41 protein-coding genes (2 of these 41 running past the window's edge) are annotated in these 57,671 nt (G+C 70.4%); 30 read left to right on the top strand and 11 right to left on the bottom strand.

The annotated features are described in order from the left end of the window. Together acnA and IG99_RS09785 are read left to right on the top strand one after the other, a co-directional pair. On the top strand, positions 1-2,678 hold the 3' portion of the coding sequence (gene acnA / locus IG99_RS09790; protein WP_037672266.1) for an aconitate hydratase AcnA. 46 nt of this gene lie to the left of the window's left edge; only the last 2,678 of its 2,724 coding nucleotides appear in the window; its start codon lies off the left edge, out of view; its stop codon occupies positions 2,676-2,678. A 231-nt stretch (positions 2,679-2,909) separates the two neighbouring features. Beyond that, positions 2,910-3,998 carry a lytic polysaccharide monooxygenase auxiliary activity family 9 protein gene (locus tag IG99_RS09785; RefSeq protein WP_051865089.1) on the top strand — a complete coding sequence of 363 codons (1,089 nt, stop codon included), beginning with the start codon at positions 2,910-2,912 and terminating at the stop codon, positions 3,996-3,998. Positions 3,999-4,087: 89 nt separating this feature from the next. Here IG99_RS09785 and IG99_RS09780 read toward each other — a convergent pair whose 3' ends face one another. Next, the gene (locus IG99_RS09780) at positions 4,088-5,077 is read right to left on the bottom strand and encodes an acetylxylan esterase (protein ID WP_037671925.1); all 990 of its coding nucleotides are present in this window, start codon (positions 5,075-5,077) and stop codon (positions 4,088-4,090) included. 223 nt (positions 5,078-5,300) lie between these two features. On the opposite strand from IG99_RS09780, the gene IG99_RS09775 reads away from it, so the two are divergent. From IG99_RS09775 to IG99_RS09750, 6 genes are read left to right on the top strand one after another with little or no spacing between them, the layout of a single operon-like run. Further along, a complete protein-coding gene (locus IG99_RS09775) occupies positions 5,301-6,290 on the top strand; it encodes an ABC transporter permease (protein ID WP_037671924.1) in 990 nt (329 codons plus the stop codon). Then, positions 6,284-7,156 carry a carbohydrate ABC transporter permease gene (locus tag IG99_RS09770; protein WP_037671922.1) on the top strand — a complete coding sequence of 291 codons (873 nt, stop codon included), beginning with the start codon at positions 6,284-6,286 and terminating at the stop codon, positions 7,154-7,156. Before IG99_RS09775 ends, IG99_RS09770 begins: the two co-directional genes overlap by 7 nt. 35 nt (positions 7,157-7,191) lie before the next feature. Beyond that, positions 7,192-8,847, top strand: coding sequence for an ABC transporter substrate-binding protein (locus tag IG99_RS09765; protein WP_037671921.1), 1,656 nt, complete (start codon positions 7,192-7,194; stop codon positions 8,845-8,847). After that, positions 8,844-10,352 carry a GH39 family glycosyl hydrolase gene (locus IG99_RS09760; protein ID WP_078947602.1) on the top strand — a complete coding sequence of 503 codons (1,509 nt, stop codon included), beginning with the start codon at positions 8,844-8,846 and terminating at the stop codon, positions 10,350-10,352. Before IG99_RS09765 ends, IG99_RS09760 begins: the two co-directional genes overlap by 4 nt. Continuing rightward, a complete protein-coding gene (locus IG99_RS09755) occupies positions 10,349-11,029 on the top strand; it encodes a hypothetical protein (RefSeq protein ID WP_037671919.1) in 681 nt (226 codons plus the stop codon). The genes IG99_RS09760 and IG99_RS09755 overlap by 4 nt, the downstream gene beginning before the upstream one ends. Further along, positions 11,026-13,032, top strand: a complete 2,007-nt coding sequence (locus IG99_RS09750) for a beta-galactosidase (protein WP_037671917.1) — start codon at positions 11,026-11,028, stop codon at positions 13,030-13,032. Before IG99_RS09755 ends, IG99_RS09750 begins: the two co-directional genes overlap by 4 nt. An 18-nt stretch (positions 13,033-13,050) precedes the next feature. Here the strand turns inward: IG99_RS09750 and IG99_RS09745 are convergent, their stop codons facing one another. The 4 genes from IG99_RS09745 to IG99_RS09730 form a co-directional block, all read right to left on the bottom strand. Next, entirely contained in the window at positions 13,051-14,289 is a 1,239-nt protein-coding gene (locus tag IG99_RS09745) for a vWA domain-containing protein (RefSeq protein WP_037672262.1), read from the bottom strand. A 134-nt stretch (positions 14,290-14,423) separates the two neighbouring features. Continuing rightward, positions 14,424-15,647, bottom strand: a complete 1,224-nt coding sequence (locus IG99_RS09740; protein ID WP_037671916.1) for an AAA family ATPase — start codon at positions 15,645-15,647, stop codon at positions 14,424-14,426. Between the two features lie 101 nt (positions 15,648-15,748). Next, on the bottom strand, positions 15,749-17,173 hold the full coding sequence (locus IG99_RS09735) for a hypothetical protein (RefSeq protein ID WP_037671914.1): 1,425 nt from the start codon (positions 17,171-17,173) through the stop codon (positions 15,749-15,751). Between the two features lie 109 nt (positions 17,174-17,282). Further along, a complete protein-coding gene (locus IG99_RS09730; protein ID WP_234311785.1) occupies positions 17,283-19,286 on the bottom strand; it encodes an alpha-glucuronidase in 2,004 nt (667 codons plus the stop codon). Positions 19,287-19,588: 302 nt separating this feature from the next. Here IG99_RS09730 and ngcE point away from each other — a divergent pair, with 302 nt between their 5' ends. The 10 genes from ngcE (at position 19,589) to IG99_RS09680 (ending at position 33,269) form a co-directional block, all read left to right on the top strand. Next, positions 19,589-21,037 (top strand): N-acetylglucosamine/diacetylchitobiose ABC transporter substrate-binding protein, encoded by a 1,449-nt coding sequence (gene ngcE / locus IG99_RS09725; protein ID WP_037671913.1) that lies wholly within the window; start codon positions 19,589-19,591, stop codon positions 21,035-21,037. A 78-nt stretch (positions 21,038-21,115) separates the two neighbouring features. Further along, positions 21,116-22,051 (top strand): carbohydrate ABC transporter permease, encoded by a 936-nt coding sequence (locus tag IG99_RS09720; protein WP_037671912.1) that lies wholly within the window; start codon positions 21,116-21,118, stop codon positions 22,049-22,051. A gap of 17 nt (positions 22,052-22,068) precedes the next feature. Beyond that, on the top strand, positions 22,069-22,992 hold the full coding sequence (locus IG99_RS09715) for a carbohydrate ABC transporter permease (RefSeq protein ID WP_037671910.1): 924 nt from the start codon (positions 22,069-22,071) through the stop codon (positions 22,990-22,992). Positions 22,993-23,187: 195 nt separating this feature from the next. Further along, positions 23,188-24,387 (top strand): ROK family transcriptional regulator, encoded by a 1,200-nt coding sequence (locus tag IG99_RS09710; protein WP_037671909.1) that lies wholly within the window; start codon positions 23,188-23,190, stop codon positions 24,385-24,387. Between the two features lie 135 nt (positions 24,388-24,522). Next, positions 24,523-25,617 carry a sugar ABC transporter substrate-binding protein gene (locus tag IG99_RS09705; protein WP_037671907.1) on the top strand — a complete coding sequence of 365 codons (1,095 nt, stop codon included), beginning with the start codon at positions 24,523-24,525 and terminating at the stop codon, positions 25,615-25,617. Positions 25,618-25,842: 225 nt separating this feature from the next. Further along, complete coding sequence (locus IG99_RS09700) at positions 25,843-26,634, top strand: ATP-binding cassette domain-containing protein (protein WP_078947600.1); 792 nt, start codon at positions 25,843-25,845, stop codon at positions 26,632-26,634. Continuing rightward, on the top strand, positions 26,631-27,953 hold the full coding sequence (locus IG99_RS09695; RefSeq protein ID WP_037671904.1) for a sugar ABC transporter permease: 1,323 nt from the start codon (positions 26,631-26,633) through the stop codon (positions 27,951-27,953). The genes IG99_RS09700 and IG99_RS09695 overlap by 4 nt, the downstream gene beginning before the upstream one ends. A gap of 219 nt (positions 27,954-28,172) precedes the next feature. Then, positions 28,173-30,101, top strand: a complete 1,929-nt coding sequence (gene dxs, locus IG99_RS09690) for a 1-deoxy-D-xylulose-5-phosphate synthase (RefSeq protein ID WP_037672260.1) — start codon at positions 28,173-28,175, stop codon at positions 30,099-30,101. A gap of 145 nt (positions 30,102-30,246) precedes the next feature. Then, positions 30,247-31,770 (top strand): amino acid permease, encoded by a 1,524-nt coding sequence (locus IG99_RS09685; protein WP_051865086.1) that lies wholly within the window; start codon positions 30,247-30,249, stop codon positions 31,768-31,770. Between the two features lie 368 nt (positions 31,771-32,138). After that, on the top strand, positions 32,139-33,269 hold the full coding sequence (locus tag IG99_RS09680; RefSeq protein ID WP_037671902.1) for a methyltransferase: 1,131 nt from the start codon (positions 32,139-32,141) through the stop codon (positions 33,267-33,269). A gap of 6 nt (positions 33,270-33,275) precedes the next feature. Here the strand turns inward: IG99_RS09680 and IG99_RS09675 are convergent, their stop codons facing one another. Then, positions 33,276-33,653, bottom strand: a complete 378-nt coding sequence (locus tag IG99_RS09675) for a PIN domain-containing protein (protein WP_037671901.1) — start codon at positions 33,651-33,653, stop codon at positions 33,276-33,278. Positions 33,654-33,678: 25 nt separating this feature from the next. Beyond that, complete coding sequence (locus IG99_RS09670) at positions 33,679-34,656, bottom strand: NAD(P)-dependent oxidoreductase (protein ID WP_107055866.1); 978 nt, start codon at positions 34,654-34,656, stop codon at positions 33,679-33,681. Between the two features lie 31 nt (positions 34,657-34,687). Here IG99_RS09670 and IG99_RS09665 point away from each other — a divergent pair, with 31 nt between their 5' ends. The 5 genes from IG99_RS09665 to IG99_RS09645 all read left to right on the top strand — a co-directional run bounded on the left by IG99_RS09665 (position 34,688) and on the right by IG99_RS09645 (position 39,735). Continuing rightward, positions 34,688-35,704, top strand: a complete 1,017-nt coding sequence (locus IG99_RS09665; RefSeq protein WP_037671898.1) for a PLL family lectin — start codon at positions 34,688-34,690, stop codon at positions 35,702-35,704. 400 nt (positions 35,705-36,104) lie between these two features. Beyond that, positions 36,105-36,848 carry a GntR family transcriptional regulator gene (locus IG99_RS09660; RefSeq protein WP_037671896.1) on the top strand — a complete coding sequence of 248 codons (744 nt, stop codon included), beginning with the start codon at positions 36,105-36,107 and terminating at the stop codon, positions 36,846-36,848. Positions 36,849-36,898: 50 nt separating this feature from the next. After that, the gene (locus tag IG99_RS09655; protein ID WP_037671894.1) at positions 36,899-38,149 is read left to right on the top strand and encodes an MFS transporter; all 1,251 of its coding nucleotides are present in this window, start codon (positions 36,899-36,901) and stop codon (positions 38,147-38,149) included. Between the two features lie 103 nt (positions 38,150-38,252). Beyond that, a complete protein-coding gene (locus tag IG99_RS09650; protein WP_037671892.1) occupies positions 38,253-38,726 on the top strand; it encodes a carboxymuconolactone decarboxylase family protein in 474 nt (157 codons plus the stop codon). 85 nt (positions 38,727-38,811) lie between these two features. Then, complete coding sequence (locus IG99_RS09645; RefSeq protein WP_037671890.1) at positions 38,812-39,735, top strand: RNA polymerase sigma-70 factor; 924 nt, start codon at positions 38,812-38,814, stop codon at positions 39,733-39,735. Between the two features lie 90 nt (positions 39,736-39,825). On the opposite strand, the gene IG99_RS09640 is transcribed toward IG99_RS09645, so the two are convergent. Then, a complete protein-coding gene (locus IG99_RS09640; protein WP_037671888.1) occupies positions 39,826-40,941 on the bottom strand; it encodes an LCP family protein in 1,116 nt (371 codons plus the stop codon). A gap of 306 nt (positions 40,942-41,247) precedes the next feature. On the opposite strand from IG99_RS09640, the gene IG99_RS09635 reads away from it, so the two are divergent. The 7 genes from IG99_RS09635 to IG99_RS09605 all read left to right on the top strand — a co-directional run bounded on the left by IG99_RS09635 (position 41,248) and on the right by IG99_RS09605 (position 53,103). After that, on the top strand, positions 41,248-42,363 hold the full coding sequence (locus tag IG99_RS09635; RefSeq protein ID WP_037671886.1) for a PLL family lectin: 1,116 nt from the start codon (positions 41,248-41,250) through the stop codon (positions 42,361-42,363). A gap of 154 nt (positions 42,364-42,517) precedes the next feature. Next, entirely contained in the window at positions 42,518-44,101 is a 1,584-nt protein-coding gene (locus tag IG99_RS09630) for a PLL family lectin (RefSeq protein WP_078947599.1), read from the top strand. A gap of 302 nt (positions 44,102-44,403) precedes the next feature. After that, positions 44,404-45,654, top strand: a complete 1,251-nt coding sequence (locus IG99_RS09625; protein ID WP_078947598.1) for a CDP-alcohol phosphatidyltransferase family protein — start codon at positions 44,404-44,406, stop codon at positions 45,652-45,654. Continuing rightward, positions 45,651-50,303, top strand: coding sequence for a bifunctional glycosyltransferase/CDP-glycerol:glycerophosphate glycerophosphotransferase (locus tag IG99_RS44095; protein ID WP_051865084.1), 4,653 nt, complete (start codon positions 45,651-45,653; stop codon positions 50,301-50,303). Before IG99_RS09625 ends, IG99_RS44095 begins: the two co-directional genes overlap by 4 nt. A 4-nt stretch (positions 50,304-50,307) precedes the next feature. Beyond that, the gene (locus tag IG99_RS09615; RefSeq protein ID WP_037671884.1) at positions 50,308-51,102 is read left to right on the top strand and encodes a rhamnogalacturonan acetylesterase; all 795 of its coding nucleotides are present in this window, start codon (positions 50,308-50,310) and stop codon (positions 51,100-51,102) included. Next, positions 51,099-51,827: a hypothetical protein gene (locus IG99_RS09610; RefSeq protein ID WP_037671882.1), complete on the top strand. Its 729-nt coding sequence runs from the start codon at positions 51,099-51,101 to the stop codon at positions 51,825-51,827. Before IG99_RS09615 ends, IG99_RS09610 begins: the two co-directional genes overlap by 4 nt. After that, on the top strand, positions 51,820-53,103 hold the full coding sequence (locus tag IG99_RS09605) for a phosphodiester glycosidase family protein (protein WP_037671881.1): 1,284 nt from the start codon (positions 51,820-51,822) through the stop codon (positions 53,101-53,103). The genes IG99_RS09610 and IG99_RS09605 overlap by 8 nt, the downstream gene beginning before the upstream one ends. On the opposite strand, the gene IG99_RS09600 is transcribed toward IG99_RS09605, so the two are convergent. The 3 genes from IG99_RS09600 to IG99_RS09590 form a co-directional block, all read right to left on the bottom strand. Continuing rightward, positions 53,090-54,712, bottom strand: coding sequence for a hypothetical protein (locus tag IG99_RS09600; protein ID WP_037672252.1), 1,623 nt, complete (start codon positions 54,710-54,712; stop codon positions 53,090-53,092). The genes IG99_RS09605 and IG99_RS09600 overlap by 14 nt on opposite strands. 234 nt (positions 54,713-54,946) lie before the next feature. Further along, positions 54,947-57,073, bottom strand: a complete 2,127-nt coding sequence (locus IG99_RS09595) for a 3-hydroxyacyl-CoA dehydrogenase NAD-binding domain-containing protein (RefSeq protein ID WP_037671880.1) — start codon at positions 57,071-57,073, stop codon at positions 54,947-54,949. Next, a protein-coding gene (locus tag IG99_RS09590) for a thiolase family protein (RefSeq protein ID WP_037671878.1) crosses the window boundary here: on the bottom strand, positions 57,070-57,671 show its end. Its footprint extends 619 nt past the window's final position; only the last 602 of its 1,221 coding nucleotides appear in the window; its start codon lies beyond the right edge, outside the window — the gene reads right to left on this strand; the stop codon is at positions 57,070-57,072. The genes IG99_RS09595 and IG99_RS09590 overlap by 4 nt, the downstream gene beginning before the upstream one ends.

The raw sequence follows: 57,671 nt of genomic DNA, 5'->3' as shown, positions 1-57,671 counted from the left end.
ACGAGTCGTACGAGATCTTCCGCCTGGACAAGGTGGAGGGCTCGGCCCGACTCCCCTACAGCCTCAAGGTCCTGCTGGAGAACCTGCTCCGCACGGAGGACGGCGCGAACATCACCGCCGACCACATCCGTGCCCTCGGCAACTGGGACTCCCAGGCCCAGCCCAGCCAGGAGATCCAGTTCACGCCGGCCCGCGTGATCATGCAGGACTTCACCGGCGTTCCCTGTGTCGTCGACCTCGCCACCATGCGCGAGGCCGTCAAGGAGCTCGGCGGCGACCCGGCGAAGATCAACCCGCTGGCCCCGGCCGAGCTGGTCATCGACCACTCCGTGATCGCCGACAAGTTCGGCACGAACGACGCCTTCGCGCAGAACGTCGAGCTGGAGTACGGCCGCAACAAGGAGCGCTACCAGTTCCTGCGCTGGGGCCAGACCGCCTTCGACGAGTTCAAGGTCGTCCCCCCGGGCACCGGCATCGTCCACCAGGTGAACATCGAGCACCTGGCCCGCACGGTCATGGTCCGCAACGGACAGGCGTACCCCGACACCCTGGTCGGCACCGACTCCCACACCACCATGGTCAACGGCCTCGGCGTCCTCGGCTGGGGCGTCGGCGGCATCGAGGCCGAGGCCGCGATGCTCGGCCAGCCGGTCTCCATGCTCATCCCGCGCGTCGTCGGCTTCAAGCTGACCGGCGAGCTGAAGCCCGGCACCACCGCCACCGACCTCGTGCTGACCATCACCGAGATGCTCCGCAAGCACGGCGTCGTCGGCAAGTTCGTCGAGTTCTACGGCGAGGGCGTGGCCGCCACCTCCCTGGCCAACCGCGCCACCATCGGCAACATGTCGCCGGAGTTCGGCTCCACCGCCGCGATCTTCCCGATCGACGCCGAAACGATCAACTACCTCAAGCTGACCGGCCGCTCCGAGCAGCAGCTCGCGCTCGTCGAGGCGTACGCCAAGGAGCAGGGCCTCTGGCTGGACCCGAAGGCCGAGCCGGACTTCTCCGAGAAGCTCGAGCTGGACCTCTCCACGGTCGTCCCCTCCATCGCCGGCCCGAAGCGCCCGCAGGACCGCATCGTCCTCGCGAACGCCGCCGAGCAGTTCAAGCAGGACGTCCGCGCCTACGTCAGCGACGAGTACGAGGCCAGCAAGGAGTCCTTCCCCGGCTCCGACGCCCCGTCGACGATCCCGAACGGCGCCCCGTCCAAGCCGGTCACCGTGACCGCCCCCGACGGCTCGACCTACGAGATCGACCACGGTGCCGTGACGGTCGCCGCGATCACCTCCTGCACCAACACCTCCAACCCGTACGTCATGGTCGCCGCCGCGCTGGTGGCCAAGAAGGCGGTCGAGAAGGGCCTGACCCGCAAGCCGTGGGTCAAGACCACCCTCGCCCCGGGTTCCAAGGTCGTCACCGACTACTTCGACAAGGCGGGTCTGACCCCGTACCTCGACAAGGTCGGCTTCAACCTCGTCGGCTACGGCTGCACCACCTGCATCGGCAACTCCGGCCCGCTGCCGGAGGAGGTCTCCAAGGCCGTCAACGACCACGACCTCGCGGTCACCTCGGTCCTCTCCGGCAACCGGAACTTCGAGGGCCGTATCAACCCCGACGTCAAGATGAACTACCTGGCCTCCCCGCCGCTGGTCGTCGCGTACGCCATCGCGGGCTCCATGAAGGTGGACATCACCAAGGACGCCCTGGGTGTCGACCAGGAAGGCAAGCCGGTCTTCCTGGCCGACATCTGGCCCTCCGAGGCCGAGGTCAACGACGTCGTGGCGAACGCCATCGGCGAGGACATGTTCAACAAGTCCTACTCCGACGTCTTCGCGGGCGACGCCCAGTGGCAGGCGCTGCCGATCCCGACCGGCAACACCTTCGAGTGGGACGCGGAGTCGACGTACGTCCGCAAGCCCCCGTACTTCGAGGGCATGGCCCACGAGCCGTCCCCGGTCACCGACATCGCCGGTGCCCGCGTGCTCGCCAAGCTGGGCGACTCGGTCACCACCGACCACATCTCCCCGGCCGGCGCGATCAAGGCCGACACCCCGGCGGGCAAGTACCTCACCGAGCACGGTGTGGAGCGTCGTGACTTCAACTCCTACGGCTCGCGCCGAGGCAACCACGAGGTCATGATCCGCGGCACGTTCGCCAACATCCGCCTGCGCAACCAGATCGCGCCGGGCACCGAGGGCGGCTACACCCGCGACTTCACCCGGTCCGATGAAGGCGCCCCGGTGAGCTTCATCTACGACGCCTCCCGCAACTACATCGAGCAGGGCATCCCGCTCGTCGTGCTCGCGGGCAAGGAGTACGGCTCCGGCTCGTCCCGCGACTGGGCCGCCAAGGGCACCGCGCTCCTCGGCGTCAAGGCCGTCATCGCCGAGTCCTACGAGCGCATCCACCGCTCCAACCTCATCGGCATGGGCGTCCTGCCGCTCCAGTTCCCGGAGGGCCAGTCCGCGGCGACCCTCGGCCTGACCGGCGAGGAGACCTTCTCCTTCACCGGCGTCGAGGAGCTCAACAACGGCACCACCCCGCGCACGGTGAAGGTCACCACCGACACGGGCGTCGAGTTCGACGCGGTCGTCCGCATCGACACCCCCGGCGAGGCCGACTACTACCGCAACGGCGGCATCATGCAGTACGTGCTGCGCAGCCTGCTCCGCAAGTAGCGGATCCGGTACGGCGGTCAGGGCCGCGTCCTCCGAGCGGGGGCGCGGCCCTTCGCCGTGCGAAGCCGTTTACAACTGGACCGCTCGGCGCTACCTTGCCCAACAGGTGGGGTGGGAGCGCTCCCATCCCGGTGGACCGGAACCCGCCGAGGGAGCGCCCCACCCTCCCGTCCCTCCTGTCCGCACGTTCGCCCCCACCGTCGAGCGAAGGGACGTATCTCTGTCATGTCTATGACAAGATCGACGACCCCCCAAGGAACACCCCGATTACCGCACCCCACCTCTCGCGGCGCCCTCTTCCTCGTCCTGCTGGCCCTGCTCACGACGATCCCGGCCCTCGGTCTGATCGTCACGGCCGGTGGCAAGGCGGAAGCCCACGGCACCCCTATGAAGCCCGGCAGCCGCACCTTCCTGTGCTGGCAGGACGCCCTCACCGACACCGGTGAGATCAAGCCGATCAACCAGGCCTGCAAGGCGGCGCAACAGGTCAGCGGAACCACGCCGTTCTACAACTGGTTCTCCGTGCTGCGCTCGGACGGTGCCGGCCGCACCCGCGGCTTCGTGCCGGACGGCGAGCTGTGCAGTGGCGGCAACCCCAACTTCACCGGGTTCAACAAGCCCAGCAGTGAATGGCCGCTCACCCACCTCACCTCGGGCGCGACCGTCGACTTCTCGTACAACGCCTGGGCGGCGCACCCGGGCTGGTTCTACGTCTACGTCACCAAGGACGGCTTCGACCCGACCAAGACGCTCACCTGGAACGACATGGAGACCCAGCCGTTCCTGAGCGTCGACCACCCGCCGCTGCACGGCAGCCCGGGCACGGTCGAGGCCAACTACTCCTGGGCGGGCAAGCTGCCCGCCAACAAGTCGGGACGGCACATCATCTACATGGTGTGGCAGCGCTCGGACAGCCAGGAGACGTTCTACTCCTGCTCCGACGTCGTCTTCGACGGCGGCAACGGCGAGGTGACCGGCATCCACGACCCGGGCAACCCCCCGACCGAGCCCCCGCCCGGCGCCTGCACGGCCACCCGCAAGACGACCGGCAGCTGGAGCGGCGGCTACCAGTCCGAGGTGACCGTCACCAACACGGGCAACGTCCCGATGCTCGGCTGGATGGTCAACTGGACGCTGCCCGGCGGTCAGAAGGTCGACAGCCTGTGGAACGGCAGCGCGACCTACACGGGTCAGGACGTGATGGTCCACAACGCCGGCTGGAACGGATCACTGGATCCGGGGAAGAGCGCGACCTTCGGGTACGTGGTCACCGGTTCCGGCGGTGATACCGCGACGACCCTGCCCTGTCGGGTCGGCTAGGGCCGTTCAGCCGTTCAGCCGTTCAGCCGCGTGCCGCGGACCCGGTGGGCAGGAGCCGTCTGCCCGCCGGGCCCGTGGTCGTTCCGGGTTCAGATCCCGAACACCCCGCGCAGCCAATCCAGTTGGCGGCGGACCTGTACCGCTTCGCCGCCCTCGTGGCCGTTGAACGGATACGCGTGGATCTCCTTGCGCGGGCTCGCGCCGGTCAGCTCCCCGTAGCGGTTGAACGCGGCGTACGCCCCGCTCGGCGGGCAGACCGTGTCGCGCAGGCCGACTCCGAAGTGGGCCGGGGCGTGGGCGCGCCGGGCGAACGAGACGCCCTCCAGATAGGACAGCGTGCGGTACGCGTCGTGTTCGGCGCCGCGGTGGACGGAGAGGTACGCGGCGATCTCGCCGTAGGGGCCCGCGTCGGTGAGGTCCAGGGCGCGCCGGATGCCGCACAGCAGTGGGGCGGTGACCACGGCGGCGGCCAGGTCGGGCACCAGCCCGGCGACGGCCAGCGCGAGTCCGCCGCCCTGGCTGTTGCCGACGGCGGCGGTGCGTGAGGCGTCGACGCCGGGCAGGGCACGGACCGCGGCGACCGCGCGCACCGCGTCCGTGATGAGCCGGCGGTAGTGGTGGTCGTAGGGCGAGAGCAGGCCGCGTACGGCGGGGCCGGGGCCGCCCGGCGCGGTGGCGTGCGGGTCGGGGGTGTGACCGCCGTTGCCGTACTGGTCGCCCTGGCCGCGGTTGTCCATCAGCAGATGCGCGTACCCGGCGTTCACCCAGGTCAGCCGCTCGTGGGGGAGGCCGCGACCGCGCCCGTAGCCGGCGTACTCGACGACCGCCGGGAGCGGGTCGCGGACCCCGGCGGGCCTGCTGAACCAGGCGCGCACCGGGTCGCCCGCGAAGCCGCGGAACGTGATGTCCCAGCTGTCCGTCAGGCGCAGGCCGTTCTCCACCGGCCGCACCGACACCAGGACCTCCGCCGGAGCGGCCTCCTTCAGGGTGGCTTGCCAGAACTCCGTGAAGTCCGGGGGCTCCTGGGGGTCGGGCCGGTGGTCTTCCAGCTCCCTCAACGGCAGGTCGAACGCGGGCACGGCACCTCGCAGGAGTCGGTCGGAACGCGGAAACTTGCGATGGAGAAGGGAATGCGACGGGTGTCATACCCAGTCGCATGCGTATCTCAACGCCCCGCGGCCACCTGAACGGATCGCCGCAACACCCATTGACAGCGGTTTCTCACTGCCCTTAAGTTGCCGCGAGTTACCGGTAAGCGCTCGAAAGTTTCGGTTGTCCATCCGTCCCCCGGGAGGCCCGAGCATGAGCACCACCACGTCGGCTCCACCCCCCGGCACCCAGGACCCACCCCCGGCGAAGGCCGCCACACGTCCCGCGCGCGCGGCCCCGCGCCCCGGCTGGCGGCGCGCCCTGCGCCGGGACTGGCAGCTGTACTCGCTGGCTGTCCTGCCACTGCTGTTCTTCCTGGTCTTCCGCTATCTGCCGATGGTCGGCAACGTGATCGCCTTCCGCCGCTTCCAGCCGGGCGGCTCGATGTTCGGCGAGCAATGGGTGGGGCTGCGCTATGTGCGCATGTTCCTCAGCGACCCCACCTTCTGGCAGGTGTTCCGCAACACCCTCTGGCTCGGCGGGCTCACGCTCGTCTTCTGCTTCCCGATCCCGATCGTGCTCGCGCTGCTGCTCAACGAGGTACGCCGGCACTCCCTGAAGCGGTTCGTGCAGTCGGTGTCGTATCTGCCGCACTTCCTGTCGATCGTGATCGTCGCCGGCATCACCCTGCAGATGCTCGCCTCCGACGGCCCGGTCAACCACGCCCTGGGTTGGCTCGGGCACGAACCGATCCGCTTCATCCAGGAACCGGAGTGGTTCCGCACGGTCTACGTCGGCTCCGAGATCTGGCAGACCGCCGGCTGGGGCACGATCCTGTATCTGGCCGCGCTCACCACGATCGACGAGGACCTGTACGAGGCCGCACGCATCGACGGTGCGGGACGCTTGCGGCAGATCTGGCACGTCACCCTGCCTGGCATCCGCCCCACCATGATCACGCTGCTGATCCTCAACGTCGGCACGTTCATGGCGGTCGGCTTCGAGAAGGTCCTGCTGCTGTACAACCCGCTGACCTACCCGACCGCCGACGTCATCTCGACCTATGTCTACCGGGCCGGTGTCGAGTCCAACAGCTTCAGCTACGCCGCCGCCATCGGGCTGTTCGAGGCGGTCATCGGGCTGTTCCTGATCACGTCGGCCAACCTGCTCTCGCGCCGCACAGTGGGGACCAGCCTGTGGTGAAGCCGAGCCGTTCCCGCCGTGTCTTCCAGGGCGTCAACGGGGTGATCCTCACTCTCGTCGTGGTCGTGACCCTGTATCCCTTCGTCAACATCGTCGCGAAGTCCTTCAGCGGTGAGCGCCAGATCAGGGCCGGTGAGGTCACCCTGTGGCCCAAGGGGTTCAACCTCACCACGTACAAGATCGTGTTCCAGGACTCGATGTTCTGGCGGAACTACGGCAACACCGTCTTCTACACGGTCGTCGCCACCGCCGTGGCCATGGTCCTGACGACCTGTTACGCCTACGTCCTGTCGAAGAAGCACCTCAAGGGGCGCACCGCGCTCGTCGGCATCGCCGTGTTCACCATGTTCTTCACCGGCGGCCTGATCCCGAACTACGTCCTGGTCACCAGCCTCGGTCTGAAGAACAGCGTCTGGGCGATCGCCCTGCCCAACGCGATCAGCGTCTTCAACCTCCTGGTGATGAAGGCATTCTTCGAGAGTCTGCCGACCGAGCTGGAGGAGGCCGCGCAGATCGACGGCCTCAGCACGTACGGCACCCTCCTCAGGATCGTGCTGCCGCTGTCGAAGGCGGTCGTCGCGACGATGGTGCTCTTCTACTCGGTGTCCTTCTGGAACTCGTGGTTCAGCGCCTTCCTCTACATGGACCGGACGGACCTCATGCCGGTCACCGTCTATCTGCGCAACATCATCCAGGGCGCCACCGACGGCGCCGGCGCCGGCGCCGCCAACGAGCAGCTCAGCCAGGTCGGCGCGAGCATCCAGGCCGTCACCATCGTTCTCACCGCGCTGCCGATCCTGTGCGTGTACCCGTTCGTCCAGCGCTACTTCGTCTCGGGCGTGATGCTCGGCGCGGTCAAGGGCTGATCCCCTCAACTCACCCATGGAACGAAGGAGTTCCCGTGAAGAACGCAGGTGCGCTGTCGCGGCGTCAGATGCTGGCCGCCGCCGGTTTCATCGGTCTCGCCACCCTCACCGGCTGCGGCAGCGGCGACGACGGAGGGGATTCCAAGGACCTGTCCAAGAAGCAGAACGGCGCGATGAAGGAGTACCGCGCCGGCCAGCAGTTCAAGGCAGCGAAGCCGCTGTCCTTCTCTCTCCTGCACAACAACAACCCGGTCTATCCGACGAAGAGCAGCTGGCTGTTCTGGAAGGAGGTCACCCGGCGCACCGGGATCACCCTGAAGCCGGTCGACGTCCCGCTGGTGGACTACGAGAAGAAGCGCAGTGTCCTCATCGGCTCGGGCGACGCCCCCTTCCTGATCCCCAAGACGTACCACCCCTCCGAGGTCGCCTTCGTGTCGTCGGGCGCGATCCTCCCGGTGAGTGAGTACGTGCACCTGATGCCCAACTTCCAGGCCAAGGTGAAGAAATGGAGACTGGAGCCCGAGCTCGACTCGATCCGCCAGTCCGACGGCAAGTACTACCTGCTGCCCGGCCTGCACGAGAAGGCCAAGGCCGGCTACTCGCTGTCCTTCCGCACCGACGTCCTGGCCAAGCACGGCCTGACCCTGCCGACCAGCTGGGACGAGGTGTACGACGTCCTGAAGGCACTGAAGCAGGAGTACCCCGACAAATACCCCTTCACCGACCGCTGGAGCACGAACACCCCGTTCCCCTGCGGTGCGTTCTTCAGCTATCTCGGTCAGGCGTACGGAGTCAGGGCGGGCTGGACGTACGACAACATCAGCTTCGACACCAAGGCCCAGAAGTTCGTCTTCACCGCGGCGACGGACGGCTATCGCCAGATGATCGAGTACGTGCGGAAGCTCGTCGCCGAGAAGCTGCTGGACCCGGAGAGCTTCACGCAGCAGGACGACCAGGCCGTGCAGAAGCTGCTGGCGGAGAAGTCCTATGTGATCAGCGCCAATCCGCAGGAGCTGGTGCAGAAGTACCGCTACCAGCTGGGCAAGCAGGTCAAGGGCGCGACGATCGAGATGATCCCGGTGCCACTCGGGCCGGCGGGACCGGTGGTGCTGGGCGGAGCCCGGCTGGAGAACGGCGTCATGATCTCCAGCAAGGCGCTCAAGAGCGACAGCTTCGTCGCCATGATGCAGTTCGTGGACTGGCTCTGGTACTCGGACGAGGGCCAGCGCTTCTGCAAGTGGGGCGTCCAGGGCACCACGTACACCTACAACGGCGGCCAGTACGAGCTGAAGCCCGGCATCAGCCTCATGGGCTCCGACCCGGACGCCCCTAAGGACCTCCAGAAGGACTTCGGCTTCTTCAACGGCGTCTTCACCTACGGAGGCAGCTGGGACCTGGTCTCCTCCTCGTTCAGCCCGGACGAAAAGAAGTTCCAGGACGCCATGACCCAGCGAAAGCAGTTGCCGATCGATCCGGCCCACCCGCTGCAGTCCATGGAGCAGGAACAGGCGACGCTCTGGGACACCCCCCTGAAGGACCACGTCATCCAGAACACGCTCAAGTTCGTCCTCGGCAAGCGCCCGCTCTCCGAATGGGACGCCTACGTCGCCGAGTTGAAGGCGAAGAACATGCAGCAGCTCGTCGACATGCACAACAAGGCCTACGAACGGTTCAAGAAGGAGAACGGGTGATCCGCGTCCCCGCCACCGAGACCGGCCGGCTCTCCGAGGCCTGGCGAGCCTGCGTCGGCACCGGCCGCATCGAGCTCGCCCTGCGCCGCGACTACCAGGACTCCCTCGCCCTGCTCCAGCGCGAGATCGGCTTCCGGTACATCCGCGGCCACGGCCTGCTCAGCGACGGCATGGGCGTACACCGCCCTTACGACCGGGAGGGCGCCCGGCACGTCCACCACTCCTTCACCTACGTCGACCAGGTCGTCGACGCCTACCTCGATCTCGGCATCCGCCCGTTCCTCGAACTCGGCTTCATGCCCGCGGGGCTGGCCTCCGGCGAACAGACGGTCTTCTGGTGGAAGGGCAACGTCACCCCTCCCCGCTCCCACCAGGAGTGGGCCGCCCTCGTCCGCGCCACCCTCGCCCACCTCGTCGACCGTTACGGCCTCGACGAGGTCCGCACCTGGCCGATCGAGGTGTGGAACGAGCCCAACCTGCCCGACTTCTGGCAGGGCGCGGACGAGGCGGCGTACCACCGGTTGTACGAGGTGACCGCGCACGCCGTGAAGGAGGTGGACGCGAGCCTCCAGGTCGGCGGTCCCGCGATCTCACCGGGCGCCGACGAGTGGCTGGTCCGCTTCGCCGAGTTCGCCGAACGCCGGGACGTGCCCGTGGACTTCGTGTCCAAGCACGCGTACACCTCGGGACCGGCCCAGCGCGTGCCGTTCGCTTCGTACCAGACGCTGGCGCCCGCGCGGCACCTCCTCGACCAGTTCGCCACGCCGCGCGACCTCCTCAAGGACACGCGGCTCGCCGGACTCCCCGTCCACATCACCGAGTTCAACTCCTCGTACTGCCCCGACAACCCCATCCACGACACCGCCTTCAACGCCGCGTACCTGGCCCCCGTTCTCGCGGGCGGCCACGAGCACACCGACTCCTTCTCCTACTGGACGTTCAGCGACATGTTCGAGGAGGCCGGCGTTCCCACCGCGCTCTTCCACGGCGGCTTCGGGCTGCTCACCCACCGCCAGGTGAAGAAGCCGACGTACCACCTGTACGCGTTCATGGCGCGGATGGGGGAACAGCTGCTGGCGCGCGGCGAGGACCACCTGGTGACGCGGCACGCGGACGGCCGGGTCACCGTCCTGGCCTGGGCGCCCGTGGACGCGAGCGGTGAGACGCCCGGCCCGCAGCGCCATGCCGTGCGGCTGTCCGTCCCGGTGGGCGGGGCGGAGGCGTTCGTACGCCGTTCCACCGTGGACGAGGAGCACGGCAACGCCCGTACCGCGTGGCAGCGGATGGGCAGCCCGCGCTCGCCCCGCCCGCACCAGCTCGACGTCCTGCACGAGGCCGCCGAGCCGGCGCGCGGTCACCTCCGGCTGCCCGTCGAGGACGGCCGGGTCGCCCTGGACCTCACGCTCACCCGCCACGAGGTCACCCTGGTCGAGATCAGCCCGGTCGAAGAGGAAGCCCTGCCCTGGTCGGACGAGCGCCGGCTGCTCGGAAAGGACCCTCGATGAGCACCCCTTCGGTCGCCTTCGGCGCGGGCCCCCTCTCCCGGGCCGCCGCCCTGATCCACACCCTGGTCACCGTCGAGGCCCTGCTGCTCCTGACCGCCGCACCCGGCCTCGCCGGTCTGCTGTTCATCGGCACGGACCCGGCCAACCTGCCGCTCGCCGCGCTCTGCCTGCTGCCGCTGGGCCCGGCCCTGTCCGCCGCGCTCTACGCCCTCCACCACCGCAGCCGCGAGCTCACCGAACTCCATCCGGCCCGTGCCTACCTGCGCGGCTGGCGGCTCAACGCCCTGCCTTCCCTCGAGCTCTGGGTACCGCTGGTGGCCTGGCTGACCGTGATCGCCTTCACCCTCACCCACTTCGCCGCCACCGGTCTGCCCGGCTGGTGGGCGGTGCTGCTCGGGGCCATCGGCTGCGCCTCCCTCCTCTGGGGCGCGCACGCGCTCGTCCTCACCTCCCTGTTCGCCTTCCGCGCCCGGGACACCGCCCGCCTCGCCGGGTACTTCCTGCTCCGGCACGGCCGCGCCACCCTCGCCGCCGCCTCCCTGCTCGTCCTCGTCGGCGGCCTGACCGCCCTGCTGACCGAGGCCGCGCCCGCACTGCTCGCCGCCCCCCTGCTGCTCTCCCTGCTGCACACGAGCCGCCCGGTGATCGCCGAGACCCAGGAGGACTTCACCGCATGACGCCCAAGATCCTCTACGGCGGCGACTACAACCCCGAGCAGTGGCCGGAGGAGGTATGGGACGCGGACCACCGCCTGTTCACCGGGGCCGGCGTCGACACGCTCACCGTCGGCGTCTTCTCCTGGTCGCTCACCCAACCCGCCGAGGACACCTACGACTTCACCGTCCTCGACCGCGTCCTGGACCGTGCCGCCGCCGAGGGCCGGGGCGTCTGCCTCGCCACCGGCACCGCCGCCCTCCCGCCCTGGCTCGCCAAGAAGTACCCGGAGGTCAACCGCACCGACTTCGAGGGCCGCCGCCACCGCTACGGGCAGCGGCACAACTTCTGCCCCAGCTCACCCGCGTACCGCCGCCTCGCCACCGGGATGGCCGGGCGCCTCGCCGAACGGTACGCCGAGCACCCGGCGCTGCTCGCCTGGCACGTCAACAACGAGTACGGCGGCGCCTGTTACTGCGACCTGTGCGCCACGGCCTTCCGGGGCTGGCTGCGCGAGCGGCACGGCACCCTCGACGCCGTCAACGACGCCTGGTGGACCACCTTCTGGTCCCACCGCTACACCGACTGGGACCAGATCGAACCGCCGAGCGCCCTCACCGAGCACTGGCGCGGCCCCGACCACACCGCCTTCCAGGGCATCACCCTGGACTACCAGCGCTTCATGACCGACGCCCTGCTCGGCTGCTTCACCGCCGAGAAGGAGGCCATCCGCGTCCACGACGAGGACACCCCGGTCACCACCAACTTCATGGGCGCCTACCGCCCCCTCGACTACCACCGCTGGGCGCCCCACCTCGACTTCGCCTCCTGGGACAGCTACCCGCCCCTCGACGCTCCGCCCACCCGGCCGGCCCTCGGCCACGACCTGATGCGCGGCCTGAAGGACGGCGCCCCCTTCTGGCTCATGGAACAGACCCCCTCAACCACCGCCTGCCGCGACGTGAACCCCCTCCGGCGCCCCGGCGAACTCCGCATCGCCACCTGGCAGGCCGTCGCCCACGGAGCCGACGCAGCCCTCTACTTCCAGCTGCGCGCCTCACGCGGCGCCTGCGAGAAGTACCACGGCGCGGTCATCGGCCACGCGGGCCGCGACGACACCCGCGTCTTCCGCGAGGTGGCCGCGCTGGGACGGGAGTTGGCGGAGCTCGGGGACGTCACACTCGGCGCCCGCACCCCGTCCCGCACCGCGTTGCTCTTCGACTGGGACAGCTGGTGGGCGCTGGAGATCTCCGACGGGCCCTCCCGGCTGGTCCGCTACCAGGACGCGGTGCACGCCTACTACCGGGCCGCCCGCGAGGCCGGCGCGGACGTGGACGTCGTCCCGGTCACCGTCGACCTCACCCCGTACGACGTGGTCCTCGCCCCCGTGCTGCACCTGGTCAAGGGGGACCTCGCCGAGCGCCTGGAGGCGGTGGCCCGGCGCGGTGGCAGCGTCCTCGCCACCTTCCTCAGCGCCCGCTCCGACGAACACGACCGCGCCTTCCTCACCGACGTGCCGGGGCCGCTGTCCCCGCTGCTGGGCATCCGCGTCGACGAGTGGGACGCCCGGCCGGAGGACGTCGTACAGCCCATCACCATCGGCGACTTCCGCTGCGAGGCCCGCCTCCTCTTCGAGATCGTGCAGCCGCGCGGCGCCGAGCCGGTCGGCACGTACGGCACGGACTTCTACGCGGGCACCCCCGCCGTCACCCGGCACGCCTTCGGCGCGGGGGAGGGCTGGTACGTGGCCACCGCCCTCGACCAGCGGGGCGTCGACCACGTCGTACGGCGCGTCCTCGCCCGCCACGACCTGATCGGCCCGTACGCCGGCCATGCCACGGTGGAGACCGCGACCCGCGTCGCCCCCGACGGCACCCGACTGCTGTTCCTCCTCAACCACGCGGCCGACCCTGCCCACCTGACCGCCCACACCACAGCCACCGACCTGCTCACCGGCAAGCGGGTCGAGCGGGGCGAGCCCCTGTCCCTCGATCCGCTGGGGGTGGCGGTCCTGCGCGCCGAGTAGACCGTCGCGCCGACCGGGTCAGCCGATGGTGACGACACGTGCCCAGGCCGGCGGTGTGTCGGGGACGTAGTCCGGGTTCCGCTCGTTCGTCCGGGCGGGACGGGAGAAGAGGCCGACGACGGTACGGCACGGCGGCGCGGTGGGCCATGGTGTCTGGCCGTCCGTCAGGGCGACGATCACATCCGGGCGGGGCCGTGAGCGCAGGGCACGGGCAAAACCGGAGCGCAGATCCGTCCCCCCGCCGCCGATCAGCGCGATGTCCTCGGCGCGGCAGAGCGGGGCGGCGATCCCGGCCGCCGCGTCACAGGAGATCACCGAGACCAGATCACGGCGCCCGCCCACCGCCCGGGCGATCGCCGCCACCTCCAGCAGTGCGCTGCCCAGCTCCGCGTCGCTGACCGACCCGGAGGTGTCGATCACCACGCAGACCCGGGGCGGGGTACGCCGCAGGCTCGGCAGCAACACCCCGGGGACGGCGGCCGAGCGCCGGGACGGACGCCGGAGGGTGTGGTCCTCGCCCACGCCGGGCGCACTCGCCGCGGACCGTAGCGCCGCCCCCAGCAACTGCCGCCACGGCTGCGGTGGGTGGAACGCCTCGTCGGCCCATCGCCGCCACCCGTCCGGGGCGTCGCCCGGCCGCCCCTTGATCCCCTCGGCCACCCGGAAACGCACCGCGTCCCGCTGCTGCCTGGTCAGCCCCTGGGCCCCGTCGGGCCCCAGCTCCCACGGCCGTTCCTGCCCGTCGGCCCCGCTGCCGCAGTCCAGCCAGGCCAGGTCGGCGGCGAGCCCGGACAGGGACGCCCTGCGCAGGTACTCCTCCATCAGCAGCCCGTCGGGAAGCCCCAGCAGCGACGGAAGCAGCGCCCCGGCGGGCCGGGGCAGACCATCGCCGTAGATGTCGTCGTTGATCTCGAAGTCGGCGGCGATGTTGCGCCGCAACCTCCCCCAGCTCCCGGCCTGGGGGGCCTCCGCCCCGCCCCGCCCGCCCGGCCCGTGCTCCTCGTTCTCGCGCGCGTAGCGCTCGCCCCGCGCGTGGTGGTCCCGGAGCAGATGGGAGACCTCGTGCACCCAGACGCCCGCCAGCTCCTCCACCGGGGTCCGCGCCACGAAGCCGGGTGAGACATAACAGCGCCAGTGCGCGTCGACCGCCATCGTCGGCACCGACCGGTCCTCCACCACGTGCAGCGCGAAAAGGGCGTCGGCGAGGTAGGGGCGGACCTTGACCGCGTGCAGCCGGGCGGCCAGCAACTTCTCCATGTCCAGGGGGAGCCGGAGGTCGCCGGCCGCCGGCCCGCCCGCGCCGGCCGGCGGTGTGGGCAGCGTGGCCCGCACCGGGCGCGGCGGCGGAGGCGGGGACATCGGCCGCGGCAACGGCCGCTTCGCGGGCCCCGTCATCGGTGCCCACCCTGGACCGGTCCGGCCACGGCCCGCTCCACCGACCGGTCCGCGCGGTCGGCGATCCCGACGATCGCGGCCAGCCGGTCCACCGCGTGCGGAACCTCCCAGTCGTCGCGCCGCAGCGAGGCCAGTGCCTTGGCCGGGGCGACCAGCAGGTCCGGGGCACCGGTCTCCAGCGCACGGACCAGCACCGCCCAGCCCGCCTCCCACCGGTCCCGTTCGGGCCGTGCTCCGACGGCGGCCACCACCGCCTCCAGCGCGGCCTGGCGCAGATCGCCCCGCTCCGGCAGTTCGGCGGAGGCCGGGTCGGACAGGAGCGACTCCGGGTCCGGCAGGTCCATCCGGTCGAGATGGGCGAGGAGTTCGAGCCCTGGTCCGTCTCCCACCGCGCCCCGCACCAGCAGAGCCAGCACCTCCCGGGAGACCGCGGCCGCGGTGCCGAACGCGAGCAGGGTCAACGCGGTCTCCCAGCTCCGGGGCGAGGGCCAGGCTCCGCCGCGCCGTGTCTCGCTGCTCGGCAGCCGGTGGATCAGCGTCGGCCGGGCCTTCAGGAAGCCGCAGACCACCCGCCGCGCGAAGGCCACCGCCTCCGGCAGCCGCTCCGGCCGGAGGAGGGGCAGCTCGGCCCGGGGCCAGACCCCGCCCAGCCCTCGCACCACCACGTCCTGGTCGTGCACCCAGTACAGGTGCACGAACCGGTTGGCCAGCGGCGGGCTCAGCTCCCACCCGTCCGCCGCCGAGGCACGCGGATTGGCGGCGGCCACGATCCGTACCCCCGGCGGCAGTTGCAGGGCACCGACCCTCCGCTCCAGTACGACCCGGAGCAGTGCGGCCTGGACGGCCGGGGTGGCGGTGGAGAGTTCGTCCAGGAAGAGCAGCCCCCGCCCCGCTCGGACGAGCTGCACGGCCCACTGCGGCGGTGCCATCGGCACGCCCTGCGCCGCCGGGTCGTCGCCCACGATGGGCAGTCCCGAGAAGTCGGTCGGCTCGTGGACACTCGCGATCACAGTCGTCAGCGGAAGGTCGAGGGACGCGGCGAGCTGGGTCAGCGCCGCGGTCTTGCCGATGCCCGGCTCTCCCCAGAGCAGCACGGGCAGGTCCGCCGCGACGGCCAGGGTGAGCGCTTCGAGCTGGTCGTCGGGGCGGGGTTCGGTGGTGGAGGTCCGAAGGAGCGTCAGGAGGTCGTCGGCGAGGGTGAGTTGGGTGCTGGACGTCATGAGGCATCACCTGGGTGGCATAGGGGGCACGGGACAACCCGGGCCGGATGGCGTGGTGCGTGCGGCGAGGAATGCGCGCGAGAGGGTGTCGGGGGACGCGGTCAGCCGGCCAGGCCTGTACGGGGCCGGCCCCGGCTGCTCCGCTTGAGGCGCATCGCGTGAGGCATACGGCGGTCGATCCGGGGGCGGTGGGCCGGCTCCGTCCGCCCCGCGCCCGCGGCGTCACCGCCCGCTGCCGCGCCGGCGGCGGGGTGCGTGGTGACCAGCCCCGAACGGAAGAGTCCGTGGTCGATACGGCGGGCCGCGGCCGACTCCAGTTCCTCCCGGAGCGGACCGTCGCGCAGGACCGCGGCCGGACCGAGCAGCCCTTCGACCACGGCCAGCGCCCCGGCCACGTCACCGTGGCCGAGCCGCTCCCGGACCGCGGGAAGCGCCTCCGGGTTGCGGTGCGCCGTGTCGATCGCCCGCAGACAGGGCAGCCCCGGCCCGCCGAGCGCCACCAACAGCTCCTCCCGGCGCAGTTGGGCCGGATCGTGGTCGATCGCGGTGAGCACCCCGCCCCGCAGCGCGATCCGGTGGACCTCGCCCCGGCACTCCACCCGGTGCGGATCACCCGGCGCGGCGGCGGGTTCCGAATCGTGTGCCGCCACCGAGCCGCACGCCGTCAACGCGGCGGCGACAAGAGGATGCAGCCGTTCGACCGCGACCAGCCCCGCCCGCACCAGCTCCAGATCCGGAAGGACCCGGGCCGCCGCCTCCGGCAGCACCGGAAGCGCGGCGACCTCCTGCGGCGGCAGTGCCTCCCGCAGCGGCCGGAATGTAGGGGCATGGCTGTCGTCGGGGGCGACGAGCTCGAGCACGGCACGGCTGCGCGCACCGAGCCGCACGGTGAAGGCACCGCGAGGGCGGCCCTCGGCCCGTAACAGCGTCTCCGCCTCGGCGGCCCAACGTACCACCGCCCACGAGGAGTCGGAGCCCCCGTCGCATCGTCGTGCCAACTCGCCGCTCCGCCCGGCGTCCCAGAGGTGCCGGTGCAGGTCGAGCCGGAAACGCCGGTCGGGATGCGGGTGGGGATGGTGCCCGGGGCGGCCGCGGAGGCTGTTCCCGGACTCCTGCCACAGGGACAGGGACATCCGCTGCCCGGCGTCGGCCCAGGCAGGCGGTGTCCGCACCACCAGATGGAGCGAACCGGCACCGGAACGCCGGTAACGCGCAAGGGAGAGGGTGAGACCGGGCCGGAGCCACCCGTCGGGGGCGATCCGGGGCATGTGCCAGCGCAGCAGGTCCGGCGCCAGACGGCGCAGATCCGCACGGAGCCGGGTGGCGAGATCGGTGCCGTGGCGGTCGCGCACGGCGCGCAGATCGAGATCGACGTCGATCCGGGCGGCGGCGCAGGCCCCCGCCCAGTCACCGGCCGCACGCCGCGCGGTCGCGGTCTCGATCATGGACAGTGGCACGGCGTACTCGCGCACGCGCTGCCACATCAACAGGTGGGTCGGAATCCCGTTCGCGAAGTGATGTGCCATCAGCACTCACCTTGCGCGGACGATTCCCCCAATCCGAGCGAGGAGAAGTTCATCATCGGCGGCATCATAAGCATCACGATCAGGATCTGTCAGCACGGTTTCCGCGGCCTCAGTGGATGTGCCGCCCCCGCGCGTCGGGCACGCCCGACTTCCGGAAGAAGTAGCTGTTGACCTGGTCGCGCCACTCGCGGGCGCCGCGCAGCTGTTCCTCGTACCGCTCGGTCGCCCGCGCGTGGCGCGCCGGCGTCACCAGGTCCGCGAGCGAGGCCCACACCCGCCGGGCCTCCTCCACCTCGGCCACCCCCGCGAAGTGCGTGTCGTAGATGTGCTGGATCACGGTCGTGCCGCTGTGCAGCACATGCCCGTAGGGCACGTGGTGGAAGAACAGCAGCAGCTCGTCGGGGCAGGTCCGCACGGACTCGTACAGCTCGGCCCAGGGCTTGGCGTACTGCGCCGCGTACCCGGTGCCGGTGGCCGCGGTGCGGTCGACGCCGACGCCGTCCCGGTCGGCGAAGTGGTAGGTGCCCCACGGGCTGTACTCGTAGCCGTCGACACTCGGCCCGTAGTGGTGCCCCGGCTGCACCATGAAGCCCACGCCGAGCGGCGCGGTGTACTTCTCGTACGTCCGCCACGATCCGTCGAGGACCGCGCGCAGCCCTCCCCGCAGCCGTCCGGGGTCGGCGCTCTCCTCCGGCGTGAAGGTGAGCCGGATCCACTCGTCGAGCAGGTCGTGCGGGTCGGCGTCCGGGCGCCAGCCGAGCCGGCCGACGGTGTACAGGTTGGCCTGGGCGAGCGGGTGTCCGGTCCAGAACGGGTCGTCGCCGGCGTTGGACACGGCGACCAGACCGCCGGCCAGGTCACCGACGGCGGGCCCGCCGTCCTCGGCGTCCGGCCGGAACCGCAGTACCTCGCTCCACATCGGTCCGAGCCAGCACACGTGCCGCTGCTGCCCGGTGTACTCCTGGGTGGCCTGCGCCTCCAGTGCGAGCCGGGTGCGCGGCATGGCCCCGAGCACCGGCGAGACCGGCTCGCGCACCTGGAAGTCCATCGGCCCGTGCTTGACCTGGAGCACCGCGTTCGCCGCGAACTGCCCGTCGAGCGGTGCGAAGTGGTCGTGGGCGGCGCGCGCCCGGTCCGTCGAGCGGTCCCGCCAGTCCTGCCGGTGGTCGTAGACGAAGGCCCGCCAGCGCACGGTGCCGCCGTGCGGGGCGAGAGCGGCGGCCAGCATGTTCGCGCCGTCGGCGTGGCTGCGCCCGTAGGTGAACGGTCCCGGCTGTCCCTCGGAGTCGGCCTTCACCACGAACCCGCCGAAGTCCGCGATCGCTTCGTACACCCGAGCGACCGCCGCCGCCCACCAGCGGCGCACCCCCTCGTCCAGCGGGTCGGCCGTGGGCAGTCCGCCGAGGACGACGGGCGCGGCGAAGGTGACCGACAGATGCGTCCGGACGCCGTACGGCCGCAGCGCGTCGGCGAGGGCGGCGACCTCGCCGATCCGGTCGGTGAGCAGGCGGGCCTCGGTGGCGTGCACGTTGACGTTGTTGACGGTCAACGCGTTGATACCGCAGGCCGCGAGGAGCCGGCCGTACGCCCGGACCCGCTCGGTCTCCCCGCGGGCCTCCCCGTCCCGCCAGAACAGCGACCCGCCGGCGTAGCCGCGCTCCACCTGGCCCATCACCGGGTGAACGGCCACGTTGTCCCAGTGGTCCAGGATCCGCAGCGCGAGCGCCGGGCGGTGCGCCTCGCGCGGCCGCTCGGCCCCGAACGCCTCCTCACCGAGCCGTACGACGTGGAACAGCCCGTACAGCAGCCCGCGGCCCCCGGTGGCGGTGACGGTCGTCGTCGCGCCGTCGCGTGTGTACGCGAACCCCTCGTCGCCGAGGTCCGGGGCGTCGGCGAGCTCGAACACCAGGTCGTACGACCCGCTTCCCGCCCCCCGTGCGACCTCACCGCCGAACCGGGCACACGCGGCGGCCACCTCACCGTGCACGGTGCCCACGAGCGGGTCCTCGCCGCGGATCAGGGTCCGGCGGCGGCCGAGTGGCCGGAAGACCTCCGGTGGCAGCCACGCGGGGTCGACACCATCGGGCAGGACGGGCGGCGGCACGGGCGACACGGAACCCCCTCGGTGATGACCGGACCATTGTGGGACAGGGGACACGGATGGGTCTGCGGTGCCGCGGGGGAATGGCCGAATAAGAGCTGCGGAAAGCCCTTTCCCGCGCTTTTCCCGAGGTCTCAACTCGGAAAAGACCGGTGGTCAACCTTGCATTCGATCTTGCTCAGTCGGCGGGAAGTGGACTATACCTGTCGGCACTTCATTCGACGCGCGTTTCCTGCACGACCCTGCTTGACTGACCGCGGTGCCCGGGAGGTCCGGTTCACCGCCTGAGTCCTGGAGAAGGCGAGGACTTGAGCATGGGATCCACCTCCGCAGACAACCACGGTTCCGAAGGCGTCGGCCGGCGCGATCTGATCAAGCGGTCCGCCGCGCTCGGCCTGGTCACCGTCCCCACGATGAGCTTCCTCGCCGCTTGTGCCAGCGGCGGCGGGGGAGACGAGTCGAACGACAACACCTCCAAGGGGAAGGCCACCAAGGACAACCCCTTCGGCGCGGAGAAGGGCAGCAAACTCGACGTCGTCGTCTTCAAGGGCGGCTACGGCGACGACTACGCCAAGGCGTGGGAGGCCGACTTCGGCAAGAAGCTCGGCGTCACGTCCACCCACACCGGCACGCAGGAGATCACGGGCAAGCTCCAGCCCCGCTTCAACGCGGGGAACCCGCCGGACATCGTCGACGACTCGGGCGCGCAGCAGATCAAGGTGGACGTCCTCAACAAGAACGGCCAGCTCCTCGATCTGGCCGAGGTCCTGGACGCGCCGTCGGTCGACGACCCCTCCAAGAAGGTCCGCGACACCCTGATCGCGGGCACGCTCGACCCGGGCACGTTCGAGGGCAAGGTCGTCGCCCTGAACTACATCTACACCGTGTGGGGCCTGTGGTACTCCGGCAAGCTCTTCAAGGAGAAGGGCTGGGAGGAGCCGAAGACTTGGGCGGACTTCCTCGCCGTGTGCCAGGACGCCAAGAAGCAGGGCATCGGCGGTCTCGCCCACCAGGGCAAATACCCGTACTACATCAATGTCGCCATCATGGACATGATCGCCAAGAAGGGCGGTCTGGACGCCATGAAGGCGATCGACAACCTCGACCCCAAGGCGTTCGTCGGCTCCGACGCGGCGCAGGCGGGCGTCGAGGCGATCTACGAGGTCGTCGAGAAGGGCCTGCTGATGCCCGGCACGAACGGCCTGACCCACACCGAGTCGCAGACCCGCTGGAACCAGTACAAGGCCGCGTTCATCACCTGCGGCTCCTGGCTGGAGAACGAGCAGCTCAAGACGACGCCGACCGACTTCGACATGAAGTTCATGCCGATGCCGCTGCTGCCCGACAGCAAGCTGCCCTTCGAGGCGATCCGGGCAGGCGCCGGCGAGCCCTTCATCATCCCGACGAAGGCGAAGAACCTGCCCGCGGCCAAGGAGTTCATGCGGCGCATGCTGTCCAAGGAGTGGTCGACGCTGTTCGCCAAGGAGGCGAACTCGCTGACGATCCTGAAGGACGGCGTGGACCCGAGCGTGCGGCTGCGGCCGGGCACGCAGTCGACGGTCGAGGCGTCCAAGGCGGCGGGCGACAACACCTTCCGCTACATGTACGTCGACTGGTACAGCGAGATGGGGGCGGCGCTGGAGGCGGCGTCCAACGAGCTCATGGCGAAGCGGATCCAGCCGAAGGAATGGCTGAAGCGGGCCCAGGCGGCGGTGGACAAGCAGGCGAAGGATCCGGCGTCCAAGAAGAACCACCGGGACTGACGAACCACCTACGTATGCCGTATCCCGGGCCGGAATCCCTTCCGGCCCGGGGGAGGACACCAGGGGCAGGAATAGCCGATGCGCAAAGGGCAGTACCGGTTCGTCGCGGGTTTTCTGTTCGTTCCCGTGGCGCTTTATCTGATCTTCGTGATCTGGCCGTACATCCAGACGTTCGGCTATTCACTGACCGACTGGAAGGGCCAGTCGCAGACTTTCAAGTTCGTCGGCCTCGACAACTACCGGGCGTTGTTCCACGACGACGTCTTCCTGAAGGCCATCTGGCACAACATCCAGTTCCTGGTGTTCATCCCGGTGGTCACCATTCTGCTGGGTCTGTTCTTCGCCTTCATGGTGAACGCGGGCGGCCGCAGCCGGGCCGGCGGGGTCAGCGGGGTGGCCGGGTCGAAGTTCTACAAGATCGTCTACTTCTTCCCGCAGGTGCTGTCGCTGGCGATCGTCGCCGTGCTGTTCAACGCGGTCTACCGCAGCGACGGCGGCGGCATGCTCAACGGCCTCCTCATCAAGCTCGGACTGGTCGACGCGGAGAACCCCGTCGAATGGCTGAACGAACCCGGCTTCGTGCGCTGGGCTCTGATCCTGGTCGTCGTCTGGCACGGCGTCGGCTTCTACCTGGTGCTGTTCTCCGCCGCCATGCAGTCGATCCCGAGGGACATCTACGAGGCCGCCCTCATCGACGGCGCGAGCCGCACCCAGTCCTTCTTCCGCATCACCCTGCCGCTGCTGTGGGACGCCGTGCAGACCGCCTGGGTGTACCTGGGCATCGTGGCGATGGACATGTTCGTGCTGGTCGCCTCCATGACCCAGAACATGGGCGCCTACGGCGGCGGACCCGATCACGCCAGTGACGTCATGTCGACCGTGATGATGCGCAACTTCCTCTACTTCGGGAAGAGCGGCTACGCCTGCGCCATGGGCGTGGTCATGCTGCTGCTCACCCTGGTCCTTTCCGTGGTCACGCTGCGCGCCACCCGCCGCGACCGCATCGAGTTCTGAGCGGGAGAGAGACGACGATGAGCGCACCCATCAAGGAGACCGCGGCCGTCCCCGCGGTCCGGCCCGTGGCCAAGACCCGGCCCGGCCCCGGCGAACGCAAGGGCGAGGGCGTCGTACTGAACGTCTTCTCGCACGGCTTCCTCGCCCTGTGGGCCCTGCTGATCGTGCTGCCGTTGCTCTGGCTGGTGCTCAGCTCCTTCAAGACCGACGCGCAGATCGGAGGTTCCGCCTTCGGCTGGCCGCAGCACTGGTCCCTCGACGTCTTCTCGCGCGCCTGGAGCAAGGGCATCGGGGACTACTTCCTCAACACCGTCATCGTGCTGGTCTTCTCGGTGCCGCTGACGATGCTGTTGGGCTCGATGGCCGCGTACGTCCTCGCCCGCTACCCCTTCTGGGGCAACCGCTTCCTGTACTACTTCTTCGTCGCCGGCGCGATGTTCCCGGTGTTCCTGGCGCTGGTGCCGCTGTTCTTCATGGTCAAGCGCCTCGACATGCTGAACACCTTCCAGGGGCTGATCCTGGTCTACATCGCGTACTCGATGCCGTTCACGGTCTTCTTCATGCACGCCTTCTTCCGGACCCTGCCCACGGCGGTCTTCGAGGCGGCCATTCTGGACGGTGCTTCGCATACGCGTACGTTCTTCCAGGTGATGCTGCCGATGGCGAAGCCCGGTCTCATCAGCGTCGGCATCTTCAACACCCTGGGCCAGTGGAACCAGTTCATCCTGCCGACGGTCCTCATGCAGCCGCAGAGCGGCGACGATCCGGAGCGCTATGTCCTCACCCAGGGCCTCATCCAGCTCCAGCAGCAGATGGGGTACGCCTCCGACCTGCCGGTCCTCTTCGCGGGCGTGACCATCGCGATGATCCCCATGCTGGTCGTGTACCTGTCCTTCCAGCGGCAGGTACAGGCGGGCCTCACCTCGGCCACGCTCAAGTAGCGACGCACTTGTAGCGTTCCGCAGCCGCTCGAACGCGCGCCGTCCCCGGCCTGGGGTGGTGCGCGCAGCCGTGTGCAACCCCGTGGAAACCGTTCAACCTCTTGACGGGAGGCGACCCGAACGGCTCAGCTTAGAGTTCACTAGTTGGACATAGACGGGGCCCCATCGCTGCGGCCCCGCGCGCAGGAGGTCGTCGTGGAGACTCCGGGGTCGCAGTCGTCGCTGCACCGAGCCAACCTGGAGCGTGTCGTACGAGCCGTGCGGCTGGCCGGGTCCCTCACGCAGGCCGAGATCGCCAGGACGACGGGGCTTTCGGCGGCGACGGTCTCCAATATCGTCCGGGAGTTGAAGGACGGCGGGACGGTCGAGGTCACGCCCACCTCGGCGGGCGGCCGCCGGGCCCGGGCCGTCTCGCTGAGCGGGGACGCCGGCATCGTCATAGGGGTCGACTTCGGGCACACCCATTTGCGCGTCGCGGTCGGGAACCTCGCCCACCAGGTGCTGGCCGAGGAGTCCGAGCCGCTCGACGTGGACGCCTCCTCGACCCAGGGCTTCGACCGGGCGGAAGAGCTGGTCAACCGCCTGATCGCGGCGACCGGGGTGGACGAGTCCAAGATCGCCGGAGTGGGCCTCGGCGTCCCCGGCCCCATCGACGGCGAGTCGGGCACCCTGGGCTCCACCGCCATCCTGCCCGGCTGGACCGGCAGCAAGCCGGCCGAGGAGATGCGCGGGCGGCTCGGCGTGCCCGTGCACGTGGACAACGACGCCAACCTCGGCGCTCTCGGTGAGCTGGTCTGGGGCAGTGGCCGGGGCGTGCGTGATCTTGCCTACATCAAGGTCGCCAGCGGTGTCGGCGCGGGCCTGGTGATCGACGGGAAGATCTATCGCGGCCCGGGTGGCACCGCAGGAGAAATAGGACATATTACTCTTGATGAGTCCGGTCCTGTCTGCCGCTGTGGAAACCGTGGCTGCCTGGAGACCTTCGCGGCCGCGCGCTACGTGCTGCCGCTCCTCCAGTCCAGCCATGGCACCGATCTCACCATGGAGGGTGTGGTGCGGCTGGCCAGGGACGGCGACCCGGGTTGCCGTCGGGTGATCGCCGACGTCGGCCGACACATCGGCAGTGGAGTGGCGAACCTTTGTAACTTGCTGAACCCGAGCCGAGTCGTCCTGGGCGGTGATCTCGCCGAGGCCGGCGAGCTCGTCCTCGGTCCGATCAGGGAGTCCGTCGGCCGCTACGCGATCCCCAGCGCGGCGCGTCAACTGTCCGTTCTCCCGGGGGCACTTGGTGGTCGCGCGGAGGTGCTCGGAGCGCTTGCCCTCGCACTCAGCGAGATGGGCGATTCGACCCTTCTGGACGGGACGCTGTCCGCCGCGACACCCGCCTTCACCTAGAGAACGAATAAGCCGTTGCCATCTCGTTAAGTATTTACTTCTTGACGTCGCACGTGCGGCCGAGTTGACTTCCAGCCACCTCGGCCGCAGCGCTGCGGCCCTGTCAGGGAGGTACACCCCCAAATGAACGCAACGATGCGTAGAGTCGTGATCGGTACGGCCGCGGTTTCGCTGGCCCTCTCCGTCGCCGCCTGTGGCAAGGCCGGCGACGACAACGACTCCGGCAGCGGCAGCAGCTCGGGTGGCAGCGGTGGCAAGACCATCGGTCTGCTGCTGCCGGACAGCGTCACCGCGCGCTACGAGAAGTTCGACAAGCCGTACTTCGTGGCGAAGACGAAGGAACTCTGCCCGGACTGCACGGTCGAGTACGCGAACGCGGCCGGTGACGCCGCCAAGCAGGCCCAGCAGGTCAGCAGCATGATCACCAAGGGTGTGAAGGTCATCGTGATCTCCGCCCAGGACTCCGCCGCGATCAAGTCCTCGATCCAGTCCGCGGTCAACAAGGGCATCAAGGTCGTCGCCTACGACCGCCTCGCCCAGGGTCCGGTCTCGGCCTACGTGTCCTTCGACAACGTCAAGGTCGGCGAGCTCCAGGGCCAGGCGCTGCTCGACGCGCTGGGCTCCAAGGCCACCCCGAAGTCGAAGATCGTCATGATCAACGGTGACGACGCCGACCCGAACGCCGGTCAGTTCAAGGAAGGCGCCCACAAGGCCCTCGACGGCAAGGTGAACATCGCCTACGAGCAGTCCGGCCTCTGGAAGGACACCGTCGCCGCCCAGAAGATGTCGGCCGCCATCACCCAGCTGGGCGCCAAGAACATCGTCGGCGTCTACGCCGCCAACGACGGTATGGCCGGTGGCATCGCCAACACCCTCAAGGGTGCGAAGATCAGCGGCATCCCGCTGACGGGTCAGGACGCGGAGCTCGCGGGCATCCAGCGCATCGTCGCCGGCACCCAGTCCTCCACCGTCTACAAGGCCTTCAAGCCGGAGGCGGACGCCGCCGCCGTGCTCGCGTTCAACCTGCTCGAGGGCAAGGACATCAAGTCCCTCGCCACCGAGACGCTGACCAGCGGCTCCGGCGACAAGGTGCCCTCCCAGCTGCTGACCCCGGTGTCGGTCACCAAGGCCAACATCAAGGACACGGTCATCAAGGACAAGCTGTACACGGTCCAGGAGATCTGCACCGCCGACTACGCCGCCGCCTGCAAGAAGGCCGGCCTGGAGTAGGGCTCGCCCGGCGAGCACCGGCCCGAGCCCCAGGCGGGGCTCGGGCCCCACGACCGCTCGCGGTCCCTCGAAGCCCCTCCGGCGTCCGTCCCACCTTCCACCCCGCTGCGGGGCGGGCGCCGGAGCATTCACCTTATTAACCTTGTGCGCGAACGCGGGGCGTTGCGCACATCCCTCCGCGCATCACCCCAGCGCGGCATCCCCGCCGGTCAGGCGGCGAAGGAGATGGTTCACGTGTCCGCTACGCCCGTGCTGGCGTTGCGCGGAGTCTCCAAGCGATTCGGTGCGGTCCAGGCACTCACCGACGTCGAACTGGAGGTCCACGCCGGAGAGGTCGTCGCGCTGGTCGGCGACAACGGCGCAGGAAAGTCCACCCTGGTCAAGACGATCGCGGGTGTCCACCCCATCGACGAGGGCGTCATCGAGTGGGAGGGCAGGGCGGTCAGCATCAACAAGCCGCACGACGCCCAGGGACTCGGTGTCGCGACGGTCTACCAGGACCTCGCGCTCTGCGACAACCTCGACGTGGTCGGCAACCTCTACCTCGGGCGCGAGCTGCTGCACCGCGGCGTCATCGACGAGGTGTCGATGGAGAAGAACGCGCGCGAGCTGCTCAGCACGCTCTCCATCCGCATCCCGAGCGTGCGCATTCCGATCGCCAGCCTCTCCGGCGGCCAGCGTCAGGTCGTGGCGATCGCCCGCGCCCTGATCGGCGACCCCAAGGTCGTCATCCTCGACGAGCCCACCGCCGCCCTCGGCGTGGAGCAGACCGCGCAGGTCCTCGACCTGGTCGAGCGGCTGCGCGAGCGCGACCTCGGCGTCATCCTCATCAGCCACAACATGGCCGACGTCAAGGCGGTCGCGGACACCGTCGCCGTCCTGCGCCTGGGCAAGAACAACGGCTCCTTCTCCGTGAAGGACACCAGCCACGAAGAGATCATCGCCGCGATCACGGGTGCCACGGAGAACGCCGTGACCCGTCGTGCGGGGCGTCGCAGCGCGGAGGCGGCAAAGTGAGTGACACGTCCAAGACCGTGAAGTCGGACGTCCAGGTGGACAAGCAGGCCACCGTGGCGCCCGCCGACGACCCCACGGCCGCTCCGGTCACCGTCGTCGATCCTCGACTGCTGGTCCGTGAAGAGGGCCTCAAGGGCTACCTCACCGAGTTCAAGCGCAAGGTGAAGGGCGGCGAGCTGGGCTCGCTGCCGGTGGTCATCGGCCTCATCGTCATCTGGACGATCTTCCAGCTCCAGAACGACCGCTTCCTCAGCGCCGACAACCTGTCGAACATCAGCTACTTCATGTCGGCCACCGGCATGCTGGCCATCGGCCTGGTGTTCGTGCTGCTGCTCGGCGAGATCGACCTCTCCGTGGGCTCCGTCAGCGGCCTGGCCTCCACACTGTTCGCCGTGTTCGTGGTGGACCACACCATGAACGCCTGGCTGGCGCTGGCGCTGAGCGTCCTGACCGGTGCCGTCATCGGCGCGCTGCAGGGCTGGTTCTTCGCGAAGATCGGCGTCCCCGCGTTCGTGGTGACCCTGGCCGGCTTCCTCGGCTGGAACGGTCTGATGCTGTGGCTGCTGGGCTCCAGCGGCACGATCAACATCCCGTCCGACAAGGGTCCGGTGCACCTGCTCGGCCAGAACTCCTTCTTCATGGACCAGGCCATCATCGGTGCCTACATCCTGGCCGGTCTCGGTGTGCTGTCCATGCTGGTCGGCTCGTTCGGCGAGCAGCGCCGCCGCCGGGCGGCGGGTGTGCCCTTCCGGCCCACCAGCGAGATCCTGATCCGGGTGGGTGCGCTGGCCGTCGCCTCGTTCGTCGCGGCGGCCGTGCTGAACAACGCCTCGGGTGTGTCGAACGCGCTGGTGATCTTCCTGGCGGCGCTGGTGATCGTGGACTTCGTGCTGCGCCGTACGACCTACGGCCGGAAGGTCTTCGCGGTCGGTGGTGGCATCGAGGCGGCGCGGCGTGCCGGTATCAACGTGCCGATGGTGCGGATCACCGTGTTCGCGATCTCGGGCGGGTTCGCCGCGGTGGGCGGCATGTTCTTCGCCGGGCAGACGGCCAGTGCGACGCTGAACGCCGGCGGCGGCAACACGCTGATGCTGGCGATCGCGGCGGCGGTGATCGGTGGTACGTCGCTGTTCGGTGGGCGGGGGTCGGTGTGGTCCGCGCTGCTGGGCATGCTGGTGATCCAGTCGATCCAGACGGGTCTGGACCTGCTGAACATGAACACGTCGATCCAGTACATGATCACTGGTGCGGTTCTGCTGGGTGCGGTGGTCATCGACTCGGTGTCCCGTAAGAGCCAGAAGGCTGCGGGGCGCGCGTAGCGCGGAGCGCCGTCGGGGGTGCGGTGGTCTTGCGGGTGCCGGTCCGTTTGTGGCTGGTCGCGCAGTTCCCCGCGCCCCTGGGCAAGCTGCCGTGCCGCACGTTGAAAACAAGACTGTGCCCGGTGCCCCATGGGGTGCCGGGCTTCGTCGTGTCCCGGGAAACATTAGACTCGACTGGCCCGGCGAATGCTCGAACAGCTCTATTGCAAGGAGGCACGGGTGCCGCTGCTGACCCGCATCAGGGGACCGCGCGATCTGGACCGACTCAGCCTGGAGGAGCTGGACCAGCTGGCCGAGGAGATCCGGGGCTTCCTGGTGGAGGCCGTGTCGAAGACCGGTGGGCACCTGGGCCCCAACCTGGGCGTGGTCGAGCTCACCATCGCGCTGCACCGGGTCTTCGAGTCGCCCAAGGACAAGGTGCTCTGGGACACCGGTCACCAGTCCTATGTGCACAAGCTGCTCACCGGGCGTCAGGACTTCTCCAAGCTGAAGATGAAGGGCGGCCTGTCGGGCTACCCCTCGCAGGCCGAGTCCGAGCACGACGTCATCGAGAACAGCCACGCCTCCACGGTCCTCGGCTGGGCCGACGGCATCGCGAAGGCCAACCAGCTGCTCGAACGCGACAGCCACGTCGTCGCCGTCATCGGTGACGGCGCCCTCACCGGCGGCATGGCCTGGGAGGCGCTCAACAACATCGCCGAGGCCAAGGACCGTCCGCTCGTCATCGTCGTCAACGACAACGAGAGGTCGTACGCCCCGACCATCGGCGGCCTCGCCAACCACCTCGCGACGCTGCGCACGACCGACGGCTACGAGCGCTTCCTCACCCGTACGAAGGAGATCCTGGACCGCACGCCGGTCGTCGGGAAGCCGCTGTACGAGACCCTGCACGGCGCGAAGAAGGGGCTGAAGGACTTCATCGCCCCGCAGGGCATGTTCGAGGACCTCGGGCTGAAGTACGTCGGCCCGATCGACGGACATGACATCGAGGCGCTGGAGTCGGCGCTCGCGCGCGCCAAGCGCTTCGGCGGCCCCGTCATCGTGCACTGCCTCACCGAGAAGGGCCGCGGCTACCAGCCCGCCCTCCAGGACGAGGCCGACCGCTTCCACGGCATCGGACCCATCCACCCCGACACCGGCCTGCCGATCAAGGCCTCCGGCGCCGACTGGACCTCCGTCTTCGGCGACGAGATGGTCCAGCTCGGCAAGGAGCGCGAGGACATCGTCGCCATCACGGCGGCCATGCTCCAGCCCGTCGGCCTGAAGAAGTTCGCGGACGCCTTCCCGGACCGGATCTACGACGTCGGCATCGCGGAGCAGCACGGCGCCGTCTCCGCGGCGGGCCTCGCCCACGCCGGCGTGCACCCCGTCTTCGCCGTGTACGCCACGTTCCTCAACCGCGCCTTCGACCAGGTCCTCATGGACGTGGCCCTGCACAAGTGCGGTGTCACCTTCGTCCTGGACCGCGCCGGCGTCACCGGCACCGACGGCGCCTCCCACAACGGCATGTGGGACATGTCGATCCTCCAGGTGGTACCGGGGCTGCGGCTGGCCGCCCCGCGCGACGCCGATCAGGTGCGCGCACAGCTGCGCGAGGCCGTCGCCGTCGAGGACGCGCCGACCGTCGTGCGCTTCTCCAAGGGCGCCGTCGGCCCCGCCGTACCGGCCGTGGGACGCGTCGGCGGGATGGACGTGCTGCGCGAGCCCGGGACCGACCGGCCCGACGTCCTCCTGGTGTCCGTGGGCGCGCTCGCGCCGATGTGCCTGGAGATCGCCGGACTCCTCGACCAGCAGGGCATCTCCACCACCGTCGTCGACCCACGCTGGGTCAAGCCCGTCGACGAGGCCATGGCCCCGCTCGCCGAGCGCCACCGCGTGGTCGTCACCGTCGAGGACAACTCCCGCGTCGGCGGCGTCGGCTCGGCGATCGCCCAGGCCCTGCGCGACGCGGGTGTCGACGTCCCGCTGCGCGACTTCGGCATCCCGCCCCGCTTCCTCGACCACGCCTCCCGCGCCGAGGTCATGGCGGAGATCGGCCTGACGGCCCCCGACATCGCCCGCCAGGTCACCGGTCTGGTCTCCAAGCTGGACGGCAGGTTCGACCGTACGGCCGCCGAGGTGGACTCCGTGCAGCCCGCGCGCGACTGAGGCGACCCGGCACGTCCGGATGGGCCGGTCCCGCCACTCTTTGCAGTGGCGTGACCGGCCCGTTCGCGTGAATCCACCCACCTCGGGGCATACGCAGTACGCCCCCTCTCGATCATGTCGAGGACGACAAGCGTGGGAGGTTCCCGTGAGCAGCACCCTCTTCCGGACGAAGAAGGTCGAGCAGTCCATCCTCGATACCGAGGAACCAGAGCACGCGCTCAAGAAGTCCTTGTCCGCGCTGGACCTGACCGTCTTCGGCGTCGGCGTCATCATCGGCACCGGCATCTTCGTCCTGACCGGCACGGTCGCCAAGAACAACGCCGGTCCCGCCGTCGCCCTGGCCTTCGTCGCGGCCGGGGTCGCCTGCGCGCTCGCCGCGCTCTGCTACGCCGAGTTCGCCTCCACCGTCCCGGTGGCCGGCTCCGCGTACACGTTCTCCTACGCGTCCATCGGTGAGTTCCCCGCCTGGATCATCGGCTGGGACCTGGTCCTGGAATTCGCGCTGGGCACCGCGGTCGTCGCCGTCGGCTGGTCCGGCTACATCGCCTCGCTCCTCGACAACGCGGGCTGGCACCTGCCCGCGTCACTGAGCGGCAGAGAGGGCGCCGACGGGTTCGGCTTCGACATCCTCGCGGCCGCCCTCGTCCTGGTGCTGACCGTCATCCTCGTGGTCGGCACGAAGCTCTCCGCGCGAGTCACCTCCGTCGTCGTCGCCATCAAGGTGACCGTCGTCCTCACCGTGATCATCGCGGGCGCCTTCCTCGTCAACGGCGACAATTACGAACCGTTCGTCCCGAAGGCGCAGGCCGTGGAGGCCGGCAACAACCTCCAGGCACCGCTCATCCAGCTGATGTTCGGCTGGGCCCCCTCCAACTTCGGCGTGATGGGCATCTTCACCGCCGCCTCGGTCGTCTTCTTCGCGTTCATCGGCTTCGACGTCGTGGCCACGGCCGCCGAGGAGACCAGGAACCCGCAGCGCGACATGCCCCGCGGCATCATCGGCTCCCTCATCATCTGCACCGTCCTGTACGTCGCCGTGTCGATCGTCGTCACCGGCATGGAGCACTACACCAAGCTGTCCGTGAGCGCCCCGCTCGCCGACGCCTTCAAAGCCACCGGGCACCCCTGGTTCGCGGGCTTCATCAGCTTCGGCGCCGCCGTCGGCCTGACGACGGTCTGCATGATCCTGCTCCTGGGCCAGACCCGGGTCTTCTTCGCGATGAGCCGCGACGGACTGCTGCCGCGCTTCTTCTCCCACGTCCACCCCCGCTTCAAGACCCCGCACCGGCCGACCATCCTGCTCGGTGTGCTCATCGCGATCCTGGCCGGCTTCACCAGCCTCAGCGAACTCGCCGAACTGGTGAACATCGGCACGCTCTTCGCCTTCGTGGTCGTCGCGATCGGCGTGGTCGTCCTCCGCCACACCCGCCCCGACCTGCCCCGCGCCTTCCGTACCCCCTGGGTGCCGGTCATCCCGATCCTCTCGGTGTGCGCGTCCCTGTGGCTGATGCTGAACCTGCCGGCCGAGACCTGGCTGCGCTTCGGCATCTGGATGGTGGTGGGCTTCGTCGTCTACTTCCTCTACGGCCGCTCCCACAGCCGCCTCGCCCGGCACGAGGAGACCGTGGCCGCCGGGACCGACGGCCCCCCGAGCGGCGGCGCCCGCTAGCTCGACGCGTCCCGCGGGCCCATCCGTCCCGCAGGCCCATCCGTCCCGCAGGCCGATCCGCCCCTGGAACCGGCCCCGCACCTCCCGCTCCGGCGGGGACGTGCGGGGCCGGACGCGTGGGTGGGGGCGCGTGCACTAGGCTGCCGACTCCACGCAGTGACCCCGTATTCGGAAAGGGCCGGTCATGACACTCGGCATGGTTCTCGGCGACCGCCGCTCCCGCGCTTCGACGCGGACGCGGTAGCCGCCACCATCCCCTTTCCCTGACGCCCGGCCCGCTCAGCCGTCCGGGCGGTGGTCGAACCTGCTCCTCGTCCCGTCGAAGTGCTCTTCGTGTCCTTGCACTCACGACCACGAGGAGTACCCCCGTGTCCACCCTCCACTGGACCGAGGACCACACCACCCGTTCCGCCCGCTGGCACTCGGAGAACGGCACCCCCGCGCCCCGCCGGACCGTCCTCGCCGACGACCGGACGAAGGCCGCCACCGCCCACCGCCTGGCCCACGAGGGCACCGGTCTGCTCTGGCGGGGCGACTACCACAACGCCCGCCGTCTGCTCGCGGCCATGGGCCGCCGGATCGACCCCACACCGCCCCGACCCGGCGCCACCCCCGCCGACGCCTTCCACCTCGAGCGCCGGGCCCGCCGCCACCGCGCCCGCGTCCTCGGCCGGCTGCTGGTCCTCCTGGAGCACGACCACACCCTCGCCCTGCGCCGGGCCCCAGACGTCCGCGAGGCCTGCCACCAGGCCTACGGCCCGCCGAGCGGACCCACGGTGGTCTCCCTCAGGGAACTGCTCGGGGTGATCGGCGCCCATCAATGGCGTACGAAGGGAGTCGACGTACCGGCGCTGGGCGCCCGGATCCATCCGCACTACGGGGTGTTCTCCCCGGTCAGGGGCGAGTACGTCGACCTCGTCGCCCGGGCCCCGCTGCCCCCGGCGCTGCGGCGCGGCCCCGGGACCGCGTTCGACCTCGGCACCGGGACCGGGGTGCTCGCGGCGGTGCTGGCCCGCCGGGGCGTACGGCGAGTGGTGGCGACCGACGTCGCTCCCCGGGCGCTCGCGTGCGCCGAGGACAACGCCCGGCGGCTCGGGCTGGGCGGCCGGGTCGACGTGGTGGGTCCCTGCCTGTTCCCCGAGGGACGGGCCGGGCTCGTGGTGTGCAACCCGCCCTGGCTGCCCGCCCGTCCGAGCAGTGCCCTGGAGCAGGGGGTCTACGACGCCGAGGGCGCCATGCTCCAGGGCTTCCTCACGGGGCTGTCCGACCGTCTCCTGCCCGGCGGTGAGGGCTGGCTCGTCCTGTCGGACCTGGCGGAACAGCTCGGGCTGCGTACGCGCGCCCAGTTGCTCGGCGCCTTCGAGGCAGCCGGGCTGCGGGTGGTGGACCGTCTCGACACCGCCCCACGCCATCCCCGCGCCCGCGACACCACGGACCCCCTCCACACCGCCCGCGCGGCCGAGGTCACGTCCCTGTGGCGACTGGTGGGGGCCACCTGACGGGTCCTAGCCGCGCACTGCGCGCGGGCCGGTGACCTCCGCGCCCAACTCCGTGACACGGCGGCGCAGTTCACGGTCCGCTGTGACCACCAGGCAGGCACGGTCGGTGGCGGGGGCGCGGGACACCAGGGTGACGATGTGGTCATCGCCGCTGCCGGGCGCGGACTCGACGTGGAGGCCGGGCACGGACTCCACCCCGCGGGCCGCGCCCTCGACCACGAGAACGATCTCCATGGGGCCGGACCGGCCGGGCAGTCCGTGGGCCGCCAGCCGGTCCCGCAGCCGCTCCGCGGCTCCCCGCCGGTCCCGCCACCACCCGTCGGGCACCGATCCGACGACGTTCGCCGCGTCGACGATCACCAGGAGCGGAGTGTTGTCGTCCATGGGGTCAGGGTGTCACGCCCGTCGGTCAGCCCGCGGAGCGCGGCTCGTCGAAACTGGCGTAGTACGCGGCGACCATGTCCTCGTCGGCGTGTCCCTGCTCGGCGGCGCGGCTCAGGCGCTCGGCGCTCGCGGCGGCCACGTCGAGGCGCACGCCGCTCCGCTCTCCGGCCTCCACGATCAGCCGGGCGTCCTTGGCGGCGGTGGCCACCGCGAACTGCGGCGGGGAGAGCCGGCCGTCGAGGACGAGGCCGGCCTTGGCACGCAGGTAGCCCATGTCGAGCGGACCGTCGGCGATCACCTCGAAGAACGACGCCGGGTCCACGCCGAGCGCCTGCGCCAGCGCCAGCACCTCGCCGGTCGCCGCGGTCGCCGCGATGACCCAGCTGTTGGCGACGAGCTTCAGCCGGGTCGCGGTGCCGGCCGAACCGTCCTCGCCGGTCCACACCGTACGGGCGCCGACCGCGTCGAAGACCGGCGTGACCGCGGCCCGCCCCTCGACGGGACCGGCCGCGAGGACGGTGAGCTGTCCGGCCTCGGCGGGCTGGCGGGTGCCCAGCACGGGGGCGTCGTAGAAGAGCAGGCCGTGTTCGCGGGCGAGGGCGGCGAGGTCGTCGATCGCCTCGATGCCCGCGGTGGTGGACTGCACCCAGGCGACGCCGGGGCGCAGTGCGGGGGCCGCCTGCCGGATGACGTCGAGGGCGGCGGCACCGTCGTAGAGCATGGTCAGCACGACGTCGGTGCCCTCGACCGCCTCGGCGGGGTCGGCGGCGACCCGCACTCCGTCGGCGGCCAGCGGTTCGGCCCTGTCCCGGCTGCGGTTCCAGGCACGGACGGTGTGTCCGGCGCGGGCTAGGCTGCGGGCCATCGCGGCGCCCATGATGCCGGTCCCCAGCACGCTCACGGTGAGCTTGTCGGTCATGTTCGTCAGCTTCCTGTTCGTCGTGCGTGTGTCACTGCCTACGACCGTATGCGTACGTCCCGTCAGGAAACCAACGGACACCATGGTCTGTGCAATGACCCTTTAAAGTGATCCGGTGAACGGCGACTGGCTCATACGCGGCAGTGACGGGCTGCTCAGTGTCTATCTGCCGGTGGACGACGGCGTGATGTGCAGGGCGGAGCGGGTACCCGGCGGCCCCTTCGACGCACCCCGGAAGGTGGGCGGCGAACAGAAGCTCCACCCCGTCCTGGCGATCGGTCAGGGCGCGGACGGCTACGCCCACTTGGTCAGCTGGCGGCCGACCGTGCCCCGCGAGTCGGGCCTGGTGCACTCCACCCACTTCCGGCCCCGGCTCGCGGCGCTGGACTGGCACCCGGTCGGCCACCCCAACCGCACGGGGGACCGCACCGGCACGCCCGCGGTGGCCGTCGACGCGCAGGGGCGGGCCCATCTCTTCGTCCCGAACCGGGGCGGCGGGGTCAGCATGCTCGGGCAGAAGGAGAAGGGCGGCTGGGGGCCCTGGCGCGACCTCAAGGGGCGTGGCGTACGGGACGGTCTGGCCGCGGTGACGGGGGAGTCGGGGCGGGTCGAGCTGTACGCGGCGGCGCCGGACGCCGTCCTGTACTGGCGGCAGGAGGAGCCGGGGACCCCGCCGGTGCTCCAGGAGACGATGGAGGCGGCGGTTCGCCCGGGCACGCTACGCGCGTTGGCGACGTCCCCCGAGAGCACGACCCTCTTCTTCACCGACGACTCCGGCGACCTGTGTGCCTGGCGTCCCGGCACCAAGCCCGTCCCCGTCCTGGCCTCCGCCGGGCCCGGCCCCGTCTCCGCGATCCGCTGCGAACTCGACGGCCACGACTGCACGTTGTTGGCGCAGCGCTCCGCGAGCGGCCGCGTCGCCTTCGCCGCGTACCCGACCGAGCAGGAGGACGCGGGCGCGTGGTGGACCGAGTCCGGGCCCGAGCTCGCCGATGACGCCGGACTCTGCCTGGCCCGCGACGCCGACGACCGCGTGGTCGCCGCGACCCTGTCCCCCTCCACGGGTCAACTCCTCCTCACCCGCCGCAAGAAGGAGCCGGGACTCGCGCTGACGGCCTGGCTGGAGGTGTGAGAGGCCGACTCAGCAGCGCTCCGCGAGCGGCCGCGTCGCCTTCGCCGCGTACCCGACCGAGCAGGAGGACGCGGGCGCGTGGTGGACCGAGTCCGGGCCTCAGCTCGCCGATGACGCCGAACTCTGCCTGGCCCGCGACGCCGACGACCGCGTGGTCGCCGCGACCCTGTCCCCCTCCGTCGGTCAACTCCTCCTGACCCGCCGCGAGAACGAGCCGGGACCCGCCCTGACGGCGTGGCAGGAGGTCTGGGACAGTCGGCGGTGGTGTCGGTGCGGGCGTGTTCGACCTCGTCGGCACCGAGCGTATTTCTGCTCCAGCAGCTTTCGCGCGGTGCAGTAGCTTTCCATCGCCGTCCGTCACCCCCAGCTGCCGCGCAGCAGAGCGATCGGAGAGTCGCCCATGCCCCGAGAAGCGCCGTACCTCGCAGTGGCCGAGGCGCTGCACGTGCGGATCCGCGCGGGGGAGTGGGCGGTCGGGGAGCGCCTGCCGTCACGGGCGCGGCTCGCCGAGGAGTACGGGGTCGGGCGCAACGTCACCCAGCGTGCCGTGGACCGTTTGATCGCCCAGGGCCTCCTCGAAGGGCGCGCCGGGTCGGGGACCTACGTCCGTACGCCGCGCGAGCGCCTGCGGATGGTCCGCTCGCGGCACCGCCTGCCCTCCCGTGCGGTCGCCCCGGAGCGGGGCAGGGCCAACGCCTGGGACGCGCACAGCCAGGTGCGCGTGCCCGCCCCGGCGGAGATAGCCGAGCGGCTCGCCATCGGTCCCGGCGACCTGTGCGTCCACACGCGGTACGAGTTCCTCGCGGACGGCCGGCCCGTCCAGCTCTCCGCGTCCTGGGAGCCGATGGCCATCACGGGCGGCACGCCGGTGGCGCTGCCCGAGTCGGGCCCCCTCGCGGGAAAGGGCGTGGTCGTGCGCATGCGCTCCATCGGCGTGGTGGTCGAGAGCGTGACCGAGCTTCCGCGCCCGGCCCGGGCCACCCAGGAACAGGCGAACCTGCTGGGGATCAGCGTGGGGGACCTGGTGCTCCGGATCGAGCGGACCATCTACGACACCGGGGGGCGTCCGGTGGAAACCGCCGACATCGTCATTCCGGACGCACGCCGCGAAGTGGCCTACGAGTTCGTGGTCGAGCAGCCGTAGCCGCCCTACCTGTCAGAGCGATACATCACAGCCGATCCGAGGGGACCCGTATGTCGACAACCGCCCGGCTCGGGCTCTTACGCGATCCGGACTTCGCGCGGCTGTTCGTCGCCACCGCGCTCGGACAGCTGGGCGACCGCATCAATTTCCTGGCGCTGCCGCTGGTCGCCATCGTGGCGTTGGACGCCGACGAGTTCCAGGTCGGAGCGCTGACCGCGATGACCACGGCGGGCTCGCTGCTGGTGGGGCTGCCGGCAGGCGCCTGGGTGGACCGGATGCGGAAGCGGTCGGTGATGATCAGCACCGATCTGGTCAGGGCGCTGGTCGTCCTGACGGTACCGGTGGCGTGGTGGGCCGGCCTGCTGACGCTCTGGTGGCTGTACGCGGTCGCCCTGGTCCATGGGGTGCTGACCGTGTTCTTCGATGTCGCGTACGCCAGTTGTCTGCCACATCTCGTGGGGCGCGAGAATCTCGTCGAAGGGAACGCCAAGCTCTCGGCGGTGCGCTCGGTGACCAGTATCAGCGGTCCCGCCACCGCAGGCCCCCTGGCCGGCTGGGTCGGAGCTCCCGCGACCCTCCTGGTGAGTTCGGCCGGGATGGCGTTGTCGGGTCTGATCGCGCTGGGCATCCGGATACGCGAACCGCAGCGGGAGGCGGTCGGGCACGCCCGGCTGGGGCGCGAGATCAAGGAGGGGCTGCGGTTCGTCCTCCGGCATCCCGCCCTGCGCGCGACGGTGTGGGGGGACGCGACGTTCAACCTCTTCCTCGTCCTGTACCAGACGATGTTGCTGGTCTTTCTGAAGAGGGAGCTGGGCCTCGGCCCCCTCGGGATCGGCCTCCTGCTGTCGGGCATGGGCTGCGGTGCCCTGCTGGGCGCGCTGTCGGCGACCCGGGTCGCGCGGTGGGCCGGACAGGGGACGGTCATCTGGCTGGCGCCCCTGGTCACCTGTCCGCCGTGCGTCCTGATGCCGTTGGCGCGGCCCGGCGGTGCGAGTGTGTACTGGGCGGCGATCGGACTCGCGGCCCTGTCGGTCGGGGGAGTCGTCCGCGTGGTGGCTCAGTCGAGCCTCCAGCAGGCCCTCACCCCGGACCGGCTGCTGGGCCGGGCGGTCGCGACGGCCCGCTTCGTCTCCTGGGGCGTCCTGCCCCTGGGCGGCGTCCTCGGCGGAGCCTCGGGCTCCGTGTTCGGGGCGGCCGCCACCCTGTGGATCGGCGCCGCCGGCATGACGCTGAGCTTCCTCCCCGCCTTCCTGTCACCGCTCGGGCTCCGGCGGTCCGCACGGACGGGCGCACCGGTCTGATGTCCGACGCGGGGGAGACGCAGGTCACATCCGTTCATGTCACAGGGCGTCGGGCCATCTCGTCTCGGGGGTGTAGCCACCGACCACCACGGAGGAGCACACCATGGACGCGCGACTGAACCTCTTCACCGGCCCGACCGCGGGCAGGGCCCTCAAGTTCATCATGTCGGCGGGCAGGGAGCTCAAGGGCTCGCCGCTGCCGGCCGCCACGCAGGAGCTGGTGGCGCTGCGCGTCAGCCAGATCAACGGGTGCGCCGTCTGCATCGACATGCACACCAAGGACGCCACCGCGGCCGGCGAGACGGCGGTGCGCCTGCACCTGGTCGCGGCCTGGCGGGAGGCCACCGTCTTCACCGAGGCCGAGCGGGCCGCGCTGGAGCTGGCGGAGGAGGGGACCCGGCTCGCGGACGCGGCCGGCGGGGTCGGCGACGAGGTGTGGGCGCGAGCCGCCAAGCACTACGACGAGGAGCAGCTCACCGCCCTGGTGATGCTCGTTTCATTCATGAACATGGCGAACCGGCTGAACGTCATCACGCAGCAGCCGGCCGGTTCCTACGAGCCCGGTCAGTTCCACTGAATGGTCGTCACCGACCCGCCCGGAACCGGTCGTGGGCTCCCGGGCGCGGGAAGGGCATCAACCCACAGGGGAAGGGGAAACCGGCGTGAACAAGGTCGAGGAGTTCGAGGAGCTGCGGCCGCTGCTGTTCTCGATCGCCTACCGGATCCTGGGCAGCGTGGGGGAGGCCGAGGACGCGGTGCAGGAGACATGGCTGCGCTTCGACGGCTCGGCGACCCGGCCCGCGTCGACCAAGGCCTTTCTGTCGGCCACGGTGACGCGGATCTCGATCGACGTGCTGCGTTCCGCGCGGGTACGACGGGAGGAGTACGTGGGTCCGTGGTTCCCCGAGCCGCTGCTGAGCGATCCGTACCAGGATCCGGCCCGGGCGGTGGAGCTGGCCGACTCGGTGTCGATGGCGGCGCTGCTGCTCCTGGAACGGCTCAGCCCGCTGGAGCGGGCGGTGTTCGTGCTGCGGGAGGTGTTCGGCTTCGGGTTCGACGACATCGCCGTGGCGGTGGGGCGTTCGGAGGCGGCGTGCCGGCAGCTGCTCGTGCGGGCGCGGCGGCACATGGACGCCGGGCGGCCGCGGTTCGCGGCGGACCGGCGGGAGCGGCAGGAACTGGCCGCGCGGTTCTTCGACGCGCTGAAGGACGGTGACGTGGGCGCGCTGCGGGAGCTGCTCTCCGCCGACGTGCAGCTCGTCGGCGACGGCGGTGGCAAGGCCCCGCAGTTGGCCCGGGCCGTCGTCGGGGACCAGAACGTGGCCCGGCTGCTCGCCTCGGTGCTGCCCCCGATGGCCCGGGTCGGCGTGACATGGGAGCCGCGCGAGATCAACGGCCAGCCGGGCGCGATCTTCCGCGACCGGGACGGCAGGGTGCTCCACACGCTGGCGCTGGACGTGCTCGACGGGCAGATCCAGGCGATCCGCTCGGTCCTCAACCCGGACAAGCTCGGGCACGTGGGCCCGGTGGCGGACGCCTGGGCCGTCGACCGGGAGGTGAGGCAGGAACGCCGGCGGCGGACCTGACGACGAAGTGGGCCGGGGTGACGACGGACGAACGGGGCCGGGCAGCGACTTCGCTGCCCGGCCCCGTTCGACGATGTAGCCCGTCCGGGATCAGGAAGTGCCGCCCGTCGCCGGGGACTTCTTGGCCGACTCGGGGATGTCCGAGTCCGAGCGGATGGCCTTCCAGAGGGTGGAGGCCTGGGGCTCGGCGGCGACCACGCGGTTGGGGTCGACCTTGTCGTACGCCACCGGGAGCATGATCGTCTCCATGTTGGCGGGGTCGATGCCGTTGAGGCTGCGGCCGAAATCGGTGAGCTTGGTGAGGGACGCGAGGTCGGAGTCGGTGGTGAGGGCCTCGGTGAGGCTGTCGGCGATCTTGTAGGCCTTGGTGGGGCTGCCCAGCAGGTCCTGCTTCTTGATCTCGGCGAGCAGGGCGATCATGAACTTCTGCTGGAGGCCGATGCGTCCGAGGTCGCTGCCGTCGCCGTAGCCGTACCGGGTCCGCACGAACTTCAGGGCGTCCGTGCCGTTCAGCGTGTGCGTGCCTGCGTCCAGCGTCAGCCCGGTCTTGCTGCCCTTGATCGGCTTGTCGAGGGTGACGGGCACTCCGCCTATCGCGTCCACCAGCCCCTTGAAGCCGGCGAAGTCGATCTCCACGTAGTGGTCCATGCGGACCCCGGACATCTGCTCCACGGTCTTGACCGTGCAGGCCGGACCGGCCAGCGAGTAGACGGAGTTGAACATCACGCGCTTGGCCGAGGGGACCTTGCCGCCGTCGGACTTGGTGCACTCGGGCCGGGTGACGAGGGTGTCGCGCGGGATGCTGACCGCGACGGCCTTCTTGCGGCCCTCGGGTATGTGCACCACCAGCGCGGTGTCGGAGCGCGCCCCGGAGACGTCGGCCTTGTCCAGCTCGCCGTTGGCGCCGGCGCGCGAGTCGGAGCCCAGGATCAGGATGTTCTGCCCGGAGGTGGGCAGCTTCTCCGGCCGGTCGTCACCGATCGCCTTGTCGATGTCGACGCCCTTGATGTTGTCGTTCAGGTCGCTGTAGAGCCAGTAACCGGTACCGGCGGCGGCCACGACGACAACGCCCAGGCCGATCAGGATCTTCCGGCCGATACGGCGGCCACCGGCCTTCTCGCGCTTGCGTCCTCGGCCGCCGCGGTGCCGGGACGGGGACGGTGCGTCGGAGTCGTCGCTGCGCTGGGGCGTCGAGACGTGGCTCATCCTGGTCCGAGTCCTTGTTGGTCGAGCCCCGCAGGGCGGTAGGTGTGGCGCTGGGGACTCGGGTGGGGGGATGCCGGTCCGTATGCTGCCCCGATCAGTCCCGCACTATAGGCAGCCGCACTATAGGCAGAGGATCGACCGATCATGCACGTAACGTGATGCATTTGTAAACATGAACCGAACAAATAGGATGCGCCTGCGTCTTGACCGATCGGCCTGACCGATCGGGGCGCGACGGTCGGCCCCGGCCCGGCCGGAGCGCCTTCAACACCCTCAGTATGTCCGGGGAAAGGACGACGACGGACCATGCGGGCCAGCACCGCGCGTGACGACGGACGACGGCAGCGGCCGGCGAACGGCGAGGCCACGGACCTCACCGGCCGGCCGCCCGCCGTGCTGTCCGGTCCGTGGCTGCTGCCCGGACACGACGGCCGGCTCGTGGTCTACGCACATGTGGACCAGGCCGTGCTGCGCTGGACCGAGAGCCGTCCCGGAGGCCCCGACTGGCTCGGCCCGGACGTCCTGCCCGCCAAGAACGTGACCCGTCTCACGGTCGCCCAGGGCCGCAACCGCTACGCCCATCTCCTCGGCCGGCGGGTGCGCGGCGGCGCCGGACCGCTGACCGTGGACCTGACCTACGCGATCCAGTACCAGGCGGGCCGCCCGATGAGCGAGTGGCGCTCGGCCGGCAACCCCCTGTCGGGGCCCGGACGTTGCGCGGAGATGGGCATGCCGACCGCCGTGGTGACCACCACCGGCACGCTGTACGTCGTCGCGCCGACCGCCCACGGCCACCTCGCCCTGCGCCGCGAGGACGCCCAGGGCCGCTGGGAGCCGTGGCTCGACCTCAAGGTCGCCGCCGCCCTGGACACCCCGGCCGCGGTGGCCACCTCCACCGGGCATGTCGAACTCCTCGCCCCCGCCCGGGGCGGCGCACTGACCTGGTTCCAACGGCAGCCCGGGGCGGCCCTGGAGCGCGGTCACGACCTCGCAGTGGTGCCGCTGCCCGGCTCGGTGACCGGTCTTGAGACGTCTCCGGGCCGGGTGACCTACTACCTGACCGACGTCCAGGGCGGCCAGGTCGTCGCCGTGCGCCCCGGCGAGTGGCCCGTACCGGTGGGCGGCAACCCGGGTGACGGACGCCACGCGGCGCTCGCCGCCACCATCGACGGCTACGCCTGCACCGTGCTCGCCCACCGCGACGCCGAGGGCCGGGCCGTGATCGGTCTGTGCCCCGCGGAGGACGAGCGGTACGGCGTGTGGTGGACCGACACCGGCACCGCGTGCCTCGGCGACCCGGTGCTCGCCCTCGACGCCTACGGACGCGTCGTCGTCCTCGCCGTGGCCACCGACGGCGCCCTGACCCTGGCGCGCCAGGACGACGGCCCCGGCCTGACGCTCGGCGAATGGGTCCGCATATGACCGGGTTGTGGGGGGAATCGGACAGGCCGGCGGTCCTGGTGACGGTGAGCGGCGCGTGGCCGTGCGCGTCGGCCAGGATGGGGCGCATCGCCCGGGGGACGCGGGGGACCGTCCCCGCGCGAGGCGGACGTGAGGGGCGCGGAGGGGTGCGGGCATGAGCCGTAAGCCGGACCGAAGAACCGGGGCCGGGGCCCGCGTCGACTCCGCCGACGGGCGTACGCATGTGGTCGCCGTCGTCGTCCCGGAACCCGCGGACGCCGTGCCGTTGGTCGCGCTGGAGCCGGCCGGGGCCGAGATCGCCGTCGTGTGTCTGCGGGCGGGCGGCAAGGACGGGCGGGCGGCGCTGGACCGCGCGCTCACCGCCGCCGCCGACCGTGGCTGCCGGGTGCTCGGCGGCCCCAGGGTGCTCGGCGTCGAGGGCACCGACGACCCCGCCACCGTCGCCGCGGTGCTCGACGCGTTGCGCGACCTGGAGCCGGAGCGGCTGCACACGCTCGACCCCGACCCCGCGCACACCTCGTACGACCAGGCGAGCGGTATGCCCACGTACGACGTCCCGGCCGCCCACGGTGAGACCGCGGCCGGTGCGCTGGCCGCGGCCCGGGCCTGGCAGGCGGAGTCGGGACGGCCGCTGTCCGTGGACTGCCATCGGGCCCACGGCGACCCCGAGTCGGGCGTTGCCGCCTGCCGCCGCTATCCGGCGCCCGTCAACTGGCTGTCCGCCGGGTTCGACGGCCGGCTCACCGCGTTCCTGCCGACCGCCGCCGGGGTGGTGCGCCGGCACCAGGACGCCCAGGGCCGGTGGAGTGCCTCCGAGCCGGTGGAGGGGGCGGACCTGCTGCCGGGGCTCCTCGTGGTGCCCGACCCGCACGGCTTCCCGCACCTGTTCGCGCTGCGCAGGAGCGCTCGCGACGACGGTGGGGTGGACGTCGAAGTCGTGTACGCGGCGCACTACCGCACCTCGGAGCCGCCCACCCCGTGGCAGTCGATCGGCGGACCGAACGCCGTCGACTGGCGCCGGGGCCGCGCGGTCGGGTTCCCGGCGGCCGCCTTCGACGCGGCCGGCAACCTGTTCGTCTTCGCCCGCAACTTCGGTAACGGCATCAGCTGGCGCTGCCGGCCCGCCGACGGCGACTGGACGGCGTGGCAGCACTTGCGCGGCGTGCGGGTCGCCGACGACCTCGTCGCGGTGACCGGCGCGCACGGCGGGGTCGAGGTCTACGGCCGCGTCCGCGACACGGCCGGCGTGGTCCGCTGGTACCCGGGGCAGGGCGGCGCCTGGACCGAGGACCGGACGGTTCCGTTCGCCCCGCGCCCCGGCACCCTGGCCCCGGCCCCCGAACCCGGCGCCGTCCTCTTCCGTGACCTGCGCACCAACGAGGCCTGCGTCTGGCGTCCCGGTGCCCAGGCACCCTTCCCCCTCGGCGACGCCGAGGGGAGCGGACCGCTGGCCGCGGTGCGGGGCGTACGGATGGACGGCTGGACGTACTCGGTGCTGGTGGCCCAAGGGGCGGGCGGTGCCTGCGCGGTGGGCGCGTATCCCGAGGGGCGGCCGGACACGGGTGTGTGGTGGCAGGATCTCGGGGCGCCGTCGTACGACGCTCCGGCCGCCGCCGTGACGCGGGCCGGGCTGCTCACACTGTCGTCCCGTATGCCGGACGGGCAGCTGCTGACCGCCGCCCGTGAGGAGTCCCCGGGGGCCCTCGCCTTCGCCGCCTGGCGTGCCGTGAGGGACTGAACAACGGGCCGCCAGGGGCGTCCGTTGGGCGGAATCGAGCCATCCGATTTCCGTGATCACGGCTCTGACCACGGGTGATCCGTCCGGAAAAGGGGCACGACAAAGGGTTGTAAGGAAATTGTGTGATCAAAGTCGCGGTCGGGTGCCAGTCAATGCGCGTCGACACGACAATGAAGCATTGTTAAAGTTCAGCTCGCTCTTGTGATCGGCCTGTGAAAGTAACCGTTCATCTTCGAGCACCCGGGGGCGTACCAAGGCGGCCACGGGGCATTGTGTCCTGTCTTGTGTGTGACTGAGGGGTTATGGCGAGGCTATCGCTGCGGGCTGTCCAAAAACTGACCTGCAAGAAGCGCGATGCCTGGTGGACCGTATTCCTGGTCGACCCCACCGCCACGCGCATGCTGCTGCTCTTCGCCCGCTTCCGCTTCATCACCCCGAACCGCGTGACCTGGGCCGCCCTGTTCATCGGCCTGGGCTCGGCCGGCTTCTTCCTCCAGGGTGACCGCCAGTCCCTGCTCATCGGCGCGGGGCTGTACCACCTGAGCTTCATCCTCGACTGCATCGACGGCAAGCTGGCCCGCCTCAAGGGCAACGGCACCGTCTTCGGCGGCTGGCTCGACTACGTCTTCGACCGCATCCGCGTGCTGTTCTGCGCCCTCGCCCTGATGGGCGGCCAGTTCCTGCGCACGGACGACGAGCGCTACCTGCTGGCCGCCCTCTGCGTGGTCTTCCTCGACATGCTCCGCTACGTCGACGCGCTGCAGATCTACAAGATGCGCATGTCGATGCGGACGAAGATCGAGAAGGTCACCAAGGAGCGCGCCGACGCCGAACGCGCCGAGCGGGAGGCCGAGGCCAGGGAACAGGCCCAGACACAGGGGGAGTCCGAGGGTCCGCAGATCGTTTTCATGGAGGACCTGCTCCGCGACAACCCCGGCACGCCCGCCGAGGTGCTCCGCGAGGAGGCCGGCGGGGACAACGTCGTCGACCTGCACGAGCAGTTCCGCGACCAGTTCCCCTGGTATACCCGGCTGCGCCGGGCGATGCTGCGCACCCGGATCCGTCCGCACCTGATCAGCGGTATCGAGTTCCAGATGTTCATCTTCATCGTGGGCCCGATCATCGGCCAGATCCTGTGGACCACGGTGGTCTCGGCGGCGCTGCTGATGCTGTTCGAGCTGGTGATCATGTACAAGTTCTGGCTCTCCACGCGTGACTTCACCCGCGTCATGGAGGAGATGAACGCGACCTCGGACACCGCCGGGACGATCGCCCCGCACCTCTACAAGGGCCGCCACCGTCCGGCCGTGCAGGAGGCGCTGCTGGCCGACGAGCGCTACCGGGCTCCCGAGCCCGAGGAGGATCCTTTCTTCCAGCCGTATCCACAGCCGCAGTTCCACCAGCTCGACGAGCAGGACAGCTTCGACATCGTGCAGGCCGAGGGCATCCCCAGCCCGCGGGTCGTGACACCCGAGCCGCTGACCCTGCCGATCCGGATCCGGCGCTTCGACGACGCGCAGGAACGTGCGGAGCAGGAGGGTCGCTGGCGATGACCAAGCCGACCGGCTCCGACGCTTTCGACGAGGCGTCCGGGTACGGCGAACCGTCCGGCCGCGACGAGCGCGCCGGACACGACGACCCCTCCGGCCTCGACGACCCCGGCTACGACGAGCAGTCCGAGTACGACGACCAGTCCGGCTACGACGACCGGCCCGCGTACCCGGCCTCCGCCGCGCGCGGCGACGCGATCTCGTACCCCGACCCCTCGGCCTACACCGTCACGATCGTCGTCGCGGCCTACAACGCGAGCGCCACCCTCGACCGGGCCCTGCGCTCCACCCTGAACCAGACCCACCGTGGCGTCGAGGTCCTCGTCGTCGACGACGCCTCCACCGACGGCACCCTCGCGGTGGCCCAGGGCTACGCCCGGAAGGACCCGCGAGTACGGATCGTCAGCCGTCACCAGAACAGCGGCGGCGTCGGCGCGCCCCGCAACAACGGCATCGAGGCGGCCACCGGCGAGTACCTGATGTTCCTCGACGCCGACGACGAACTCCCGCACAAGGCCTGCGAACTGCTGCTGGCCTCCGCGCTGGCCACCGGCGCCGAGATCACCGCGGGCCGGGCCCTGCGGGTCAACCTCGCCAAGGACGAGATCACCGTCTGGCAGCCGCAGCTCTACGGCACCGACCGCACGGTCACCGGCGGCCTGTCCGCGGCGCCCGAGCTGTTCGAGGACCCGATCGCCGCGGCCAAGCTGTACCGCGTCGACTTCCTGCACCACAACGGCATCCGCTTCCCCGAGGGCGTCTTCTTCGAGGACACCTACTTCTCCACCGTCGCGAACCTCTGCGCGCAGACGATCACCCTGCTCACCGCGCCCGTCTACCGGTGGATCTGGGAGCGCGAGACCGACACGCCCTCCATCACCAACCGGCGCGGCGAACTGCGCAGCATCCGCGACCGGGTGCTGGTGCACCAGTGGGCCGACGAGTTCCTCGCCCAGCACGGCGCCCGCGAGCTCGTCGCCCACAAGGCCGCCAAGTTCCTCTCCCACGACCTGAGGCTCTACGCCCCCGAACTGCGCGCCGGCGACGACGCGTTCCGGGACGGCTTCGTCGGGATCGTCGCGCCCTACCTGCGCTCGCTGCCCCAGGAGACCTACGACCTGTGCGGCGTGCTGGAGCGGGTGCGCGCCTACGGCCTGATGCACGGCCGGATCGACGTGGCCCTGTCCGTCGCCGACTACACCCAGCGGCGCAGCGTCCTCAGCTCCGACGTGGTGGAGAAGGACGGCAAGGTCTACTGGTCCGGCTCGCTGCTCGGCCGCCCGCACGCCGAGCGCTTCCTCGACGTCACCGACCTCGACCTCACCGGCACCTCGCTGTCCGACGCCCGGCTGTTCAACCAGGCGACCCGCGTGGAGATCAAGGGCAGCGAACTCCACGTCACCGGCTACATCCGCAACCAGTTCGGCCGGGTCGGACCCAAGGACAAGCTCGAACTCACCGCCGTACTGCGCCGCCGCAGTCCCAAGACCGACCACTCCTTCAAGGTCACCGGCGTCGAGGTCGACGAGGAGTACATCCGCTTCCACACCACCGTCGACCTCGACGGCACCCTCGGCAAGGCCGGCCGCGCCGCGATCTGGAACCTCTTCGTCCAGATCCGGCACGCCGGACAACGCGCGACCACCACCGTGTGCGTGCGCGGCCTCGACCTGGAGCGCGAGCGCTACACCGGCGGCGGCACGACGTACGAGATCTACGAGACCGTCAGCGGCAACCTCGCCCTGCGCCCGGAGACCACCGAGCAGCGCGCGAAGGCCGACCCGCGCGGCGAGCCGTGGCTGTGGTGGAAGGACCGGCAGCTGCCGGAGGCGTTCGCCCCGCCGGAGACGTACGGCGCCGCCGTCGTCGTGCACTGCCACAACGACGAGTACAACCTGTACGAGTTCCTCCGCTCGCTCGCCGCCCAGCGCGAGTTCGAGCAGACGCAGGTGATCCTCGTCGACGACGGCTCGACCGACTCCACCGCCGGACAGCTGGAGAAGTTCGCCGCGCACTACCCCAACACCCGGGTCGTCCCGCAGGTCCCCATGGGCATGCGGGCCGCCTTCGACCACGGGCTGCGCTTCGTGACCGCGCCCTACGTCATGTTCGCCCGCGCCCGCGACATCCTCGGCCCCGACAGCGTCAGCCGTCTGCTGGCCGCCGCCCGCAAGGCCGACGCCGACGTGGTGGTGGGCAACCCCGACAACTTCCCCGGGCCGCGCAAGGGCGCCGACGAGCCGTGGAAGCGGTACTTCGGCAAGAAGCCCACCGCCGTGCAGCGGCTGCACAAGGCCCCCTACCTGATCTTCTCCACCAGCCTCGGCGCCAAGCTGCTGCGGACCGAGCTGGTGCGCGAGCACCGGCTGCGGGCCGGCGGCGGCCCCGGCTTCGAGGACGCCTGGCTCGCCGTCCCCGCGCTGCTGCACGCCGAGCGCGTCACCACGGCGCCGCGCGCCACCTGCTACGAGCGCGACCTGGAGCAGAGCGACTCCCTGTTCGACCTGCCCTGGAACGACCCGGTCAAGGCACAGGAGCTGATCCGCCTCGCCCGGCACCTCCTGCGGCGCACCGCCCCGCTGGACGAGCGCACCCGCCGCCTCGCCCAGCGCTTCGTGGTGCGCACCCTCCAGCCCTACCTGCGCAACCTGCACCGCATCATGAGCCGGGTCGAGCTGGCGGCGATCTTCCCCACGCTGCACGAGGTCTACACCGAGATACCCGACGACCTCGTCCTCCAGTACGCCGCCGCCCCCGGCTCCCGGCTCCAGCACCACGCCGTACGCACCGACAACCTCGACCTGTTCTGCGAGCCGCACGGCAAGCAGGCCTACCGGCCCCATCTGCACATCGACGACGAGGGGCTGCACCGCAGGCTGAACGTCGACCGGGTGGACACCGCCCTGCTGCGCGTGGAACGGCAGAAGTTCGTCCTGGAGACCTGTCACGTCGACGCCCAGCGGGTCACCTTCGAGGGCCTGATGGTCCTCACCGGCGCCGACATCGACCAGGTCTTCGACAACCGCATCGAACTCGTCCTGAGCGACGGCCGCACCGAGCGGGCGCTGAGGGTCGAGCAGGTCTACCGGCGCGACCGCTGGCGTACCCGCAAGGAACAGGACTGGTACTCCGGCTGGCGTGCCGTCGCCCGACCCGAGGACTTCGCGTCACTCAACAACCGCGACCTCACGCTCACCCTGCGCATCCACGACGGCGACAGGACCCTCGACACCCCCGTCGACGCCCGACAGATGCTGCACCGCTTCAAGGGCGTCCACCGGTCCGGCCGCGCCCGGGTGATCCTCTCCATCGACAAGAACGAGAAGATCACCGTGCGCCGCGTCGCCGGGATCGTCAGCCGCTCCACGCACAAGGTGCGGCGCTTCTTCAAGGAGCTGCGGGCCGCCCTGCCCGGCCGCCCCGGCTGGCGCACCCGGCTGCTGTACTGGCTCTTCCACCTCTGGCTGCGCGGCAAGGACATCTGGATCATCGGTGAGCGCGAGGACACCGCGCAGGACAACTCGTACCACCTGTTCACCTGGATCAGGCAGAACGAGCGCAAGCGCAAGGTCTACTACGCGATCAACGGGAACGCCGCCGACCGCAAGAAGATCGACCACCTCGGCAACGTCATCGACCGCCTGTCCTGGAAGTACCGCGTCTACCTGCTGCACGCCACCCGGCTCATCAACGCCTACGACCTGGAGGCCTACCTGGGCTTCCCGGGCCTGTCCAAGCGTGCCTTCCTCACCGGCTACGGCGACCTGATGCGCTACCAGCGGGTCTTCCTCCAGCACGGCGTCGTCTACAACGACGTCGCCCCCTCCATCCACGCCCAGGTCACCAACGTCGACCTGGTCCTCACCACGGGCCGCAGCGAACGCGCCTACTACGCCGAGCACTGCGGCTACGGCTACGACCGGGTCGCGGCCACCGGGCTGCCCCGCTTCGACGCGCTGGAACCCGTACCCGGGCTGCGCCGCATCCTCGTCATGCCGACCTGGCGACGGGACATCGTGGCGCCCTCCTACAACAAGGCGGCCAAGCCGGAGATCCCCTTCGCGGCCTCCGAGTACTACCGCTTCTTCTCGGCGCTGCTGCGCGACGAACGGCTGCTCAAGGCGCTCCAGTACCACAACGTGCAGCTGGAGTTCATGCCGCACTACGAGATCCGGCCCTACCTCAAGCACTTCCGGATAGACCACCCGTCCATCACGGTCTCCACCACCGGACGCGACGTGCAGCTGGCGATGCGCGAGTGCTCGATGCTCGTCACCGACTATTCCTCGGTGTTCTTCGACGTCGCCTACATGGGCAAGCCGATCGTCTACACCAACTTCGACGACGAGGCCTTCTACAGCAAGCACTACAAGCGCGGCTACTTCGACCTCGCCCGGGACGGCTTCGGCCCCACCTGCGGCACGGTCGACCAGGCGGTGGACGAGATCATCGCCTCCATCGAGCGGGGCTTCCAGGTCGAGCCGCGTTACCGGCAGCGCGCGGAGGAGTTCTTCGTGCTGCGCGACACCCACAACTGTGAGCGGGCCTTCGACGTGATCGACACCATGGACGTGTCCGTCGTCGGCGACCCGGGTCCGCCTCCCGCGCCCCTCGTCATGGGGCGGCCGGGCGAACAGCAAGGAAGGGGCTGACGCCGTGCAGCACACGAGGATCTTCCTGGCCGGCGACTCCAGTGTGACCAGCCGGCCGCACAGCATGGCCCCCATGGTCGGCTGGGGCCAGGTGCTCCAGTTCTTCGTCCAGGGCGCCGAGGTGGTCAACGCGGCCCGCGCCGGATCCAGTTCGCGCAGCTTCCTGGAGCGCGGCCGGCTCGCCTGGATCCTGGAGAACACCACCCCCGGCGACCTGCTGCTGATCTCGTTCGGCCTGATCGACATGAAGCCGGGCGACGGCCGCTTCACCGAACCGTTCGGCGACTTCCAGCACTTCCTGCGCCAGTACGTGCACGGCGCCCGTGAGCGCGGCGCCCACCCGGTGCTGGTCACCAGCCACGAGCGGCGCGTCTTCGACGACTTCGGCAACATGCGCCGGCCGCTCGGCCTGTACCCGGCCGCGATGCGGGAAGTCGCCTTGGGGCTGTCCGTGCCGCTGATCGACCTCAACGAGTGGAGCGTCGCCTGGTGGCGCCAGGCCGGGGCCCAGGGCACCAAGGAGCTCTTCCTCTACCTGGAGCCCGGCGAGCACCCCAACTACCCCGACGGCATCGCCGACAACACGCACCTGCGCGGCCACGGCGCCCTGGAGTGCGCCCGGTTCGTGGCGAGCGAGATGCACGGCAAGGGGCTGCTCACCCCGCCCTACTTCCGCAACCTCGACGCGCACATCCCGGAGACCGCCATCGAGTTCCTCGACGACCACGTCTTCGAGCAGCTCACCAAGGAACGCGTGGGCGGCCGCGGCGCCCTCGCGGGGAGCGGGGCCCTGCGATGAGCGAGTGGTACCCGATCGCCCGCGCCTGGGTGACCCACCCGCAGGCCCCCCAGATCGGCGGCACGCTGGACCTGTACGCCGACACCGACCCCACCCATCCGGTGGCGCCCGGCCAGGAGATCACCTTCACCCTGGCCGTCACCCCCACCGGCGGGGCCTACCGCACCTACGGCTACCTCCTGGACGACTTCCTCGGCGACATCGCCACCATGGCCCGCCACCAGGGCATGAGCCACCTGACCAACGGCCGCTACGCCACCTACGCGAGCGACGCGGCACCCCGCACCGTCACCTGCGCGGTCAAGGTCAACGACGACGCCGAGGACGGCGCGGTGCTGCTGCCCCGCATCATCATCGGCCTGATGCCCGCCCAGGGCGACAAGCTGATCCCCTCGACCGCGATCTCCGACGCCGGCTACCGGATACGGCGCCACTGGCTGCCCGGCCAGAGCCTGACCCTGCACCCCGGCGGACACGCCGTCCTGCCCCCGGGCCAGGTCCACGCCCCCGGCCTGCGCTTCATGGGCGTCGGCATCGCCCGCCACGGCGTCCTCACCTGCACGCCCGACGGCAGCGTCACCTACCAGGCGGACCCCGCCCACCTCGGCTACGACCGCTTCGAGCTCGCCTTCGAGGACGAGCGCGGAAACCGGGTGTGGTCCGAGGTGACGGTCCACATCGGCGACTTCGGGGCATCACCGGGAGCGCTCGCGACGTATGGCTAAACCTTGGGGGGCCTTCGTGGCCGCCGTGCTCTGCCTCGCCCTGACGGGCTGCACCTCGTCGTCGGACTCCACGGACGAGCCGACGCGTTCGGCGCGGGTGACGCCGAGGCCCACACCCGCCCTGCCCGCCGGGGTGAGCTACCAGGAGCTCACCCGCAGCGTCGGCTCCGACGACCCCGTGCGGCTGAACGTGCTGCGGGTCGCGCCCGACGCGCGGGTCCGGGTCGCCGGTGTGCACGGCACGACCATGACCAAGGCGAACACCGTCCGTTCCCTGGCGAAGTCGGCGGGGGCGATCGCCGCCGTCAACGGCACGTACTACGACATCCGCACCGGCCGCGACACGTCCGGCTACGAGGGTGACCCGATCGGGCTGTACGCCGAGAACGGGCGGGTGCTGAGCGAGGCGCTAGCCGGCCGCCCCGCCCTCCTCCTCGGGTACGCCGGCAACGGCGGGCTCGTCGCCCGCGTCGCCGAGGTCTCCACCAACGGTCGGCTGCGCGCAGCCGACGGTGCCCGGCGCGAAGTCGACGGCGTCAACCGGGTCGCGGGCCGCATCCTCGGCTGCGGGGGAGTCGGCGGCGACCGGCTCGCCACCACCGGCAAACTGCAGGGGAGGCCGTCCACCGGGCTGTGCGTCGACCCCGACGAGGTCGTCTCCTACGGCAAGGAGTGGGGCGCGAACACCCCGCCGGGACCGCCCGGCAGCACCGAGGCGCTGCTCGCCGCCGACGGGACGGTCCGTGGGACGCGTTCCCCGGCCGGCGGCCCGCTGCCCAAGGGGGGCAGCTCCCTGTACGGCATCGGCACCGGCGCCACCTGGCTGCACGCCCACGCCGTGCCGGGCACCCGCATGGCCGTGTCCCTGCGGATGACCGACCCCGACGGAGGAGTGCTGAGCGGCCCGGTGCAGACGGCCCTCGGCGGCAGCGCACGGCTGCTGCGTGACGGCGCCGTCGACCCGGACGTGAGGCAGATCGGCACCGACCGCGAACCGCGCACCATCGCCGGCATCACGGCGAACGGCACACTGCTCCTGATCACCGTCGACGGACGCGACAAGGGCGTGAGTGTCGGCGCGACCCCGACCGAGGCGGCCAGGCTGGCCCAGTCCCTCGGCGCGGTCGACGCGGTCAACCTCGACGGCGGCGGCTCCACCACGTTCGTCCTGGACGGGGAACTCCGCAACGCGCCACGGGCCATCGACGACGAACCCGTGACGGAACGGCAAGTGGCGGACGCGATAGCGGTTCTTCCGGAACTCAGGAAAGAGTGATTCCCCCGGCCGACGCCGAGAACAACGACCCGCCCGTGCTCATCGAGATGTACACCTCGTAATCACCCGGAGCCGCATTCGGCAGGGCCACTCCCTTGTATCCGGAGGTGGCGAAGTAAGCGAAGTCGTACGTTCCGAAGTCACCGCGCCGGACATGCGGACGCACCGCCTGCGGCTTGCGTGACATGCCGAGCCGGAAGGAATACGTCGACTGGCCGCGCAGCACCAGGTAGTAACTCGCGTGACCGTGCGCGTCCGCCTCGATGCCATGGACGAAGAACACGCCCTCGACGTGCAACGTGCGGTCCTTCAGCCAGTTCTTCTCCAGCGAGAAGGCCGTCTCCTGGGAGAAGTGCCCGATGATGGGGCGCCGGATCAGCCGTACCCGCTTCTCGTCCCCGATCAGGGAGATCTCAAGACCGCCGAACGGGCGCCGCAGGTCGAAGGGCCGTCGCGCCACGAGTTTCGTCCGCCGGTCTATTCCCTCGGCGGGGCTGCTCACCCGCACGGAAAGCTCGTAGACACCCCCGGACATGCCCGCCATCGATATCCCGGTCTTCTCCTGCGGTTCGAATCCGCCGTCCGCGTAGTCACGGGCGAACCGATCGAAGTACAGGCTGTAGGTGTGCTTCGCCGGGGCCGTGGCCAGTGGGAACTCCCAGTGACGTCCGCCGCCTTCGGCGACCAGCGTCTTGATCGACTGGAATTCCCCGTGCGGTGACTCGCCCGGTATGAAGGCGTGCCCGCTGAGAATCAGGTTGTTGCCACGGATGTCCTGCTTGTTCAGTACGGCGGTGAGTGCCTCGGTGCCGCGCAGTTCCGCCAGATAATGCTGCCGCTGCACCGGGTCGACCTGGCCGTCCCCGTTCTCGACGAAGCCCAGCCGGGGCTGCGCCCCGTCGGACAGCGCGGACAGGAGGCCCAGGACGAGGGGGAGGTTGTAGCCGGAGACCTCGCCGTGCTGGCGCACCAGTTCCGACCGGGTCCTGATCAGGTTGAAGTTCTCGCACGCCCAGAACAGCTGGAGATGTGGATTGATCTCGGTCAGGTACTGCTCGTCGGCCTCCGACGTGAACAGATAGATGTTGCGGCCCTGTCCGCCGTAACTCTTCAGCAGTTCCGGAATGGCGCCGTCCAGCAGATCGACGTGGTACTGCGGCATGTCCGGGCCCAGCATGTAGCGGCCGGTTTCCGCGCGGTCGCGCACATAACTTCCGACGAGGAACTGCGGAACCACGGTGACGATGTTCCGGAATCCGTACTTCAGCCCGAAGTACAGTGCCGCGCTGCCGCCTTTGGACACTCCGAGCAGGCTCACCTGTTCGTGCGTCAGCCCCAGTCGGCGCATGGTGTTCTCGATGAGCGCGTGCACGGAGGCCTCGATGTCGAAGTTCATCGAGCGGCACATGTAGTAGCTGTAATGCCCGTCGAAATCGTCGCGGATCCACAGCACATTGGCGCGGAGATCGTTCAGCGACTTACCGGCGAAGTGATAACCGTTCGGTGCCGCGAACCCCGAGAAGACGACGATCAGATGACGCACATCACCTTCGGCGGCCCGAAAGCGGTACTCCACCGGCACGGCACCCGTGGTGTCGGTTCCCGTCACGACGCTCCGCCGGTCGACGGCCGCGAGGTTCGGCGCGAGTACAGGGAGTTCCGTATTCATGAATCGTCGAGCCCGCTTCTGTGTGATGTCCGCCCCTGCTTCCCCAAGATTCGAGGAAGCCTCGAAAGTGTATCCGGCACCTGTTCGTGAGGCGACAGTGAAAAGAGCCACGGGCACGGGACGACAGAGGGCCCCCGCCGGTCGGCGGAGGCCCTCCTGAGACGCGTACGACGGTTACGCGGGCACCGACGCCACGCCCGGCGCCAGGAACTTCTTGCCGTTCACGCGCTCCGAGACGCCCTCGCGGTCCAGGTACGGCGTGATGCCGCCCAGGTGGAAGGGCCAGCCGGCACCGGTGATCAGGCAGAGGTCGATGTCCTGGGCCTCGGCGACGACGCCCTCGTCGAGCATGATCCCGATCTCCTGGGCGACGGCGTCCAGGACGCGGTCACGAACCTGCTCCTCGGTCAGGACGACATCGCCCTGCTTGAGGAGCGCGGCGACCTCGGGGTCCAGCTCCGGCTTGCCGGAGTCGTAGACGTAGAAGCCGCGCTTGCCCGCCTTGACGACGGCGGCGAGGTTCGGGGACACCTTGAAGCGGTCCGGGAAGGCGCCGTTGAGGGTCTCCGAGACGTGCAGACCGATGGCCGGGCCGACCAGCTCGAGGAGGACCAGCGGGGACATCGGCAGACCCAGCGGCTCGACCGCCTTCTCGGCGACCTCGACCGGCGTGCCCTCGTCGATGACGTTCTGGATCTCGCCCATGAAGCGGGTCAGGATGCGGTTCACGACGAACGCCGGGGCGTCCTTCGTCAGCACCGCGGTCTTCTTCAGCTTCTTGGCGACGGCGAAGGCCGTGGCCAGCGAGGCGTCGTCCGTCTTCTCGCCTCGGACGATCTCCAGGAGCGGGAGGATCGCGACCGGGTTGAAGAAGTGGAAGCCGACGACCCGCTCGGGGTTCTTCAGCTTCGACGCCATCTCCGAGACGGAGAGGGAGGAGGTGTTGGTGGCGAGGATCGCGTGCGCCGGGGCGACCGCCTCGACCTCCGCGAACACCTGCTGCTTGACGCCGATCTCCTCGAACACGGCCTCGATGACGAAGTCCGCGTCGGAGAAGCCCTCCGCCTTGTCCAGGACACCCGTCACCAGCGCCTTGAGGCGGTTGGCCTTGTCCTGGTTGATCCGGCCCTTGCCGAGCAGCTTCTCGATCTCGGCGTGGACGTAGCCCACACCCTTGTCGACGCGCTCCTGGTCGATGTCGGTCAGCACGACCGGCACCTCCAGGCGGCGCAGGAACAGCAGCGCGAGCTGCGAGGCCATGAGGCCCGCGCCCACGACGCCCACCTTGGTGACCGGACGGGCCAGGTTCTTGTCCGGGGCGCCCGCGGGACGCTTGCCGCGCTTCTGCACCAGGTTGAACGCGTAGATGCCGGAACGCAGTTCGCCACCCATGATCAGGTCGGCGAGCGCCTTGTCCTCGGCGTCGTAGCCCTGCTGGAGGTCGCCGTTCTTGGCGGCGGCGATGATGTCGAGGGCGCGGTAGGCGGCCGGGGCCGCGCCGTGCACCTTGGAGTCCGCGATGAAGCGGCCCTTGGCGACGGCCTGGTCCCAGGCCTCACCGCGGTCGATCACCGGGCGGTCGACGACGATCTCGCCCTTGAGGACGGACGCCGTCCACAGCAGGGACTGCTCCAGGAAGTCCGCACCCTCGAACAGCGCGTCGGCGATGCCCAGTTCGTAGACCTGCGCGCCCTTGAGCTGCTTGTTCTGGTTGAGCGAGTTCTCGATGATCACCGAGACGGCCTTCTCGGCGCCGATCAGGTTCGGCAGCAGCGTGCAGCCGCCCCAGCCGGGGACCAGACCGAGGAAGACCTCGGGGAGCGAGAAGGCGGGCAGAGCCGCGGACACCGTCCGGTACTGGCAGTGCAGACCGACCTCGACGCCGCCGCCCATCGCGGCACCGTTGTAGTACGCGAAGGTCGGGACGGCGATGCCGGCGAGGCGCTTGAAGACCTCGTGGCCGCCCTTGCCGATGGCGAGCGCGTCCTTGTGCTCCTTGAGGAGCTCGACGCCCTTCAGGTCCGCGCCGACGGCGAAGATGAACGGCTTGCCGGTGATGCCGACACCGACGATCTCGCCGGCTGCGGCCTCCTTCTCGACCTGGTCGATGGCGGTGTTGAGGTTCGCCAGCGACGCCGGGCCGAAGGTGGTCGGCTTGGTGTGGTCGAAGCCGTTGTCGAGGGTGATGAGCGCGAAGCGCCCGGCACCGAACGGCAGGTCGAGGTGGCGTACGTGCGCGGACGTCACGACCTCGTCGGGGAACAGCTCGGCCGCGCCCTTCAGGAGTTCGGTGGTGCTCACTTGTTGCCTCCGTCGAAGTGCGGGTTCTCCCAGATGACCGTCGCGCCCATGCCGAAGCCGACGCACATGGTGGTCAGGCCGTAGCGGACGTGCGGCTGCTCCTCGAACTGGCGGGCCAGCTGCGTCATCAGGCGGACGCCGGAGGAGGCCAGCGGGTGGCCGAAGGCGATGGCGCCGCCGTACTGGTTGACGCGCTCGTCGTCGTCGGCGATGCCGTAGTGGTCCAGGAAGGCGAGGACCTGGACGGCGAAGGCCTCGTTGATCTCGAACAGGCCGATGTCGGAGATGGACAGGCCCGCCTGGGCGAGCGCCTTCTCCGTCGCCGGGATCGGGCCGTAGCCCATGACCTCCGGCTCGACACCCGCGAAGGAGTAGGAGACCAGGCGCATCTTGACGGGGAGGCCGTGCTCCCGCGCGAAGTCCTCGGAGGCGATGAGCGAGGCGGTGGCGCCGTCGTTCAGACCGGCCGCGTTGCCGGCGGTGACCCGGCCGTGGACGCGGAACGGGGTCTTCAGGCCGGAGAGGTTCTCCAGCGTGGTGCCCGGGCGCATCGGCTCGTCGGCGGTGACCAGGCCCCAGCCCGTCTCACCGGCCTCCG

The organism is Streptomyces griseus subsp. griseus (assembly GCF_000720255.1).
Lineage (GTDB): Bacteria > Actinomycetota > Actinomycetes > Streptomycetales > Streptomycetaceae > Streptomyces > Streptomyces griseus_I.
The sequence above is the reverse complement of the archived record's forward strand: the minus strand, read 5'-3'. Positions and strand labels throughout refer to the sequence as shown.

Coding starts and splice junctions, on each gene's coding strand:
- IG99_RS09785 (WP_051865089.1), top strand. CDS start 2,910: ATGACAAGATCGACGACCCCCCAAGGAACACCCCGATTACCGCACCCC.
- IG99_RS09775 (WP_037671924.1), top strand. CDS start 5,301: ATGAGCACCACCACGTCGGCTCCACCCCCCGGCACCCAGGACCCACCC.
- IG99_RS09755 (WP_037671919.1), top strand. CDS start 10,349: ATGAGCACCCCTTCGGTCGCCTTCGGCGCGGGCCCCCTCTCCCGGGCC.
- IG99_RS09750 (WP_037671917.1), top strand. CDS start 11,026: ATGACGCCCAAGATCCTCTACGGCGGCGACTACAACCCCGAGCAGTGG.
- IG99_RS09745 (WP_037672262.1), bottom strand. CDS start 14,289: ATGGAGAAGTTGCTGGCCGCCCGGCTGCACGCGGTCAAGGTCCGCCCC.
- IG99_RS09740 (WP_037671916.1), bottom strand. CDS start 15,647: ATGACGTCCAGCACCCAACTCACCCTCGCCGACGACCTCCTGACGCTC.
- IG99_RS09735 (WP_037671914.1), bottom strand. CDS start 17,173: ATGGCACATCACTTCGCGAACGGGATTCCGACCCACCTGTTGATGTGG.
- ngcE (WP_037671913.1), top strand. CDS start 19,589: ATGGGATCCACCTCCGCAGACAACCACGGTTCCGAAGGCGTCGGCCGG.
- IG99_RS09720 (WP_037671912.1), top strand. CDS start 21,116: ATGCGCAAAGGGCAGTACCGGTTCGTCGCGGGTTTTCTGTTCGTTCCC.
- IG99_RS09715 (WP_037671910.1), top strand. CDS start 22,069: ATGAGCGCACCCATCAAGGAGACCGCGGCCGTCCCCGCGGTCCGGCCC.
- IG99_RS09705 (WP_037671907.1), top strand. CDS start 24,523: ATGCGTAGAGTCGTGATCGGTACGGCCGCGGTTTCGCTGGCCCTCTCC.
- IG99_RS09700 (WP_078947600.1), top strand. CDS start 25,843: ATGGTTCACGTGTCCGCTACGCCCGTGCTGGCGTTGCGCGGAGTCTCC.
- IG99_RS09675 (WP_037671901.1), bottom strand. CDS start 33,653: ATGGACGACAACACTCCGCTCCTGGTGATCGTCGACGCGGCGAACGTC.
- IG99_RS09670 (WP_107055866.1), bottom strand. CDS start 34,656: ATGGTGTCCGTTGGTTTCCTGACGGGACGTACGCATACGGTCGTAGGC.
- IG99_RS09660 (WP_037671896.1), top strand. CDS start 36,105: ATGCCCCGAGAAGCGCCGTACCTCGCAGTGGCCGAGGCGCTGCACGTG.
- IG99_RS09655 (WP_037671894.1), top strand. CDS start 36,899: ATGTCGACAACCGCCCGGCTCGGGCTCTTACGCGATCCGGACTTCGCG.
- IG99_RS09650 (WP_037671892.1), top strand. CDS start 38,253: ATGGACGCGCGACTGAACCTCTTCACCGGCCCGACCGCGGGCAGGGCC.
- IG99_RS09640 (WP_037671888.1), bottom strand. CDS start 40,941: ATGAGCCACGTCTCGACGCCCCAGCGCAGCGACGACTCCGACGCACCG.
- IG99_RS09635 (WP_037671886.1), top strand. CDS start 41,248: ATGCGGGCCAGCACCGCGCGTGACGACGGACGACGGCAGCGGCCGGCG.
- IG99_RS09630 (WP_078947599.1), top strand. CDS start 42,518: ATGAGCCGTAAGCCGGACCGAAGAACCGGGGCCGGGGCCCGCGTCGAC.
- IG99_RS09625 (WP_078947598.1), top strand. CDS start 44,404: ATGGCGAGGCTATCGCTGCGGGCTGTCCAAAAACTGACCTGCAAGAAG.
- IG99_RS44095 (WP_051865084.1), top strand. CDS start 45,651: ATGACCAAGCCGACCGGCTCCGACGCTTTCGACGAGGCGTCCGGGTAC.
- IG99_RS09610 (WP_037671882.1), top strand. CDS start 51,099: ATGAGCGAGTGGTACCCGATCGCCCGCGCCTGGGTGACCCACCCGCAG.
- IG99_RS09605 (WP_037671881.1), top strand. CDS start 51,820: ATGGCTAAACCTTGGGGGGCCTTCGTGGCCGCCGTGCTCTGCCTCGCC.